Raw genomic sequence first — 57,671 nt, forward strand, 5'->3', positions numbered from 1 at the left:
AGCGGCGGGACTCGTCGTTTCTGCCCATGGAGGCCAGTGTAAATCCGTCACACAGACGGTTGCGGCCTAGGAAGTGGGAAGCCTCGCCCGACAGGGCGGGGAGCAGTCACAATAGCAACAAAATTAGCAGCACTTGCAAAGGCTGATTTATACAGACGATTAATCGTCGTTTTCGAAGAAAACCTAAATTTACCCCCCGTGTTATTTCCTGAATTAAAAGCAAATTCCCCGGAAGAAACTGAACGAGCGGCAGAAAAATGTCGGATTGATTGGGGATTGGGATTTGGGCCAATTGAAAACGTGACACGTCTGGCTGAAAAGCTAGGCGCATTTGTTACCTCGTTTGATTCAGTATCTGATGATGTTGACGCGTTATCCGTTCCATTAGATCGACCTTTCATTGTCAGAAATACAGCAAAGAAATCACCATGCCGACAACGGTTTGATATTGCACATGAGATTGGACATCTTGTGCTACACAGCGGAATATCTACTGGTGATAGGATAACCGAATCTCAAGCCAACCAATTTGCCTCTGCCCTACTTTTACCACGAAGTGCAATGGCTAAATATTTCCCGGCCCCGATAGGCGGAAGAATCAACTGGCGAGGTCTAAGTGAGTTCAAATTAACCTGGAAGGTGAGTAAAGCCGCGATTATTTATCGGGCACATCAGCTTTCTCTTTTAACGGATACTCAATACAAAACAGCTTTTTTGGGGCTTAAACGCAAGGGCGAAGCTATCGAGGAAAAAGAGGATTATCTTATTCCCCATGAGAAACCTGAATTATTTCATCGAGCAATAAAAGTGCTTATTAATGATGTTTGTATCAATATTGAAGCACTAGCCAAGCGTTTGAAAATTACAGTGCCAATGCTGCTTGAACTGGCTAACGATAGTTCACTTTATGAGCTTAAAGATCAGACCGATTCTGTGAACGTCATTTCAATGTTTTCATATCGATCCAAAATAGCGTGATTATTCCCTACCCTGATCAAATTAGGCTCTCATTACGCGAACCAATTATCCTTTAATCTCAACCGCGCTTTCCAGCGCGGTTATTTATTGGAAGAATCAGTGACCCGATGAAACCGCTTCCATTCCCACCAATCCCACTTTCAAATAGCCCGATTTACGCAGAGCATCCATCACACTCATCAGTGTTTCATAATCCACGGTTTTATCAGCCTGAAAGAAAATTGTTGTCTCTTTATTGGATTGAGTTGTCTGATCCAATACCGCCGCCAGAGTATCATGATCTACCTGTTGATCTCCGACGTAAAGCTGACGATCAGCCTTAACTGTCAGGAATACCGGTTTTTCAGGACGGGGTTGCGGTTTCGCCGACGACGCGGGTAAATCCACTTTAATATCAACGGTTGCCAGTGGTGCCGCTACCATGAAGATAATCAGCAGCACCAACATCACGTCAATAAATGGTGTGACGTTGATTTCGTGCAATTCGCCGCTATCGTCCAAATCCTCATTAAGACGCATTGCCATAAATCACCTTGTCTTGCTATTTGCCAAATCCAGATCACGACCAAGCAGTAACAATGCCTGTGCCGCCATATCACCAACCTGACCACGGTAAGACGCGATCATACGGGCGAAGATGTTATAAATCACAACAGCCGGAATCGCCGCTACCAGGCCAAGCGCTGTCGCTAACAACGCTTCCGCGATACCCGGCGCCACTACCGCGAGGTTAGTTGTCTGTGAGTGTGCGATACCAATAAAGCTGTTCATGATCCCCCACACCGTACCAAACAGACCCACGAAAGGAGAAATCGCGCCAATAGTCGCCAAATAGCCGTTACCACGCCCCATATGACGGCTGAGAGCCGCAACTGAGCGTTCCAGACGAAAAGAGACACGTTCTTTTGTGCTGTTCAGATCAGTACTCTCAGAAGATAACTGGCGTTCTGCCTGTGCTTCACTCAGCAGTAAACGGCTGATACTGAGTTTACTGAAACCTTCTGCAATTTCCGCTGCCTGATCAAGACTCTTAACTTCCGCCAGAGCCAATTGCTCTTTACGTAAACGACGACCGGCAGCCAGCAGTTCAGCTCCTTTTGAGAAGAACAGAGCCCAAGTAATAACAGAGGCAATCACCAGACCAACCATTACGGTCTTAACAACAATGTCAGCGTTCTTATACATGCCCCAGATAGACAAATCAGTAGCAAAACCACTGGAAAGATTGGTTTCATCGGCTGAAACGTTAGGCACAGCGATATCAGTGGCAACCGGAGTCACTTGAGTAGAATCTGTAGCGGGTGCAGTTTGCGGCGCAACCTGATTTGCCGACGGTGTGGTTGTACCCGAAGTTGTTGAGGTAGCCGCCGGAGCAGATGCTGCAATCTGTGCGGTTTTTGTTGTGGTATTGTTGTCTGTTGCAGATGCTGGTGTTGTATCAGCCAACGCTGAACCTGTCAGCCCGAACGCTAAGATAATTGAAGCAGTCAAATTACGCATCAGTTGGCCTTTACTCCCTTTCTTATAAACCTTGTTATTTAGCAGTGAATTACCTTTCGTCATCTCACTAACCTTATTTACGCTGAGTCTTAACTCATCTTCAACAAATTGAATGAAAATGAAGGCTGATGATATCAAACATTAAGCGATTTGATAGTAATTATCATTATTGTTTAATAAAAAAGTGTTACCCCTTCACAAAATAAAGTCAAAGAAACCTCACACTCCGGTAATCAGATGAATTTTCGTCAAGTTGGCCTAATCCTTTTGTACAAAAAGGCCTAAATATTTTAACGTGTTCACTCTATTTTTTTACACCATTTCAAATTTTGAAATTAAGGTGGCAATGGATCATGACAGAAAAAAAACTGGAAACTTCACTGGTCAATGCGGGCAGAAGCCGTAAATTTACTCAAGGCGCAGTCAATCCGATCATTCAACGAACATCATCTGTAATTTTCGATTCGGTCGCATCCAAAAGGCAGGCAACACACAACTGCGCCAATGGCGAACTGTTTTATGGCCGACGTGGCACACAAACCCATTTCTCTTTTCAGGAAGCCATGGCTGAACTGGAAGGGGGCGCAGGCTGTACGCTTTATCCTTCTGGCGCCGCCGCGATCAGCAACGCCATCCTCTCTTTTGCCGCCGCCGGCGATCATATTCTGTTAACTGGTTCAGCTTACGACCCGACACAAGGCTTTTGTGACAAGATATTGTCACGGATGAATATAACTACCGATTATTTCGATCCGATGATTGGCGAGAAGATTGCTGAACTGATTAAGCCCAATACCAAAGTGGTGTTTCTTGAATCCCCAGGCTCAATCACCATGGAAGTACAGGATATTCCGGCGATTGTCCGTACGGTACGGCAAGTCAATCCAGATATTGTCATCATGATCGATAATACCTGGGCCGCAGGTGTGCTGTTTAAGGCACTGGCGTTCGGCATCGATATTTCTATTCAATCCGGCACCAAATACATTGTTGGTCACTCAGATGCAATGTTAGGTATTGCCGTCGCAAACGAACGCTGTTGGGTGCAACTGCGGGAAAGCTCCTACTTGATGGGGCAAATGGCGGATGCCGATACGGTATATATGGCAAGTCGCGGCTTGCGGACTTTGGCAATTCGCCTGAAACAGCATGAAAAAAGCAGTATCGAGATAGCGCAGTGGCTGCAACAGAGATCCGAGGTTGCAGCAGTCTATCATCCAGCCCTACCCTCCTGCCCCGGCCACGACAATTTCATCCGCGATTTTAGCGGCAGTAATGGCCTGTTCTCTTTTCAATTGAAAGAAAGGTTAACACACCAGCAATTCTCAAATTATCTGGATAATTTTCACCATTTTAAAATGGCATTTTCATGGGGTGGTTTCGAATCGCTGATCCTGGGTTATCAACCAGAAGAGATAAAAACAATGCGCCAGTACGATGCCCCACAAAAAACAGGCACCCTGTTCCGCTTGCATGTCGGGCTGGAAAATGTTCAGGATTTGATTGATGACTTAGCTGAGGGATTTAGTCGAATTTTTGCTGATTAATCTTATTGTTTTCATGTTGCATTTAAGTTTAGTATTTTTGAGCAAGCGCATCAAGTGGACATTAACACCACGAATACATAGAGCTACTGTCTACTAATGGATAGATCCACTGCACTCAATCGATTAACTGACTGGGACAAAAAAGGACGATATATCTTCACCCTTGCCGATCTCAGAAAAATCTTTCCTGAAGATGGCACTAAAACACTTCAGGCAGGCTTAAATCGCCTGGTTAAAGAATCGGTGCTCTTGCGGCCTGTACGCGGAGTTTATCTATTTAACTTTGCTCACAGCCGCGATAGTTACACCATTGAACATATCGCCAAAGCACTACGACGCGGTGAGTACAACTACGTTAGCCTTGAATCCGCATTAAGTGAATATGGGATCATTTCACAGATCCCTATCGACAGACTCACCGTGATGACAACAGGCAGGAAAGGTGTTTATTACACTCCACTTGGCACTATTGAATTCATCCATACTAAACGCCAACAGGAAGATATTTTAGCCAGTATCACGCAAACAGGCCGCCCTTTAAGACTCGCCAAACCTGAATGTGCACTACGTGACTTAAAGCGAGTTGGTCGCAATATCCATTTAGTCAATAAACAGGAACTCATATTTACCTGAAATCATTAAAGGTGATGCCTTTCGTAATGAAATGATGCGTTTTATCCCTCATGATGTGCAAGAACGTACGCTGCACAAAGAAAAGTTTTTTATATTTTTAACGACTGAAATTACTGACCTGCTACAACAAGTACAAGATGTATTAAACCGTAGCTTAACATCCGAGAACGAATTCAATATGTAGATAAGTTAATTATATTTATGTGCAGATAAATTTTCATGTTGTTCTGGTTTCTTGTCAAAGCTGTCGTGGTAAACCAATAAAGCCATTAATCAAGGATCAAGCAAGCCATGGTTAAGATTTTACGGTAAACTGACTTTATATATGCAAATGAAATAAATTTACTTATAACAGTCACAGGATCAGCAATGGAAGTACTAAACGAGATCATGCAGGCATTATGGCAGCATGATTTTTCCAAACTTGCCAACCCCGATGTTCTCTGGATTATTTATGGCATTCTGTTTGCAACACTGGTTCTGGAAAATGGTTTATTACCCGCCGCTTTTCTGCCCGGTGATACGCTCTTAATCCTCGCCGGTGCGTTGATTGCCAAAGGGGTAATGAGTTTTATCCCAACCGTTTTCATATTAACAACCGCGGCAAGTATCGGTTGCTGGCTCGGCTACCTTCAAGGAAGATGGCTTGGTGATACTCAACGGGTTAAAGGTTGGCTGGCGCAACTTCCCATTCAGTACCGCCAACGGGCCAATATGCTGTTTTTCAAACACGGTCTGGCCGCTTTGCTGATTGGCCGTTTTCTGGCTTTTGTCCGTACTCTGTTACCAACACTGGCAGGTATATCCGGGCTCAACAATAAGCGTTTTCAAATTTTTAACTGGCTGAGTGGCTTACTGTGGGTAAGCGCCATGGTCGGGTTTGGCTATCTCCTCAATCAGATCCCGTTCATTAAAAACCACCAAGATCTGGTGATAAACATTTTGATCATTTTACCCATCGTGCTGTTGTTAAGTGGTTTAATCGCCTCTCTGCTGATGTACTGGCGCCACAGAAAAATCACTGCGGTAAAACGTAAATAAAAGTCATTATGGTTTACAAGCCGCAACAGGATTTTTATTCTTAACTTAATGCGTCAATATTATGTGAACCGCGGCCCAGTCAATGGGTGATATTCCTGGTGCCGCTGCTCCATAAAACCGGTCAATTCATGTATTGAGCCATATCTTAGTTAAAATGCATGGCTTAGATCACGCCTGTCGTATTACTTTCTTCAATTACCTTTAACATCAACTTAATATCAACCACCCTGTTATGAGGCTACGTTATTAATTTTAGCTAATTATTTTAAATCTATCTTTAGGAGGCAGTCATGGACAATCAACCAATCATCAGACTCGCTGATGGAAACCATATGCCACAATTGGGGCTTGGGTCATGGGCCGCAGATAATCAACAGGTAGTTACCACAATCCATGCTGCTCTGGATATCGGTTATCGGGCAATTGACACCGCAGCTATTTACAATAATGAGAAAGGAGTAGGTAAAGCGTTGCAAGAAACAGATATCCCTCGTGAAGATATCTTTGTTACAACTAAGTTGTGGAATAACAAGCATCAAGATGTTCGCGCCGCTTTGACAGAAAGTCTGGAAAAGTTGCAACTGGATTATATTGATCTTTATCTGATGCACTGGCCTGCACCACCGCAGGATCAATATGTAGAAGCCTGGCAGCAATTTATTGAATTACAGAAAGAGGGGCTTATCCGCAGTATCGGGGTTTCTAACTTCCATACCGAGCACCTCCAACGGCTGATCAATGAAACCGGCGTCCACCCTGTGATTAATCAGGTCGAATTACACCCACTACTGCAACAACGCCAGCTCCATGCCTGGAACGCCACTCACAATATTGTTACCGAATCTTGGAGTCCGCTGGCACAAGGTGGTGAAGGCGTATTTGATAATCCATTGGTTCAACATCTTGCACAAAAGTACAGTAAGACACCGGCTCAGATAGTTATCCGCTGGCACATTGATAACGGTATGATTGTGATCCCAAAATCAACCACGTTATCAAGACTCAGAGAGAATTTTGAGGTGTTCGACTTCAAATTGGACAAAGAAGATCTGACCGCTATGATGACACTGGATATCGGCAAACGTCTGGGGCCATCCCCTGAGACATTCGTTGATTTCAGTGAGTTCAGTCATCTTCTTGATTACATTGACTCCAATGATTAATGCCGAATTCACATAACGATAATAGACCAGAAGAACCAAAACGTGCGCGGTATTAATACCGCGCACCAAATTTTGATTCACTAATTGGCAGGTATGGTCACTAACTGCCCCACAGAGCCGCGATCGGCCATTTCCAAGATCTGGCTGTAATACAGGAATGGGAAGTGTTTATAAGATGGTTGGTTCATATAAACCAGTAATTCCACGCGCCCATCAACCCAGACAGTATCTTTCCAACCATAATCCTGTGGCTGAGGCGTCTCACCATTGCGATTAATCACTTTAAACTGTACACCGCCAATATGAAACGGCTGTGGAGAGGAGGCATTCACGATCCAACGCTCCCATGTTCCCTGCTGGCTGGTAATATCTACCCGGTTCATATCCCACAACACACCGTTAATTCCCGGCGTATTACCATCAAGATAAATTTCCCGGTTACGGATTGCGTTAGAAACCGGCATAACATCATCGACCAAACGGGATGGCAAGGCATCTGTCACCAAAGATAACAAACCTGTCGGTTTAATGGTCAAAACAGTGCTGGAAATCAGCATAGTAGATGGTTCAAACAACCCACGCAGCCTGTCAAGTATGCCAGCTGATTCACCTGCGGTAACAGAAACTTCATTCCCTTCAGACATATCAATCAATACTTCACGCCGTTCACCTGGCGCAAGGAACAGTTGCGGAACCGCTACCGGCGCAGGCAACAGCCCCAAATCGGTGCCTATCATATAGAAAGGACGACCATCACTGATCTGTAACTGATATCGGCGGGCATTGGATGCATTCAGTAAACGCAGACGGATCCAACCACGAGATACCTCAATAAAAGGATTCTGTACGCCATTAACCAACAATGTATTACCGATAAACCCACCACCCACGACGGGTTGATACTCAGGAACACCAAAATTATCCAGCCGTTTGTCCTGCAAAATAACCGGGAGGTCATTAACACCATAATGTTTTGGCAACGGTAAATTACGGCTGGTTTCATCTTCCACCAGCCACATGCCAGCCAAACCGTTATAAATATGGGGCGCCATCCGGTTAGGTGTATTGGCATGATACCAACAAGTCGCCGCCTGCTGACGAATAGGCAACACCGGCGACCAGTCAGCTCCTGGAGAAATTTGACGGGCGATCCCACCGGTCAGCGTTCCCGGTAATTGCAATCCGCTGACGGTCATCGAAACCGACTCCGCCAACCGATTACTGTATATCAGTTTGACATCATCGTTTTTATGAACCCGAACCGTCGGACCAAGATATTGACCATTAATCCCCCATACACTGGTTTTATATTGCCCATCAAAAGTCCAGTGCGCTTTTTGTAAAGTCAGAAATAGCGGCTGCCCACCACGGGATTCCAATAAAGGCGGAATCGGCAAAGCAGTTTGCTGATTTTTGCTGGCCCTAACCACAAAAGGAGCGGCTCCGATACACATTGCCAAGCCTGATGCCTGCATAAATTGGCGCCGACTAAATGACATATTTTCTCCGCGACAAACCTAATGAAATTCCGGGTATCATGCGCCTCAGAAATACCTGAAATATTGCAATCATTCACCTGGAAGCTAATAACTCATTATTGAAGTTATTAAAGTTTATTATCCTTTTGATTGCATTTAATAAAAATATTATTTATCAAGCGCTCATCATAACGCGAATAGACCGAGAATTAAACTATTCGAATGCGTTACACGAATCTATCCCTGTAAGCAATCAGTACATATCATTTCTATCAATACATTGTGGACACGGACAACAGGCAAAATAACCTATTATGAGTACTTACCTAGTTCCTTCATTGCAGCTAATTCCTCATCCAGAGCGTCTATTTTGTCTTTCATCATCTGATGGCAATACTCTGCCAATTCACGCACCTGCTCTTTGGTATAGCCAGAAGTATCAATGGGCGGCAACATTTCCACAATGACTGTGCCATTATTCCAGCGATTCAACTTAATATTGCCATTAGTGATGGAAGAGACACAAACCGGGACAATCGACACTCCCGCAGAGATAGCGGCATGGAAAGCGCCGGTTTTAAACGGCAGTAAGCCACGGCCACGGCTGCGCGTCCCTTCCGGGAACATCCAGACAGAAATATGGCGTTCTTGAATCTGCTCGACAACCTGGGCAATAGTGCCATGTGCTTTAGCACGGTTATTTCGATCAATCAGAATATTACCTGCCAGCCAATAAAGCTGACCAAAAAATGGGATCAGCACCAGACTTTTTTTACCTACTGTCACTGTACCCGGCTGAACCGCGTTGGACATGGTTATCATGTCATAGTTGTTCTGATGGTTGCCTATATAGATACTCGGACCATAATTTTTAGCGTCAGCAGGAATACGCTCAATTATTTTGATGCCAAATATTTTCGACAACCGACCAAACATATTACCAAATACCATGACATGGTCCGGATTACGTGGTCTGAATAAACAGTAAATACCACCGAATAGACACACCACAATTGAAAACAGAATAACAATAATGCCACGAATAATAGCTAACATAGCTGCCTCTTGTTTAACGGGCCTCGCTCAAGCCCGTTAGTTTCATTTAATTTCACTATTTAGTTACACCGATAGCCGAGGGGGGTGTATCAACCTGAACCCGCTCAACACGTTGCAACCCACGAGGTAGAGATGTCCCTTTACGCCCACGCTCTGCACGGAATTTCTGTAAATCCTCAGGACGCAGAGTTAGTTTACGTTTACCAAAGTAAAGTGTAATTGACGATTGTGGCGGTAGTATCAATAACCAACTCAATAGATCATTTTCTGACGCTGACTGAACAGAGATGATCTTATTCCCTTTCCCTTTAGAAAGCTGAGGTAAATCCGCAACCGGGAACATTAACATCCGGCCTGCGCTGGTGATTGCCAGCAGCATATCATCCTGCGCGTTATTTAATTCCAGCGGTGTCATGACGCCAGCATTTTCCGGCAATGTAATCAGTGCCTTACCCGCCCGGTTTTTGGCTACCAAATCACTAAAAGTACAGATAAAACCGTAACCGGCATCAGATGCCATCAAAAATTTCTGTTCATCAGGCGCCATCAGCACATGTTCTACTGTCGCACCCGCAGGCAGAGTCAATTTACCCGTCAGTGGCTCCCCTTGACCTCTGGCAGAAGGCATATCCCGCGGATCAAGAGAGTAACTGCGGCCCGTTGTATCAATAAAAACCACCGGCTGATTGCTCTTACCACGAGCAGCGCCACGGAAGCTGTCGCCCGCTTTGTAATTCAGCCCAGCCGGATCGATCTCATGACCTTTCGCACTACGCACCCAACCCATCTCTGACAGTACGATGGTCACCGGCTCACAAGGTGTAATGTCGTGCTCGCTCATGGCCTTGGCTTCATCGCGTTCTCTCATTGGAGAACGGCGTTTATCGCCATAAGTCGCCGCATCAGCAATAATCTCTTTCTTCAATAACGTGTTCAGTTTGCGCTCAGAACCTAAAATTGCCTGTAACTTATCACGCTCTTTCGCCAATTCATTCTGCTCACCACGGATTTTCACCTCTTCCAATTTAGCTAAGTGACGTAATTTCAGCTCCAGAATGGCTTCCGTCTGAGTCTCACTTAAACCAAAACGTTCCATTAACACCGGTTTTGGCTCATCCTCACTACGAATAATGTGGATGACTTCATCAATATTGAGAAACGCGATCAATAAGCCTTCCAGCACATGCAAGCGTTTAAGGACTTTTTCCAGACGATGGTTCAAACGTTTACGTACAGTTTCACGGCGGAATACCAGCCATTCGGCAAGGATCTCAACCAAACCTTTTACGGTCGGGCGGTTATCCAATCCGATCATATTCAGGTTGACGCGATAACTCTTTTCCAGATCGGTTGTCGCAAACAGGTGGTTCATTACCTGCTCCACATCTACCCGGTTTGTCCGGGGAACAATCACCAGCCGAGTTGGATTTTCATGATCAGATTCATCACGTAAATCATCAACCATAGGCAATTTTTTAGCCCGCATCTGGTTGGCGATCTGTTCCAGCACTTTGGCGCCAGAAACCTGATGTGGCAGCGCAGTGATCACCACATTGCCATCTTCTTTTGACCAAACGGAACGCATTCGTACCGAACCGCGGCCACTTTTATAAATTTTACGGATATCTTCATGCGACGTGATGATCTCCGCTTCGGTCGGATAATCAGGACCTTTAACATGTTCCATCAGCTCATCAAGGGAGCTTTGCGGCTTATCCAGCAACGTTATCAATGCATTAGCCACTTCACAGGCGTTATGAGGCGGGATATCTGTCGCCATACCTACCGCAATACCGGTGGTGCCATTCAGCAAAATATTTGGCAAACGCGCCGGCAGCATTTTCGGTTCCTGCAACGTGCCGTCAAAGTTCGGCACCCAGTCAACCGTGCCGTGACCTAATTCCGTCAGCAACAACTCTGCATATTTGGACAAGCGGGATTCTGTATAACGCATCGCGGCGAAAGATTTAGGATCATCCGGCGCCCCCCAGTTCCCTTGTCCATCCACCAACGGATAACGGTAAGAGAATGGCTGCGCCATCAGTACCATCGCTTCATAACAGGCACCATCACTATGTGGATGGTATTTACCCAATACATCACCTACGGTACGGGCGGATTTCTTAAATTTAGCAGTATTGTTCAGTCCAAGTTCCGACATGGCATAAACAATACGGCGCTGAACCGGTTTCAAACCGTCACCAATAAAAGGCAGCGCCCTGTCCATGATGACGTACATGGAGTAGTTCAGATAGGCATTTTCAGTAAACGAGTGGAGCGGCAAACGCTCCACACCATCGTGAGTTATCTCACTCATTCGTTAATTTCCTCAGAATCTTCTTTGACTATCCCTGTGGGCGTTACACTTCAATTTCCACAGTATCACCCTTATCTTGCAGCCAATTACGGCGATCTTCTGAACGCTTCTTCGCCAGAAGCATATCCATCACAGAAAAGGTTTTCTGGTAGTTTTCATCATTGATAGTCAATTGCACCAGACGGCGGGTATTCGGGTCTAACGTCGTTTCACGCAGTTGCAGCGGGTTCATCTCACCCAACCCTTTAAAGCGCTGTACGTTAGGCTTACCCCGTTTTCGGCTCAGGCGATCAAGCACCGCGCTCTTTTCCTCTTCATCCAGTGCGTAATACACTTCTTTACCCAAATCAATACGATATAAAGGCGGCATAGCCATATAAACATGGCCATTCTTAACCAATGTTGGGAAGTGGCGGACAAACAATGCACACAACAGCGTCGCAATATGTAAGCCATCCGAGTCGGCATCCGCCAGAATACAAACTTTACCATAGCGTAACTGGCTGAGATCGTTGCTATCCGGATCGATGCCAATAGCAACTGAGATATCATGAACTTCCTGTGACGCTAATACTTCATCCGAAGAGACTTCCCAGGTATTCAGAATTTTTCCTTTCAACGGCATGATCGCCTGATACTCACGATCACGGGCCTGTTTCGCCGAGCCGCCCGCAGAATCCCCTTCCACCAAAAATAATTCGGTAAGATTCAGATCCTGTGATGTGCAGTCAGCTAATTTTCCCGGTAACGCAGGGCCACTAGTCAGTTTTTTACGCACAACCTTTTTCGCGGCGCGCATTCTGCGCTGTGCGCTGGCGATCGCCAATTCAGCCAATTGCTCTGCTTCCTGAACATTCTGGTTCAGCCACAAGCTGAAAGCATCTTTGACGACACCAGAAACAAAGGCAGCAGATTTACGGGAAGAAAGACGTTCTTTCGTCTGACCGGCAAATTGCGGGTCCTGCATTTTTACAGACAGAACGTAAGCACAGCGATCCCAGATATCATCAGCAGAAAGCTTCACACCACGTGGCAGGATATTGCGGAATTCACAAAATTCACGCATGGCATCCAGTAACCCCTGACGCAACCCGTTTACATGGGTTCCCCCCTGCATCGTCGGGATCAGGTTCACATAACTTTCAGCCAGCAGCTCTCCCCCTTCCGGCAACCAGAGCAGCGCCCAGTCAACCGCTTCGGTTTCACCGCTGAAAGTACCGACAAAAGGGGTTTCCGGCAATGTTATCAGACCATTAACCGCCGCCATTAGATAGTCGGTCAGACCATCGGCATAACACCATTTTTGCTCGGTATCGTTGATTTTATCTTTAAAAACAATTTCCACCCCCGGACACAAAACCGCCTTCGCTTTCAGCAAATGCGTCAGACGGGAAACTGAGAAACGTGGGCTGTCAAAGAAACTTTCATCAGGCCAGAAGTGAACGCTGGTACCGGTATTGCGTTTACCACAACTGCCGATCACCGCCAGCTCCTGCACTTTATCGCCATTCTCAAAAGCGATTTGGTAAACCTGGCTGTCACGACGGACGGTGACTTCAATCCGCTTGGACAAAGCGTTAACCACAGAGATCCCCACACCGTGAAGACCACCGGAAAACTGATAGTTTTTATTAGAAAATTTACCGCCGGCATGTAAGCGGCTCAGGATCAGTTCAACCGCTGAAACCCCTTCTTCCTGATGAATATCAACCGGCATACCACGGCCATCATCAATGACCGCCAGTGACTGATCGCTATGAAGGATCACTTCAATATGCTTAGCGTGGCCCGCCAAAGCTTCATCCACGCTGTTATCGATCACTTCTTGCGCCAAATGGTTCGGACGAGTTGTATCAGTGTACATCCCCGGACGACGGCGAACCGGCTCCAGACCACTGAGAACCTCAATGGCATCTGCGTTGTAACTAGATTGAGTCATGTTGTAATTCTGTCGGTTGCTTCTTGATTAAAGGGCTAATCAGTTTTGTATACTGTTGATAATACCAGTCGTTCAAACATTTTTGGCAAGTTTTTTCTCGCCATCACTGGAAAACCCAAGAAAGTTGATGATTTGCGGGAAATAGTGCTCAAACCCGATAAAAGTGTGATTACCACCAGATTCAATAGTTTGCTTACATAATACAAGATAGGCAACGGCCTGACGATAATCCAGCACCTCATCCCCGGTTTGCTGCAACAACCAGATAAGATCCGGTGACTCTAGCGGTTCAATATGCATGATGTTGAGATCATGGATATGGCGCTGTTCTAAAGTATACCGTTGATTGGTATAGGGGTTAATATTTTCCCCAAGATAATCCCGCAGTAACTCAAACGGGCGAACAGCCGGATTGACAACAACTGCGGGTAAACTGAAACATTGTGAAAGCCATATCGCCAGATAACCGCCGAGAGAGGAGCCAACAATACCCAAATTATCCCCGGCGCATTCCATCACCAGATTTTCCAGCAGTTCAGCCGCTTCTTCAGGATAAGGCGGTAACTGAGGCACCAACATGTCAATGTCAGGATGATGCTGATGCAGCCACTTTTTCAGGGCATTCGCTTTTACGGATTGCGGGGAACTGTTAAAACCATGCAGATAGAGTAATGTTGACATCAGGCTGTGTCCCTCAATTGTGCGCAAATACCACTGGCCGCTATGCTCCTGTGCGACAAGCCACAAATTATGAGGCTTGGCAGACCCAATAAATAAAGAGTAACACAGCGACTCAAAGAGACAAACACAGCCTAGTATCCATCCGAATCTAAATCAGGGCAGAATTCATTGCTCTCCAGTCTGTGAACCTGAGTTGTCAAACTAAATTCGCCACAGTCAGAAATAGACAATTCGAGATAACGCCATCCTGGCGCGACTGTATCAAGCGTAAAATTAGTGCAGTGTGGCTTGAATTGCACGCTTGTTGATGGTGTCGCCATCATATGGATGCCATTCCAATCCTGATCCATCTCCTGATGGATATGCCCGCAAAGCATCGCTTTAACCCGGGTATAACCTTGCAGATACTGAGCCAAGATATGTGAGTTACGCAAACTATGCTGATCCAGCCAGGTGCAACCCGATAGTAATGGGTGATGATGCAGCAGGATCACCGTGTAGCGTTCAGGATACATATCCAGACACTTTTTCATCCATTCAAGCTGATATTCCGACAGCTCTCCGTGCGGCACGCCCGGTACCTGACTATCAAGCATCAGGAGTTGCCAGCGCTCACCAACCAAAATCTGTTTCGACGGAGAAACGCCTGCGGCCGCCAGGGCATCCACCATAGCAGGCTGGTAATCATGATTACCGGGCAACCAGACACAAGGCGCCGGCAAACGGGCAATACCCACGGCAAAATGCCGGTAGGCTTCCAGCGACTGATCTTGTGCCAAGTCACCTGTCGCAACGATTAAATCAATATCAGCATTTTGTTTGAGGATGGCATCCAGCACCGCGTGGTAACTGCGATAAGTATTGATACCCAACAAAGTCTCTTCTTTGCCGGCAAAAAGATGCGTATCTGTTATTTGCAATATTTTGGCTGTGGTTCCTTCTACCACAGGCAGTTTAAACTGGCTTTCCAAATGGTTTCCTTGTCCTATAAATCATTGGCGGGCATCATAACCCGTTTTAACGCAAGAGATCTGCTGACTGGCACACACTTCCCTTTTCTCGGTTAAAAATCAGGAATTATCTTAATTCCACGATTTTTTTAACTTTTCATGGTGCAATGCTAACCATTGTATCGCAATCACTGAAGCGGCATTATCAATAATTCCCTCTTCCATCCATTGATAAGCCTGTTCACGGCTGACCACGTGTACCCGAATATCTTCATGTTCACCCGACAATCCATGAATACCGGCAGCTTTAGTAGCATCCACTTCACCCACCATTACAGAGATGCGTTCAGTTGTTCCTCCAGGGCTGGAGAGGTAACTCAACACCGGTTTACAACGTTTAACTTCAATTCCCGCCTCTTCCATCGCTTCGCGGCGCACCACACGCTCTACATCCTCGCCCTCTTCAATCATACCGGCAATAATTTCCAGCAACCACGGCGTTGCTTTAGTTTCTATCGCCGGAATTCGTATCTGTTCTATCAGCACGACTTCATCACGGCGTGGATCATAAGGTAACAGAGCCCCTGCATGTCCCCGTTCGAAAACTTCTCGACTGACCTCTTCACTCCAGCCGCCAGCAAACAGACGATGACGGAAGCGGTAATTTGTCAGTTTGAAAAATCCTTTGTACAAACTCTTTTTCGCTATAATTTCCACATCCTGTTTATTCAGCATAACTGGCATAGATGGTTTTTTATTCATGAGATTCTCCTGATATACTTCCTTATTTGCTAGCCACTACATGATATTAATCAAACAGAGTTAAAAAATTCATCTTTTGATGGTGTAAAGTTAAGCTAAATTAAGGCAATATGGCACAAACGGCTACCTTCGACTGATAGCATACTCTGCTAGAATCAGTGATATTTCGTTTTTCATCAAGGCAACAAGCAAAATAGCTGCACAACAAGGAATGCAAATGAAGAAACTGCTCTCCCTTTTTATCGCTATGAGCCTAGCGGGATTTAGCTCTGTCAGTCAGGCTGAAAATCTTTTGCAGGTTTATAAGCAAGCAAAAGAAAGTAATCCTGAACTACGTAAATCAATGGCTGAGCGTAATGCGGCTTTTGAAAAAATTAATGAATCCCGTAGTCCATTATTACCTCAATTGGGATTAAATTCGGGATATACCTATACCAGTGGTTACCGCGATACACGTGATACAGAAAACAATACCTTGAGCGCGAAACTTCAGCTGACTCAAACCATTTTTGATATGTCGAAATGGCGTCAGTTGAACTTACAAGAAAAAACGGCAGGTATTGCTGACGTTACCTACCAGAGCAGTGAACAAAAACTGATTTTGGATAGTGCAACAGCTTATTTCAAAGTACTGCGCGCTATTGATTCACTCTCTTACATTGAAGCGCAGAAAGCAGCTGTTTACCGCCAGTTGGATCAAATCACTCAGCGTTTTAATGTCGGTCTGGTCGCCATTACCGATGTTCAGAACGCCCGGGCTAACTACGATAGCGTACTCGCTCAGGAAGTGGTCGGCCGCAACGATCTGGATAATGCATTGGAAGCTCTGCGTCAGGTAACCGGTACTTATTACCCTCAGTTATCCTCGCTGAATATTGATCGTTTCAAAACGCATAAACCAGAAGCAGTAGATCTTCTGCTGAAAGAAGCGGAGAAACGTAATCTAAGCCTGTTATCCGCCCGTTTAGGTCAGGATCTAGCTCGTGAGCAAATCAAAGCAGCACAAACCGGCCATATGCCAACGATTGGTCTAAACGCCTCTACCGGCGTTTCAAACGTCCAGTCTCACGGCTCCAGCTATGATCTAGGCAGAAAATCCGGCAATGCTTACAATGGCGAAAATAGTGTTGGTCTGACACTCAGCCTGCCAATTTACAGCGGCGGTGCAACCAGTTCCCGCGTTGAACAGGCACAATATGGTTTTGTCAGCGCCAGCGAACAGTTGGAAAGCACCTATCGCAATGTTGTACAGGTTGTCCGTTCCTCTTTTAACAACATATCTGCCTCCATCAGCAGTATCAACGCCTACAAGCAGGTTGTTGTTTCCGCGCAAAGCTCACTGGATGCAATGGAAGCCGGTTATCAGGTCGGTACACGTACCATTGTTGATGTGCTGAATGCGACGACAACGTTGTACGATGCCAAACAGAAACTGTCCAACGCTCGCTATGATTATCTGATTAATCAACTGAACATTCAGCACGCACTTGGCACGCTTAATGAGAACGATTTAGCAGCGCTGAATAATACGCTGGATAAACAGATCTCAACATCAGCCAGCAGTATTGTTCGGGAAACAAGCGCACCCGTAACGTCTGGCCGTAACTAATTCAGTTCTGCTACCTTCACTAATAACAGCCCGCCAGAAAGCGGGCTGTTTTATTTCCTGCCAACGACAATTTGTTCTGAAAGAAAATACGATATTTGTCTTAATGCAGAAAATATATAAATCAGAAAAATCCTTCAAATGGATTCCAACTCTGGCTATTCACCGTTTCTTTCAGATAATAGGCATAGTTAGCGGTCATTCCCCATATTGCCGCAAAAGCACAACGAACCCCCGTGTCAACGGCAAGAGGAATCTCAATACCCAGAACATCTTCAATGCCCCCTAATAACATCATTATGACAACAGCGATGCCGAATAAAGTCAGATTTTTTCGCCATAAACCTAAAACAAAGAAGTAAATAAAACCAAAAAAGAAGGCGATAAAGTTCATGTTCAACAAGATACGACGCCCAAATGGTTCTACTTTCATGGCAGCTTTATGCTCAGATGCCTGAGGAGCACCGTGCTGTTCAAAGAATGTAAAACGCGCTTGCCATCTTTTTGAATATTGACTTTTATCCATACTACTTAATTCCTTAATTAAAATAGAAAATACAAAACCAATAATATAATAACAATCAGTTACTAATTTAAGATTATATTGCCGAGATTATTTTCTGGCGCTATAACAGCAGATAATATAATTAGTAGATTTATTTACATCATAACGTTACCCATTTAATTATCCTTAATTTACCGGAAGTTATACAAATTACACGGGTAGGATTAATACCACAAAATATCAATTTCAGCACTGATTTTTAAAATTCACATATATATTTCACAACATTGAAACCAGATTTAACGGAATACCAGATAATCAATATCCGGCAGCCGTGTTGTCAGACAAAAAATTAGGTTATCAATTCGAAGGTTTATGCTTTAATTTTGCTCATCTTTCCCCTATCCTTAGAGCTATTTCATTAAAGAATCACAGACACCTAAAATCTGGGTATACGACTATGACAATAAAGCGGACCAAAAATATTAATCACGACACATTCCGTAAGGCTTGGCGCAGTTATCGCCTTGCGCCTGTGGCAATCGCTGTCAGTGCGGTTTTCATGTTATCTGCCTGTGAACAGAGTGATGAAACCGTCTCTCTTTACATGAATGCAGATGACTGTTCTCAGACAAACCCATCACAAAGTGAACAATGTAAGCTGACTTACAACAACGCTTTGAAAGAAGCGGAAAAAACAGCGCCTAAATATGCAACCAAAGAAGACTGTATCGCTGAGTTTGGTGAAGCGCAATGTACTCAAGCTCCGGCACAAGCGGGCCTTGGCAGCAGTGCACCGGATGGCTCCAGCACAGCCGCAAATAGCAATGCACAAGCCCAACAGCAGCAAAGTGGCAGCTTCTGGATGCCTCTGATGGCAGGTTTTATGATGGGGCGTCTGATGGGCGGCGGCGCAGCGCCATCACAACCGCTATTTAGCTCCAAATCTGCCACCAGCCCGGCAAACGGTAAATTTGTTGATGCGACAGGTAAAAGCTATGGCCCTGCTACTGCCGGCGGCCGTTCCATGACGGTTCCTAAAACCGCTATGGCGCCAAAACCCGCCACGACGACAACCATCACCCGCGGCGGCTTCGGTAACTCTGTTGCAAAACAGTCAACCATGCAACGTAGTTCCTCTTCTGGTTCTACTTCACGTTCAATGGGAGGCTAATCACGGATGGAACGCATTGCGATTACTGAGCGCCCGGACTGGCGCGAGAAAGCGACAGAATATGGCTTTAATTTTCACACCATGCATGGTGAACCATACTGGTGTGAAGATGCTTATTACCAATTTTCTCTTGCTCAAATTGAAGAAATCGAGAATACCACTGCCGAGCTGCATCAGATGTGTTTGCAGGTGGTAGAGAAAGTCGTCGATAGTGAAGAGTTGTTGACTAAATTCCAGATCCCAAAACATTGCTGGGATTTTGTCCGCAGTTCCTGGATTACCAGCCAACCGTCACTCTATTCCCGGTTGGATTTGGCTTACGATGGTAAAAGCCCGGCAAAATTGTTGGAAAATAATGCCGATACGCCAACTTCACTGTATGAATCTGCTTTTTTCCAATGGATCTGGTTGGAAGATCAGATGAATGCTGGATTACTACCAGCGCATGCCGATCAATTCAACAGCATGCAAGAACAGCTGATTGAACGTTTTGCTCAGTTGCGTGATGAACATGGTTTTGGTTTATTACACATGACCTGCTGTCAGGATACGCAAGAAGATCGCGGTACTATTCAGTACTTACAGGATTGTGCACTGGAAGCGGGTGTTCCGACTGAATTCTTGTTTATCGAAGAGATCGGTCTGGGTGAGAAAGGCCAGTTTACTGATCTGCAAGACCAGGTGATCAGCAATCTGTTCAAGCTCTACCCTTGGGAGATGATGTTCCGTGAGATTTTCGCCACTAAACTGGAAGATGCCGGTGTTCGCTGGTTAGAACCTGCCTGGAAGAGCATTATCTCTAACAAAGCATTACTGCCAATGTTGTGGAAGATGTTTCCGAATCATCCAAACCTGCTACCCGCTTATTTTGCTGATGATAACCATCCAGCAATGGACAGCTATGTTATTAAGCCGCTGTTCTCTCGGGAAGGAGCGAATATTCGCATCATTGAGAATGGTAAGGAAATTGCCAGTGCTGATGGTCCTTACGGTAAAGAAGGCATGATCGTTCAGCAATTCCATACACTGCCAAAATTCGGTGACAGTTATACGCTGATTGGTAGCTGGCTGGTCAATGATCAACCTTGTGGTATTGGTTTGCGTGAAGACCGTGAACTGATAACCCAGGATTTATCCCGCTTCTATCCGCACATTATTTTGGATTAATATCCAAACAAGGGGGGAATGAGGAAGATAGTAAAAACGCCAAAAATTCCTCCCTTAAATATCCGATGAAAAAACGGTGTACCCTTACAGACTTATAAAAAAAGGATAAATAATATGGCGAACACAATATATTTAACCATCACAGGTAAAAAGCAAGGGCTTATATCCAGCGGTTGTTCTGCCTATGATTCTATCGGTAATAAATATCAAACGGGTCATGAAAATGAAATTTATGTTTATTCATTTGACCATGATATCAGCCGAGAACAGAATGTTAATCACTCACCTATTTCAATCACTAAGCCAATAGACAAATCATCGCCTCTATTAGGCATAGCAATATCAGAAAACGAATCAATAAATTGCAGATTAGATTTCTATAGAACATCAAATAATGGTTCCCAAGAGAAATATTATTCAATTGAAATCATGCATGCATCGATAACCAATATATCCACCCATTATCCCAATTCACTTACCCATAATGATGCACAACCCTATGAGATTATATCCATTGCCTATGGAAATATAACTTGGAAACACCATACCGCAGGTACATCAGGATATAGCATATGGGATGAAAGGGTTAGTTAAAATTAATATTTTGGGGAGAAATCCCCAAATGATTCAGATCATTTTATTTCTTTTGAAAAGATCAATTCTAAACATTCCTTTTTATTAAAAATCACTTTATCCAAGATAAAATATACATCATCTTTTGAGCTATCTTTATATAACAACGAATTGTTTCTTGAGATAAAAAAACCACTTTCATTTATATAATGAACCAGTTCATTATAACTGGAGCTTATATCTTTTAAATCACAGAAATAAATGGTGCTTCTTTGTGGTGATGTTTCATCATTCGGCGAGTATTCGAAAACATAATTTTCTGATACACGGGGAGAATTCCTTATCTCATTATAAGTTAATAAATTATATTTAAAAAAATCTTTCTCACTATAAAATACATTAGGCATTGATAAAAACCACCACCCCCAAAAGATAAGAACGAATAAAAAGAATACGAAAAAAAATAATATCCTCACAACTTAACCTCATAAGAAGCTATTGGCTTTACATGACTTATAACAATATCTTTCTCATAAGAAGAAAAAGGTTTAATCGTATTTAAATAATATGGTAAATTCTTCTTATACGGAAAAGCATTGTTAGGGTATTTCTCCGGATCAGGAAAAATCCAAGGTCTTAATTCTTTATTCTTATACTTACCTACAGGACCGTAATAATCCCATATTTTATATGCATACTCTTTAGATTTGGGTTTTATTAAAGACATATAATCCCTTGGTTGCACTGATTTATAAAAACCTAATAAGTTTGAAATTAAATCTTCACAACTAAACCCACTGTCAGTAATATTTGAAAAAACAAAATTTGACTGTAACTCTTCGAACTCTAACGATACACAATACATCATTGAAAATGCAATGGATTTTTTCACTTCAATAGGCAATCCTTTTTTTACCATCCATTGAGCATGAATTGATGATTTAAAAATATATTTACTCATACCTTGAGAATAATTAACCAGAAAGTACCCTTTCATAAAAGGAGAACTACTTTTCTCAGTAATCAACTGTTCCCATAACATTTTGGAATCATGACCACTAGCATGACCAAGATCTATCCATCCCAAATCCTCCGTATAAATTAATTTGTCATCTTTTATATCTTTTCTAACAGTCATTAACTGATCCACCTATATAATGTTTAGCAATATTAAAATTATAACTACAATTGCTCATCTTTTTTGAAGCTAAAAATCAATATTACAGCTTTCATAGAGCGTATTCTATTAATCTGCTCACGAAACCGATTCTTTTATATAACACAGAAATCCTTGAGATAATGAAATTTTTGGTGGCATCAATACATTTTCACGCAATAGGTAAGCCAAACCCTGCCATATCTGTCACCTAATCATGCTTTAAAAAGCAAAGAATCCAGTTGTTATTAATACCATTCTGAATGGTGAAGGAGAAAATAAAGATGAAGTTTTGGGTTGAGTCAAGATTGCAGCCCTTTCCGCGGACAAGGTGGCGATGATCTCGCCACCGGAAATCCTAACAAAAAGGTAAAAAACTTCAACCAATACAACACAAAAATTGACTGTTTAACCAACCTGCACAGACAACATACCTAATGACCCGGACACAATGCCATCTACAGGAATAGAAACCACCTCTTTTCTATCCCACGTTCCCATGACATACAGCAATGGCAAAAAGTGTTCAGCAGATGGATTGGATAATTGGCCATCTTCTCTGTCCAATGCATGAACCAAAGGGTAAGGCTGCTCATTGCTGGTAAGGTTATCACGCACATAATGGTTAAATGTCTCTGCCCAAGGGTACGGTTCAGCATTAGGTTCCTGCCGTTTCATGGCTCGAAGATTGTGTACCACATTACCACTCCCCAGAATCAACACACCTTCATCTCGCAAAGCAGCCAACTTTTTCCCCAATTCATAGTGATACGTCGCGGGTTTAGCGTCATCTATACTCAACTGCACCACAGGAATATTGGCCTGAGGATACATCTTAATCAGAATACCCCAAGCCCCATGATCTAATCCCCATTGGTGGTGATCGGCATAAACCTCCACAGGTTCCAGTATTTCCTGCACTAAAGCAGCCAGTTCAGGTAATCCCTTAGCCGGATACTGAGTTTCATGCAATTCCCGTGGAAAACCTCGAAAATCATGGATAGTCTTCGGTTGAGTCATGGCGGTTACAGCGGTGCCATTGGTGTACCAATGAGCAGAAATCACCAGAATAGCTCTGGGGACAGGCAGTCTTTCGCCAAGCTCACGCCAGGCGTTGGTATAACGATTTTCTTCCAGTACGTTCATTGGGCTGCCATGACCAACAAACAGAGCTGGCATTCTGGAAATATTCATACAACCTCCCATACCAAATATAGGTAATTTTAATACTTGCAGAGAGATTACGCCTGTCAGACAGGCAAAACAGTGTGCCAAAGGTGATGGAGTTATTCAAAAAAACTGAAAACCACAGCTTGTGCGAACTGTGGTTTTAGTAAATGTATGTGCGTTATAACCGATATTTCAGCCGATTATCAGATAATTACGTTTTAACTGACTTTCAGATCTACTGCCTGACGATAAGCCACCAGATCTTCAATAGTTACCACCGGCATATTATGTAATTTCGCAAATTTTACCACTTCAGGGGTACGAGCCATTGAACCGTCATCATTGGTCAATTCACACAATACACCTGCTGGCTTAAAACCTGCCAAACTAACCAAATCAATTGTCGCTTCAGTATGCCCCTGACGGGCCAGGACACCTCCTGGTTGTGCGCGCAGTGGGAAAACATGGCCCGGACGGTTCAAATCACTCGGCTTCGCATGATCCGCAATCGCTGCACGAATGGTTGTGATACGGTCAGCCGCAGAAACGCCGGTCGTCACACCCTGAGCAGCCTCAATAGTTACAGTAAAAGCCGTCTGGAACGGGCTGGAATTATTGTTCACCATCATGGGCAATTGCAATTGCTGACGGCGGTCCTCTGTCAGACACAAGCAAACAATACCGCTGCCATGACGAATTGTCAGCGCCATTTGCTCTACGGTCATCGTTTCGGCCGCAAAGATAATATCACCTTCATTTTCACGATCTTCATTATCCAGCACCATCACACCGCCGCCATCACGTAAAGCGTCAATAGCGCGTTCAACACGTTCTGATGATGTGCCGTATTCAAAAAGTAGCGTCTGATTCATGGTAAAAAAACCTCGTTAAAATTTATGGATTACCAGAATCAGGGCAGTCTTGAGGAGTTCTCACTATGACACCACATCATAACATTAATATTATTAATATAATGTTCGCATGCCATAGCCGGAACAACAGGCGGGCAAAAAGCCCGACAGATGCCGTTATTCTCTCCCATCCGGACTATAACCGTCGGCTCCAGAGTTACACTGGATCTGCTGACCTCCGATTTATCATAAAGATAACCACAAACGGAGCGCTCGCGGGCTTCACCCAGCCACCCATAAGATGACCCGATGTTTACCGCCGGTGGGGACTTTCACCCCGCCCTGAGATAAGCCAGCAAACTATAACGCTAATATTTACCGGGGGCAATCAACAAAATCAGATGTGAAACCTGGCTCACAGTGGTTTGTGGTTTTACCATCTGGTATTACACTATCGGAGATTATTTATGTCATAAAAAGGATGCATCATGCTTGATCCCAAAAAAATTGAACAAATTGCCCGCCAAATCCAGGATTCCTTACCAAAAGGAGTTAAAGAGTTTGGTGACGATATAGAGAAAAAATTACGGATGATTTTGCAATCCCAGCTTGGCAAACTTGATTTAGTTAACCGCGAAGAATTTGATATTCAAACTCAGGTTCTGCTGCGTACCCGTGAAAAATTAACGGCGATGGAGCAGCGTTTAAATGAATTGGAGGCTAAGCTTGAAGATAAGAATACGCCATCTGCTGATAACACGGTAAAGGAAGAGTAATTGGTAAGTTAATTGCCAATTAACCCCGACACCATTTTATATCATTGCCATTCAATTAAAGGTGATCGTTAAAACGGTCACCGAATTCAGTAATAGAAATATTTAAAGCATATATCTTGACGCTTTTATGATTTTATGATTTTATATTTCTTCCGCATCAGGCGAAAATGTACGGCGATTTTTATTCACTCCATATGATGGGTAGTGATTAATTAACTATTTTTTGTGATTCACATCATATTTTCACATATTCATATGATAAATATCATGATCTTGTAGTCATAAAGTTGCCGTTGTTATCCTCGTCACCCTTGCCATCGCTGCGGCACTGACCGCCATCCTGGCAATCTTGGCGAGTGTGACATTCGCTACCGCCTCATAATGAACGGAGAAAATTATGGAGACTAATGATTACTTTGCCCAATTGAAATCCCAACTGACCTCTTTTCTTTTTATCAATGGCGATGGACTGACTGTGTCCCGTCTGGGTCTCTCGATAACCCTGTTTTTTAAACAGGGCTACACCCGGGAGAAAAAACAACGCATCTTTTACCCTCCCTTTTAAATGATTATGGCAAGTTAGGTAAATGTAAAATAAACGAGGGATAGAATTCCTGATAAATGAATCAAACATAACAGGGAAAACAAAATGGGATCCTGCCCCGCTTTTTATTAAGTTTAATCATTATCGGATATCGTGTTTTACATTTAACGAATGCTTAATCATACCCATTCTTTTATCTTTACTGACGAGGTTAAATAACCAGCGAGAAAGCGTTTAAATACCCCTCTATTCAGATAATATCCTTTCACATGAGGATTCCTTTTCAAATCACTATTTAACGGTTAATGACTTTCGATTAAATCCCATTAACTATCCCGCTGAAAAGTTACATTTACTCAGTTAAATCCGCCATTGATATAAAGGCCTTAACACTTAGGCGTTCACGCTTTTAAATAGTTGTGGTAAGTTAAATCAATATAAAACAAGTGGAGTATCAAATCGCTGACAAATGAATTAAACACAACAGAAAAAGTGGGATCCTGCCCTGAATTTTATAATGGACAGGGTTTAAACTGTTATTAAAAGTCATTTTTTAATTGATGGTTTTAATCGGTATAAAGTTTTAACCATTTTCTTACCCCTTTTAATCCCCGCTTTTTATTAAGTTTAATCATTATCGGATATCGTGTTTTACATTTAACGAATGCTTAATCATACCCATTTTTTATCTTTACTGACGCGGTTGAATAACCGGTGAGAAAGCGTTTAAATACCCCTCTATTCGGATAATGTTCTTTTATGTGAGGATTTTTTAAACTTTCCATTTAATGGTTAATGATTTTTCGATTAAATGCAATTAACTCTCCTTCTGAAAAATTTTACTGAGTTAAATCCACATTTAATATAAAAGCTTTAATACTTCTGCATTCACTCTTTTAAATAATTATGGCAGGTTAGGTAAATGTAAAATAAATGGAGTATCAAATCGCTGATAAATGAATTAAACACAACAGTGTAAAAAAAGTGATGAAATCCCACCCTGCTCTGTTCAAAAAACCATGCCGCTGGAGTGTCGATAGTTCTTCACTCCAATCGGCATGCTTCTGCCAGCGCCTTATTTCCCAGCAAGCTCTGTTTTATAAAGCATTATTCACTGTTTTTTAATCGCTTTAATGATATTGGTTGTTGAAATACCATCTTCAAAGTTCAGCACTTTGACTTCACCACCCGCCGCCCAAACTTCTTCACTACCGGCAATCTCTTCAGGCTTATAGTCTCCACCTTTCACCAATACATCCGGCAGAACATCTGCAATCAAACGGCGGGGCGTATCTTCTTCAAACGGAACAACCCAATCCACAGCCCCCAGCGCCGATAGCACTATCATTCGTTGTTCCAGTGGATTGACAGGACGAGTTTCACCTTTCAACCGCTTAGTTGATGCATCACTGTTAACGGCGACAATCAACCGATCACCCAATTTTCGGGCATTCTCCAGATAAGAGACATGACCGGCATGCAAAATGTCGAAACAACCATTGGTCATCACAATCTTTTCGCCACGCTGGCGAGCATGAGCCACTGCCTGTTTAAGCTGAAATTCGTTCATAACACCGAACCCCGTTTCAGCACGGCCACGAACAGCATTCTCCAATTCAACCGGCGAAATCGTTGAAGTCCCCAATTTGCCAACCACAACACCCGCGGCGGCATTCGCCAGGAAACAGGCTTCATTCAGTGGCTTTCCAGCCGCAATCGCCGTTGCCAACACACCAATCACCGTATCGCCGGCGCCAGTAACATCAAATACTTCCTGCGCCAGTGTTGGTAAATGCAGTGGCGGATGATCAACACTCAGCAAACTCATTCCCTGTTCAGAACGGGTGACCAGTAATGCCTGAAGGTCCAAGCCCTTAACCAGTTTAACGCCCTTCTCAACCAGTTCGTCGTTATCTTTGCAGTGGCCGACTACCGCTTCAAATTCAGACAAATTCGGCGTTAGCAAAGTTGCGCCACGATAGCGCTCAAAGTCACTCCCTTTCGGATCGACTAACACCGGCACGTTAGCATCATTTGCCAGTTTGATCATCTGCTGAACCTGGCTCAACGCGCCTTTGGCGTAGTCAGATAAAATCAATGCGCCGATATGAGGTAACGCCTGTTCAATGCGCTCAAGTATCGGTTGCACATCGACGTTATCGAAACCTTCTTCAAAATCCAAGCGGATTAACTGCTGGTTACGGGAAAGTACCCGCAGTTTGGTAATTGTCGGATGAGTCGGCACAGCAACAAAATCACAACGCACGTTAACACTACTCAGTTTTTCATCCAGCGCACGCGCCGCGTCATCAATCCCTGTCAAACCAACCAAATGTGAATTCGCCCCAAGAGCAGCAATATTCATAGCAACGTTGGCCGCCCCTCCCGGACGTTCCTCAATGGTATTTACTTTTACTACAGGCACCGGGGCTTCCGGTGAAATCCGGCTGGTTGGTCCATACCAATAGCGGTCTAACATCACATCACCGACGACTAAAACTTCTGCACGGTGAAAATCCGGGAGTGTCACTTTCATTCCTTACTCCAAATATCAGATATCAACTGGTGCCAAATATTACCATAAGCCAGTAAAATCCATGCACCAAACCGCTATAACCCGTTATTGTTCACCCAACCACTGTTGCCAGCTATGACCTACCCGCTCCTGCCGATTTTTGAAACAATTGGCCGATACCCGGCTGGAAAGCTCCTGTAACGCCAAATGATGTAATTCATCACGCATGGAAATATAAGCCTGAGTCAATTCAGCGGCTTCATCTTCGTCCATAATTCCATAAGCCGCCATTAACTCAAAAATCCGTACATTATCCGACCAGCGCGTCAGGCGTTCATTTTCAGGGGCGTAGCGCAGTACTAGATACTGTGCAATAAATTCGATATCCGTTACCCCGCCTGGATCAGCTTTAATATCAAATTGCTCTGAATAGCCGCTGCCTAAATGTTTATGCATCTTCTCCCGCATTTCCCTGACTTGCTGACGTAACAAAGCCGGTTCTCGTCGCGTGCATAACGTCTGATGGCGTATCCGCTCAAAATCCTGATGCAAATTTTCATCGCCAAATACCATACGGGCGCGTACCAATGCCTGATGCTCCCAAGTCCACGCTTCATTCTGCTGATAATCAGCAAACGCTCCGATGGTACTGACTAGCATTCCTGATTCTCCCGAAGGTCGCAGGCGGATATCTACGTCATACAACACACCAGAGGAAGTTCGGGCACTGAACAGGTGCATAATGCGTTGAGCAAGACGCAAATAAAATTGCCGGGCATCAATCGACCGATCACCCTCGGTCATGACATCCATCGGGCAATCCAACAGGAAAACCAAGTCAAGATCAGAACTGTAGCCCAGTTCCCATCCCCCCAATTTGCCATAACCAATCACAGCAAATCCCAACCCTTGCCGCTGATTCAGATGTGATGGAATACCATAACGTTTTGCCATTTGCCCCCACGCCTGTTGAACCACCGCCTCAATAATTGCCTCTGCCAAGTAAGTCAGATGATCACTCACTTTCATTACCGGCAACACCCCAGTGATATCCTCCGCCGCAATCCGCAGTAATTGCGCCTGTTTAAACTGGCGAAGAGCCTCCAATTGCTGCTCTTCATCATCTTCAGGTATTCGCAACAAATATTGCCGCAGTTCATCTTTATAAGCATTCAGCGGCAGGGGTCTATACAGAAATTGGGGATCAAGCAGTTCATCCAGCAACAAGGGGTGACGAGCAAGTTGAGTGGCAATCATCGGTGAAGCGGCACACAGCCGGATAACGTGTGTCAGTACCGCTTCCGATTCCAACATCAGTTCCAGATAAGTTGTGCGGCTGACAATGCTCAACAACAGCGGAATAACCCGTTCCAGCACCGTATTGGTATCTTGTCGCAAGCAGACTTTTGCCAACAAACGTGGCATCAGATGATCAAGTACATCACGTCCACGAGGGCCAATGGTTCTTTTTCCCACATCCTGACGGAATATAGCAATGACATGTAATATCTGTTGTGCAATCGATTCATCCAGATGCGGAGCCAGTATGATTAACTCTTCTTTTTCGAGATTTTCCAGCCATAAGCTCTTAAATGGCACATGACCCGCTTCTTCTTCATTGTTATCACTGTTATCACCAATTAATTGCGTGAAAATAACCCGAACAGCGCCCATCTTGCTGTTCAATGCAATCATCAACTTATCCCAGCTTTCAAATCCCATTCCCCACGTTAACCGTGAACGGTTCAGTTCATCTTCCGGCAACGTCTGAGTTTGCTGATCGTTAATTGACTGTAAAAGATTTTCCAGCCGCCGCAAAAAGAGGTAACTGCCAGCAAGTTGTTGCACCTGTGATGACGGCAAAAGTGCCAGTTTTTCTATTACTTGAAGTGTGGGTAACAGAGCCTGAGATTGCAGACACAATTCACGCCCACCACGAATAAGCTGGAATACTTGAGTGATAAATTCAATTTCACGGATACCTCCGGCACCCAGTTTGATATTGTCTTGCAAACCACGGCGACGAACTTCACGTTCAATCATCCCTTTCATGTTTCTCAGGGACTGAATCACGCTAAAATCAATATAACGGCGGAAGATAAACGGCCTTAACATCCGGCGTAATTCTTCGCAATATGATTCGCTGCCAGCGCCCATAATTCGCGCTTTAACCATCGCATAGCGCTCCCAATCACGCCCCTGTTCCTGATAATAATCCTCCAATGCGGCAAAACTGAATACCAGTGGACCGCTGTCGCCAAATGGGCGCAAACGCATATCAACCCGATAAACAAAACCATCCACCGTTTGCTGATCGAGCACTTTGATAAGACGCTGCCCCAGACGGGTAAAAAACTGAGCGTTGTCCATTTCACGGCGGCTACCGCGAGTAATCCCATTTTCAGGATAAGCAAAAATCAGATCAATATCGGAGGAGAAATTCAACTCGCCACCACCCAGTTTCCCCATGCCCAGAATTAACAAGGGTTGTGGTTCGCCTTGGTTATTGCAAGGGGTGCCCCAATCCTGACAACAACGCGGATACAACCAGTCACGAGCGGCAATAATCAGCGTTTCAGCCAACATACTGAGCTGTTGCAACGTCTCCTGAGTCGTACTGATACGCAGCGCTTGTGACCAGGCAATTCTGACCAGAATTTTGTTACGAAACTGACGTAAAACCCGCATCAGGGTATTTTCATTTTCTGCTGATGAAAGTACCTGTTGCAGCCATTCAGCGTATTGATGCCACTCCCGCGCTTGCGGTGGATTCTGGCGGATTTCAGCTAACCATTCAGGGTGAATTTTAAGGTTTTCAGCAACAAAATCACTCAGTGATAACACCGCCTGCTCATGAGGAGCAAAAGCTTCAACATACAAAGCCAGCTCCTGAAAATACTTATTCACACTCGATAACTGAGCCAAAAGCGGGGTTGAAAGTGGCAACATAGAGCATTCCTGTTATTCAAGCAGAGAGATTGACCAACCACAGAGTCAACGCCAACTTACATTGCAAATAGCCAGAGCTGTAACACAACGTTTCAGCCGTTGTTTCCGCTGCTGATAATTTCTGGTCAATCGCCGCTAATTGATCATCCAGCTGCTCCGGCCGGCCTGCCGGTTCATTGCAATATTCAAGCGCCTGCTGAACTAAAGTCAAGACTTGCTTCAAACCATCCCGACTTCCTGACAAGCCAGTCAACCAGCGCTCTTCCTGCTCTTGCCAATGGGCTAATATTGACGAAAGTACAGAAGGCAATGACTGCTGCATATCAATTTCTACCGAAACTTGAGGCAAAATCGTGTTTGGCTTTCCCTGGACTAACTGATAACCACGGGCAGCTTTACTTTTATTTCCCTGTCGCAAGCCATCTGACTTTGCCAACTCAGCAGCCAACGCTAATACATCCGCGACAGTTCCTTGTTTCAGTTCCAATTCAAATTCACAAATGGGTTCTTTACGGCCTGCCGCGATGATTTCTCCCTGATCGAGCACAACTTCAATCTCACTTTGCCCGTAAGTAACCACCCACTTCTCCCGCATAAAGTCAGTGTTGAATAACACATTTAAACGGGATTGCAGCGCTTCCACATCACAGTTTTCAGGCCAGATATGAGATGGAAACAGCGTCAACGCCAGTTCCGGCTTTAACAATGGCACATTATATTCCGGTCGCTGATGCAACCCGCCGATCACTTCCCCGGCTGTTTTGATTGTCATCTCATACTGGTCGTCAAAACCACGGATACGCAATCCCATATCAAGACCGCGCAGTTGGTTATCCGCCGTTTCAAAATAGATATTGGTCAACTTTTGCGGCAAAAAGTAGTGATGAGGAAATAACAATAATTGCTGACGGATTCCAGGAATAGCTTGCGGCCTGGCAATAAGTTTTAATTCAATTTCTACACTCATTATCTGCACCATTGGTGGCAATTTTTGGTTATTATCTTACCCTGATTTCACTTTTTTCTACGACCGCATGAAAAAATTAAACAAACAACCGGTAAACTCCGTATTCGATCCGTTAAGATAGTTCCTATTTCGGTTTACTGTTTGCTCTGGCAAACTTAACTCTTTACTATCAAATTCTAAACTCACCATAGATAAAGAATAGTTGAAATCACAATGCGAAAATTACCTTTATTTCTTACGGCGCTATTAAGCCTAAGCTTTTCGCTTACTACCCACGCGGAAGAAAAGCGCTATGTATCTGATGAGTTATCTACCTACACGCACGCTGGACCGGGTAACAAGTATCGTATCGCCGGCACATTGAATGCCGGTGATGAAGTCACATTGATAAGTATCAACCAGGATAGTAATTACGCTCAGGTTAAGGATGATAAAGGCCGTGTCGTCTGGCTACCCGTTAACCAGCTCAGTGATAAACCGAGCTTGCGCACCCGCCTCCCTGAGATGGAGCAGGAAATCAAAATACTGACGGATAAGTTAGCCAATATAGACAATAGCTGGAATCAGCGCACTGCTGACATGCAACAAAACGTTTCAAACAGCGGTGACATTATTGCAGGGCTGAAAAAAGAAAATGAGCATTTGAAAAATAAACTGATTGTGGCAGAGAAAAAACTTGATGCTGCGAATCTGCAACTTGATGACAAACAACGCAATATCATTCTGCAATGGTTTATGTACGGCGGTGGTGTTGCAGGTGCAGGTTTAATTTTAGGGCTGTTACTGCCACACATGGTTCCGCGTCGCAAGCGTAATGACCGTTGGATGAGTTGATTAAGGAATATTCAGGTGAGAATCTATCTGGTTGGCGGTGCAGTGCGTGACCGCCTGCTAAACTTTCCTGTAAAAGAACGGGATTGGGTTGTTGTCGGTGGGACGCCGGATGAACTATTGTCTCAGGGATATCAGCAAGTTGGCAGAGACTTCCCGGTATTCCTGCATCCCAAAAACCATGAAGAGTACGCGCTGGCGCGCACTGAGAGAAAATCCGGCTTGGGGTATACGGGTTTTACCTGTTACGCCGCACCGGATGTCACACTGGAAGATGATTTGCTGCGCCGTGATCTGACCATTAACGCAATTGCTCAAACATCCGAAGGCGAACTTGTCGATCCTTACCGTGGGGTTGATGACTTAAGTAATCGTATTTTACGCCATATTTCCGACGCTTTTTCTGAAGATCCACTGAGGGTATTACGGGTAGCCCGTTTTGCTGCCCGTTTCGCCCATTTGGGATTTACCATCGCCCCAGAAACATTAACGTTAATGTCAAAAATGGCAGCTAACGGAGAGTTATCAGCACTCACACCGGAGCGTGTCTGGAAAGAGACAGAAAAAGCCCTTTCCACGTATTCACCGCAGGTTTTTTTTCAGGTTTTACGTGATTGTGGCGCACTGGCGGTACTGTTTCCTGAAATTGATAATCTGTTTGGCGTTCCCGCACCGGAGAAGTGGCATCCTGAGGTTGATACCGGTATTCATACGTTGATGGTGCTGAAAATTGTCGCGGAACTGACAGATGAAGTAGATAGCCGCTTTGCGGCTCTGTGTCATGATCTTGGCAAAGGACTAACACCGCCAGAACAGTGGCCTCATCATTATGGACATGGTCCGGCAGGCGTGAAGTTAGTCGATCAATTGTGCCGACGTCTGCGTGTGCCTAACTCTGCTCGTGATCTGGCAAAACTAGTCGCTCAATATCATGACTTAGTGCATACCGTCGATCAATTGCGGCCAAAAACATTGCTCAAATTGTTTGATTCTGTTGATGCATGGCGTAAACCTCAGCGAATAGATCAGTTGATTATCACCAGTGAAGCAGATGCGCGGGGTCGTACCGGTTTTGAAGATACCCCCTATCCACAAGGTCATTATCTGCGACAGGCATTTGAGGTTGCCAGCCAGGTCCAGGTGAAAAGTATTGTAGACAGCGGCTTGCGTGGCGCGGATATTGGTGAAGAGCTACGACGCCAGCGTCAGCAGGCATTGGCTGAATGGAAGCAACAACAGGATTAATACTGTTGTCTGAAAGATCAAATACGCTGTACATCCCCTGAGATCTAATCTAAATCGATATCAGGGGAATCATTCACTACATAAATACCCAGTAAACAGCGGCGGCGATAATAAAGCGGTAGATAGCAAATGGGATGAAAGACATACGCTTAATCAATGCCAGGAAGGTTTTAATTGCGATCAATGCGACAATAAATGCAGTAATAAAACCGACAGCAAACATTGGGATATCAGAAGCAGTCAAAAAATGCAGACTTTTATATAAATCCAGCCCGCTCGCCCCTATCATCATCGGTACAGCCAGAATAAACGAGAACTCTGATGCGGTATAACGGTTAACCCCCATCAGCATTCCACCAGAAATTGTCGCCCCTGAACGGGAGAATCCCGGCCACAATGCCAGACACTGGAAGCAACCAATCATAAAAGCCTGGCGATAAGTAATATCATCCAACCCTTCTGCTCTCGGTGTCTTAGGTTTCAGAATTTCTGCGATAATCAGTAACACGCCGCCAATAATCAAAGCGTACATAACACTCTGTGGGTTAAACAGCGATTTAATCGTATCGTGGAACAGCAATCCAAGCGTCACCGCAGGTAACATCGCCAAAAGAATGTGGCTCAGTTTCAGCTTGCCGTTGGTTTTACCTTCGTGAGGAACTTCACCAAAGTGAAGACCAATTAACCCAAACAAACGACGCCAAAATACCACTACCACGGCAAGAATTGATCCAAGCTGGATAATAACTTCGAATGTTTCAGCCTTATCGCCGGTAAACCCCAGCAAATGACCCACGATGATCATATGACCAGTTGAGGAAACAGGAAGAAACTCAGTCAGCCCTTCAACAACACCAAGAATAAATGCATGAAACAAGGTAGAAAGGTCAGTCATATAGAGAGATCGCACCCCATTAAACAAATCTCCAAAACAGGTAGCACAGATGAATCCGACTACCATTTTCCCATTGCCATTAATCAATTGACATAATTATCACGCCTGGCAATGATACATGCCAGCCTATGCAAGAATAATGACAATAATATGACAACTGAATTCACTGCTGATCGGATTATTTTTTTCTCTCAATAATAACACCGACCTGACAAGACTGCGCCACCGCCCTCGGCTTACTGACTTTTATCCGTACCCACGGCGAATTAAAGCGGTTTAATAGCAGATCGGCCACCTCTTCAGCCACTCTTTCAACCAGAGCAAAATTCTGATTTTCTACATGGTTGATAATCGCTTCGCTAACTTTAGCGTAATCCAGGCAATGCTCGACATTATCGCTGGAAGATGCGCGTTTATTATCCCATCCCATTTCGATATCGAACACTAACTTCTGTTTAATGGTCTGTTCCCAGCCGTAAACACCAATGGTGGTGATGACAGCTAATTCTTCAATAAATACGATATCCATCATGTCACTTTCCTATTTTTCAACTTGTCTGATACCACTTCCGACTAAATATGCGTATTATCCATGACTAGGCTAAGAAAACGACCATTATTATTGGAGAGATATTATGAGTGCTATCGCGCTTGGTATGATTATCTTCGCGTATCTTTGCGGTTCAATCTCCAGCGCAATACTTATCTGTCGTCTGGCTGGACTGCCGGATCCCCGCCTGCATGGCTCAGGTAACCCAGGAGCGACAAATGTATTACGGATTGGTGGCCGCAGTACTGCGGCAGTGGTACTGATTTGTGATGTTCTGAAAGGTATGGTCCCAGTCTGGCTGGCTTATCAGCTTAATGTTCCCCCTCTCTATCTGGGAATTACGGCAATAGCTGCTTGTCTCGGCCATATTTATCCAATCTTTTTCCATTTTAAAGGCGGTAAGGGAGTAGCAACTGCTTTTGGTGCTATCGCTGCAATTGGCTGGGATCTGATGGGGTTGATGACAGGTACCTGGTTGTTGACAGTATTACTGAGTGGTTATTCCTCTCTAGGCGCAATTGTCAGCGCCTTGATAGCACCTTTCTATGTCTGGTGGTTTAAACCTGAATTTACTTTTCCGGTTGCCATGCTCTGCTGTCTGGTACTGCTCCGTCACCATGATAATATCCAGCGCCTGTGGCGCGGCCAGGAAAGTCGTATCTGGAGCAAGCTCAAAAAGAAAAAAGAGATGACTGAAGAAGAAAAAATTCAGGCAGAGAAAGAACAAGGAGAAGAAGATTAACAACATTGCCAAATAAAAAGCCAGCTACTGATTGAGTGACTGGTTTTTTTATTTTCACTATATATGAAGATTTATAGTGCAGGTAATTCAGACAGTGGCCAGCGGGCTTTGACCGTCACGCCAAGAGCGTCACTCACTCCGCCTTTCAGGCGGATCATACCGGCAAACGCAATCATAGCGCCGTTATCTGTACAGAATTCAGGACGCGCGTAAAATACTTCGCCGCCCAATTTTGCCATGACTTCTTTCATTCTGGTACGCAACGTGAGGTTGGCGCTGACGCCACCGGCCATTACCAGCCGCTTGAACCCGGTCTGCTCAAGCGCCCTTTTACATTTAATCGCCAATGTATCAACAACCGCATCTTCAAAAGCGCGGGCAATATCCGCTCTGGTCTGCTCATCATCACTGTTGCTGCGAATCGTATTAGACGCAAAAGTTTTCAGTCCCGAGAAACTGAAATCCAGCCCAGGGCGATCGGTCATTGGACGAGGAAACACAAAACGCCCGGTTTCTCCTTTCTGAGCCATATTGGAGAGCAACGGACCTCCCGGATAATCCAGGCCCAATAATTTAGCTGTTTTATCAAATGCTTCACCAGCGGCATCATCTATCGATTCACCAAGCAGCTCATATTCACCGATCCCGGTTACGCTAATAAGTTGTGTGTGACCACCGGACACAAGCAAAGCCACAAACGGAAATTCAGGGCTATTATCTTCCAGCATCGGAGCCAATAAATGCCCTTCCATATGATGAACAGGAATCGCAGGAACATCCCAGGCAAATGCCAGAGAACGGCCAATAGTCGCCCCCACCAATAATGCGCCAACCAGACCAGGACCCGCAGTATAAGCCACTGCATCAATATCTTTACGGGTTAATCCTGCGTCTTTCAAAGCAGCCTGAATCAAGGGAACGGTTTTGCGGATATGGTCGCGTGAAGCCAGTTCAGGCACAACACCGCCGTAATCAGCATGCAATTTAATCTGACTGTATAATTGATTTGCTAATAAACCGGCTTGATCATCATAAATTGCGATTCCGGTTTCATCGCAAGACGTTTCTATACCTAAAACTCGCATTACACTACCTATATTCCACAGAAGAAAACCAGTTTATCATTAATAAGATAATTTGCGCGGTTTACATGCTGACTATTTTTACTGTTTAGTCTATAATCAGCGCCCTACGTAAAATCCCTGTGTGGTTATCTTCAATATTACAGAACTGACTTGCATATTTCACTGTAAGTCACCATTGTAATGTTGTTGTTTCAATTTGCTGCGGCGCTTTACAAAGCCGTGTTCATTGAAGTAAAATTCCGCACCATTTTAAGATGGCTGGCATCCCACGCCAGCAAGACCGATTTCTATTGAGGTGAGAGGCACATGCCGGTAATTAAAGTACGTGAAAACGAGCCATTCGACGTAGCACTGCGTCGCTTTAAGCGTTCCTGCGAAAAAGCAGGTGTGTTAGCAGAAGTTCGCCGTCGTGAATTCTATGAAAAACCAACGACTGAACGTAAACGCGCTAAAGCTTCTGCTGTAAAACGTCACGCTAAAAAGCTGGCTCGTGAAAACGCACGCCGCACTCGTCTGTACTAATCCTTGCGGTTGACCCGCATAGTGATTGAATTTGCAGACAACAGTAGTTGCAGATAAAGGCCGTGCTTTCCGAAAGGAAGCGCGGCTTATTGTCGTTCATCAACAGGCGTAAAAAGGGCTTATGGCTGGACGAATTCCGCGCGTATTTATCAATGATTTATTAGCTCGTACCGATATTATCGACCTGATCGATGTTCGTGTGCCACTGAAAAAACAGGGTAAAAATCACCACGCGTGCTGTCCGTTTCATAATGAAAAGACACCTTCGTTTACTGTTAATGGCGATAAGCAGTTTTATCATTGCTTTGGTTGTGGCGCTCACGGCAACGCTATCGATTTTCTGATGAATTACGATAGACTTGAGTTTGTCGAATCTATTGAAGAATTGGCCGCGATGCATGGGCTGGAAGTCCCTTATGAAGCAGGTTCCGGCAGCAGTCAGATAGAACGCCACCAAAGACAAAATCTTTATCAGCTGATGGATAAGCTCAACAGCTTCTATCAGAATTCACTAAATAGCTCCGCTGCACAACAAGCCCGGCAATATCTGGCTCAACGTGGACTTAGTGAAGAGATTATCCACCGTTTCTCGATTGGCTTCGCTCCCGCTGGCTGGGATAACGCTTTGAAACGGTTTGCCCGCAGCACGGAAGATCGTCAACAATTACATGACGCCGGTATGCTGGTGTCAAATGATAATGGCCGTACTTACGACCGTTTCCGTGAACGAGTCATGTTTCCAATCCGTGACCGCAGGGGGCGCGTGATTGCATTTGGTGGACGAGTTCTGGGAGATGCGCTCCCAAAATATCTCAACTCACCAGAAACTGAAATTTTCCACAAAGGTCGCCAACTATACGGCCTCTATGAAGCGCAACAAAATCACAGTGACCTTTCACGGTTATTAGTGGTTGAAGGTTATATGGATGTGGTGGCTCTGGCACAGTTTGGTATTGATTATGCCATTGCCTCGTTAGGCACTTCGACGACATCGGAACATATTCAGTTACTTTTTCGTGCTACTGACAACATTATCTGTTGTTACGATGGCGACAGAGCGGGGCGTGACGCAGCATGGCGAGCCTTGGAAACAGCGCTGCCTTATCTTAATGATGGTAGGCAGTTACGTTTTATGTTTTTGCCTGATGGCGAAGATCCTGATTCACTAATTCGCAAAGAAGGCCGTGAAGCATTTGAACAAAGAATGGAACAATCTCACACGTTGTCTGAATTCCTGTTCGAATCGTTACTGCCGCAAGTTGACTTGAGTAATCCTGAAGGGAAAACAAAACTCAGTTCACTTTCTGTACCATTGATTAACCAGATCCCGGGAGAAACTCTGCGTCTCTATATGAGGCAAGAACTTGGCAATATGTTAGGTATCCCCGATGCAGTACAGTTGGAACGTTTATTACCACAGCGTCTGGAAAGTGGGAATAATTATCAGATGCCGCAGCTAAAACCGACAACTATGCGTATACTTATAGGACTGTTGGTACAAAACCCACACTTAGCCGCTTTAGTTCCCCCGCTACAGGGAATTATGCAGGCTAAAATTGCAGGCTTACCATTGTTTATAGAGCTTGTAGAGGTTTGTCTTACTCAGCCCGGGCTGACAACTGGACAGTTGCTAGAACAATATCGTAACAATAAATTTAGTAAACAACTTGAAAAATTAGCTGCATGGAACGATATACAAGTAGAAGAAATAGCAGAAAATACATTTTGTGACGCGTTGGATCATCTCGTTGATTCAGCGTTGGAAGAACGTTTAGATATTCTTATCGCCAGAGCAAGAACCGAAGGCCTGACACCGGAAGAACGCGAAGAAGTTCGCTTGATTAATGAATCCCGTGCCAGAAAGTAAATACTGAATTCACGGCTTAAGTGCCGCATTAGGTAGGGAAGCAACCCTACATTTTGCCGCTATAAGTGGGCAGCGGCAATACAACGAAAACGCCCCTAAAAGTTATTGTTGGCAGATTAGTTTCGCCGACCGACACCAACCCAAATACTCTGAAGTGTGGATACCGTCTTATGGAGCAAAACCCGCAGTCACAGCTAAAGCTACTTGTCACCCGTGGTAAGGAGCAAGGCTATCTGACCTATGCTGAGGTCAATGACCATCTGCCGGAAGATATCGTCGATTCCGATCAGATCGAAGATATCATCCAGATGATCAATGACATGGGCATTCAGGTAATGGAAGAAGCACCTGATGCCGATGATCTGATGCTAGCAGAAACCACTAACGACACAGATGAAGACGCTGTGGAAGCTGCCGCGCAAGTCCTGTCTAGCGTTGAATCTGAAATCGGTCGTACCACCGACCCGGTACGTATGTACATGCGTGAAATGGGTACCGTTGAATTATTGACCCGGGAAGGTGAAATTGACATTGCTAAACGCATTGAAGATGGCATCAATCAGGTACAGTGCTCTGTTGCTGAATACCCTGAGGCAATCACCTATTTACTGGAACAGTATGCTCGCGTCGAAGCAGGTGAAGCCCGCCTGTCAGATCTTATTACCGGTTTTGTTGACCCGAACGCAGAAGAAGACCTCGCGCCTACCGCCACTCACGTTGGTTCTGAGCTCCCACAGGAAGAACTTGATGATGATGAAGACGACGAAGATGAAGACAGTGACGAAGATAGCGATAGTGATGATGACAACAGCATCGATCCGGAATTAGCTCGCCAGAAATTCCAGGAACTGCAAGAACAGTATGAAATCACTCGTCAGGAAATTAAGAAAAATGGCCGTAACCATCCTAATACGGCTGCCGAAATCTTAATGCTCTCAGAAGTTTTCAAGCAGTTCCGTCTAGTGCCAAAACAGTTTGATTATCTGGTCAACAACATGCGTTCTATGATGGATCGCGTTCGTCTTCAAGAACGTCAAATCATGAAAATGTGTGTTGAGCAGTGTAAAATGCCGAAGAAGAACTTCATCACTCTGTTCTCCGGTAATGAAACCAGTGACATTTGGTTCACTGCGGCAAAAGCCATGAACAAACCGTGGTCTGAAAAATTACTTGAAGTTGAAGAAGAAATACAACGTAGTCTGAACAGACTTCGTCAGATTGAAGAAGAAACCGGTTTAACCATTGAACAGGTGAAAGATATCAACCGTCGGATGTCCATCGGTGAAGCAAAAGCTCGCCGTGCGAAAAAAGAGATGGTTGAAGCCAACTTACGTTTAGTTATTTCAATTGCCAAAAAATATACCAACCGTGGTCTGCAATTCTTAGATCTGATTCAGGAAGGTAATATCGGTCTGATGAAAGCGGTTGATAAATTTGAATATCGTCGTGGTTACAAGTTCTCAACTTACGCTACATGGTGGATACGTCAGGCAATTACACGTTCGATCGCCGACCAGGCCCGTACCATTCGTATTCCCGTTCATATGATTGAGACAATCAACAAACTCAATCGTATTTCCCGCCAGATGTTGCAGGAAATGGGGCGTGAACCAACACCGGAAGAACTGGCGGAACGGATGTTAATGCCGGAAGATAAAATCCGTAAGGTACTGAAAATCGCCAAAGAGCCTATCTCAATGGAAACCCCGATTGGTGATGATGAAGATTCACATTTAGGTGATTTTATTGAAGATACAACGCTGGAGCTGCCGCTGGATTCTGCAACCTCAGAAAGCCTGCGTTCAGCAACCCACGATGTTCTGGCTGGCCTGACCGCTCGTGAGGCAAAAGTACTGCGTATGCGTTTCGGTATCGATATGAATACTGACCACACACTGGAAGAAGTTGGTAAACAGTTCGATGTTACCCGTGAACGTATCCGCCAGATCGAAGCAAAAGCACTGCGTAAACTGCGTCACCCAAGCCGTTCTGAAGTACTGCGTAGCTTCCTTGATGAATAATCAACAATTTTAAGTCATGCTAACTGAAAAGCGTCTGCTTCGGCGGACGCTTTTATTTTTTTATCAAGGGAGATGATTAGTATTAATATAATCATATATAAAAATATATTGATCATCGGGATAATAATATGACCCGATAACACCAAAGAGCTTATTAAAAATTAATCCAATGATTTATAAAAACGATAAATAAGCCATAAAAACAACCAATATATACCGCTATCCCCTTCTACTACTTAATAAAAACTCAATTTTGTATACAAAGTGATCATACGAGTTTACAAAGCTAGACCGCGAGCAAAACTGTACGTATAATCCTTCCCATCCAACGGCCCCTTAGCTCAGTTGGTTAGAGCAGGCGACTCATAATCGCTTGGTCACTGGTTCAAGTCCAGTAGGGGCCACCAGATTTTAGCTGTTAAATCAGTACATTAGGCCACTCAAACAAGAGTGGCTTTTTTGTTTCTGGTAGTCAGTGGCGACAAAATGGCGACAGAGATTTTTTCATAAAGCCATTGCCTAGATGAAAACACACTAGCCAGCTTCAATTTCTGGGCGCAAATTACAGTAATCAACACCGTGTAGATATGTGATAATGTTCATACAACAGAGAGACTATGGACAAAAAACTTTTTAACGATCTGGTTGAAAGCATGAATCAGATGGTAGCAATTGAAAAAGGCGAACTTTCTGTTTCTGATGAAAATATCCATTACCATCGCCTGCCTGATGTAAAAAACTTACGTGAAACCTTTGGCTTAAAACAAAGTGAATTTGCCGAAGCTGTTGGCGTTTCTGCATCTCTAATTCAAAGCTGGGAACAGCACCGCCGCATTCCTTCTGGTTCATCACTGAAACTACTTAAGATGCTTGAACGTAATCCTGCGCTTATTAATGAATTAAGCACACTTTAATGCTTTCACTTTCTCCTTGTCGTAATGCATAATTTCAGTTCTGTATATCCTGTAAAGCCGCGCTCTATCTGATTTCTATGATAAAGCACGGCTTTTCTTCGTGATCTTACTTTTTCACGTAAAATATTATTTTTCCTTTAATATCATTACATTGGGATTTTCTCCGTGATCCTCTTTTGATCCAAAGCGTGCAGGCGGGTGCGGTATAGTGCCGTTTTCATCATAAGTTCATTTATTTCGTCATAAGTGCAGCGAAACAAACCGTCACTAAGGTGTTTATTTGATTCTTGAGTCAGATAATACAATCGGTTAAAGTAGCATCGCCATCGGCAAAATCCGATGGTCAAGGGGTCGCAGCCTTGAATGAGTAACCCACTGGTAAAAGATTATTTCCTTACCAGTGTCCCTGCTATCGCTTCTATGGTGGTTCAGGCAGGGGAGGGCTATGCCTCGCTGGAATGGTTACTCTCCGGTACTGCGAACCTTGATCAAAGGCGGTAAATGTTAAAGGCCACCGGGAGGTTACCCCGATGGCCTTAGCTACGTTTCCGTTATCTGGGGTTATCGGGTCGCGCAAGGGAACTTCCCCCCTGCGCTCCCACGGAACCGGACGTGACAGTCTCCCGTCATCCGGCTCTTGCCGTTGACCGTTCGCGCCGCGTACAAATTTCCCAGTGTGCAAACAGACCAGGCTTAACACTCCTTATCCTGCCTAACCATTCATATGCCTGAGCCAGGCTACCGTGCACCCGCTTATATTTGCGGGTAACCCATTTAGCAAGGTGCAGATCGACATGACTGGCTATACGATCCATTGCTGACCGATAAAAGCGCCCATAGTACTTGACCCAGCCTCGTAACATGGGATTGAGCCATCGTGCCATTGCTTCCAGCGACAGCGGTGTTTTGTGACTCAAATCCCAGCCCCGTACTGTCTGCCGGATTGCCTTCGCAGCTCTGGCACTCATTGCTGGCAGGAAATTCACCGATAGCTCTCCTTCTTTCGAGACCGACTTTCTTGACCTGAACGTGTAGCCCAAAAAGTCAAAGCTGATTTCAGGATATGTCTCCGTTCTTTCCCTGTCCTTGCAGTAGACGACTTTCGTCTTACCCGGGCTCATCTCCAGCTTACACTCAGCCAGACGCTTTCTGAGCTTGCCACGCAACATCATTGCCTGCGCATGACTCTTGCAGTGGATGACGATATCATCAGCGTACCGCTCGAACCGGACGACGGAAAATTCCCGTTTCATCCACATATCGAATGCGTAATGCAGGAACAGATTGGCCAGCAACGGACTAATGACCCCTCCCTGAGGAGTCCCCTTATCCCTTATCTGCACCGTTCCATCCGGCATGTACACCGACGCGGTTAGCCATCGCTCAATGTAGAGCAACACCCATCTGCAATCCGTATGCCTGCGCACCGCCCTCATCAGGAGTTCATGATCGATGTTATCGAAGAACCCCTTGATGTCCACGTCCAGCACCCAGTCAGTGCGCCAGCATCGTTGCCGGGCTACTCTCAGGGCATCGTGCGCAGATTTGTGCGGGCGGTAGCCATAGGAGTCAACGTGGAATTGTGGCTCCAGAATCGGCTCCAGCCTGTCTTTGACCACCATCTGCGCGATACGATCCGCTACCGTGGGTATCCCCAGTGGTCTCGTTCCCCCCGTCGCCTTTGGTATCTCAACACGCCGAACCGCTGGCGGCATATAACTGCCCGAGGCCATTCTGTTCCAGAGTTTGTACAAGTTCCCCGCGAGGTTCTTCTCAAATTCCTCAATCGGTTGACCATCGATTCCAGCGCTACCTTTGTTGGCTTTTACCTTCTTGTACGCTTTCCAGACAGACTGTCTGGATAACGCAAACGGTTTGGACTGGCTCACAGGTTCCTCCCACTTGTGCGGTTGACCCGTAATACAACCCCAACGACTGGCCCCCTTCGCTCCACGTCCATTACAGACGCTTCATCACTACTACGGAGCCATCTGCCCCTGTGCCCCGCCTCGGTACTCAGGCGCTTGCAGGTTTTCTGCTTGACGCCGCTCCCTTCACATCGGGACGACAGGTTCCCACGTTCCATGCCAGAGCCTGTGTTGTGCTCATGCTGTCTATATGCCTATATGCCGGATGCCGCCCAGCCAGTAACCAGATAACCGCTGGACTTATCACACGCCGCTTAGAAAGCGCGTTTTTGACATCATCTTGTTCCTTTCGACACTGCATCTACAGTTCACTCTCGTTCATCTTCACAACACATACATGACGCATCTGACTGCGCCTTTTCCCTGACGCTCACCACCACCGCTCTTAACAGCAGCAGCTCAGGGTAGTTTGAAGGCTGCGTCTGGACACCGCCTCCGAGGGGCCGACCCTCATCTCTCGCACAGCATTGCACCCTTATTTGCCACAGGGTGCATTCGTGGGAGACCATAAAAATCTGTGGGGCATTTTTTAACTCACGATAAATTAAGCAATTAAGTGTGATTATCAGGATGGTTAGAACCCCTCAATCGCCAAAATTCTCTGTAACCTGATTTGCTAAATTATTTTATCCAACTCTCATCAAATCCATGCCCCACACATTTTTACGCTTTCCTTATTGTGGATGGGGCGGGTTACAACAAAGCTCATCTTGTGAAGGAGTGGGCTTATGTTAGCAATATTGAGTTACATTACCTTCCTCCCTATAGCCCAAATTTAAACCCGATAGAGCGATTATGGAAGGTCATGAATGAACATGTTCGAAATAACCGTTATTTCGCTGATAAACATGAATTTCGAGACAAAGTCTTCAAATTTTTCACCACAACGCTACCGGATATAGCGGACTCTCTGATGTCTAGAATTAACGACCATTTTCAGGTGCTAAAAACTGCATCTTGAAGTTTCTTGGGTATATTTAGGTTCTTGCCATGATTTAGATCTATTTTTCTGTAATAAGTTTATACAGAAATTTTATTTATTGATTATGATTCCTCTTCTTGACAGTTATTGAGTGAAGGAATATCATGATTTCATATTAACGATTAGTTATAACTATTAGGCACTTATATATTGTACATTATATTAACCCATTGAAATTATTTCAATAGAAATAAAAGGGTTGTTATTTTTATAAATCATTAAACATTCTGGAAAATTTACCGATAATGATCGTGAACTTAATACACTTTAACCACTCATTGTCGGATTATATACCGGATCATAAAAATTTATTTAAAAATTAAATTTATTGGTAAACAGGAATCGGTTATTATTCAGTCAGTAACAGTGGTATTTCATGGAGAAGAAGTAATGACTAACATAAGCAATATTAGCATATTAAATTCGTCGATTGAAAACCTAAATCTTAATATTTCAAAACGTGCACCATATAATCCATCTGGTATTGAATATACTAATACTAGTAAAGTAATTTTATCTGAACATTCTTTGCATCAATCCTTTTTAGATCAAATAAAATCTAATACAGTATCTAGTGTGAATAATACAAATAGGATAGATATAGAAAAACTGTATGATATTTATTTTTTTACTCGTGATAGCACCGAACCTGATTTTCTTAAAGATGTACCTGAAAAAGCTGATAAGGCAAGATTGGCATTATCCGAACAAGCTGCTGATTATATACGATCCGCTCTTGAAGGAAAAAAAGGAACTAGTCCATTTGACTCATTAAGTCGCCAAGCTTTATCCTCCATAGCTTATGATGAAACAGGTCATTATACCTCAGCAGAACGTATCGCTGCCTATAAGCAACTATCTGTTAATGATACTAAATTTAACAATGATGTCTTTGATAAAAAATCCATTGCTTCAGATAAAGAAATAAAAATAATAGATGCACAGTCAAAACTTACGATTATTTCAGGAATGAGTGAATCTGAAAAAAAATCGAAAGGGATTACTCTTGATGAAGAAAATAAATATAAATTTGAAGTTATAAAATATCAAGAAGAATCTATTATAAAAATTAAAGAAACAAATTATAATAATCTCTATAATTATATGGAAACTGATATTATCATAGCAATAGATGATGGCAATGATAATTATTTTTGGAAAACGGGTTCTTCAAAAGAATTATATAAAGAGAACAAAATACCAAAAGGTAATATTGTTTATCTTGAGAATTAACAAAAAATAACCTTAGATTCAGGATAGTACCTTCTACTCTATTATCCCATCTATTATTATCAATAAAAACAAAAAGGAAACTTTCATGAAAAAATTTTTAAAACTTACTTTAGTTAGTACTCTAGTAGCCACTTCTTTTTCCTCTTTTTCCTCTTTTGCCGGATGGACAGATGGAAAGGTACAATTTGGTGTATATGGTGGACAAGAATTAAGAAAAGTAGACGGTGATTCAGATTATCCCTCACGAACTGCCCCTAGTGAAACAACATCTGGAGTAATTTCAATTGGTGGACAAAGCTCGAGTTATTCTACATCCGTTACTTATGAGACTAAAGATGGTCAACACCGTTGCCGTTTCACTGCGGGTTATTACTCGAATAATTATGGTCCAGTATATACCTCTAAAGGGGAGCCATTAACTCCTGGTACTGATTGCAGTATTTCATTAAGTGGCGAAAAGTATGGTAAGCCATACGGTTTCGCTATGAATATAGCTATCTATAGATAAAAAATAAAATTGCACTATCTTATGATGGTGCAATCCCTCAATAATTACATCCGTCATTCCGCACCTATTTTTTGATTTAAAATTAGTGATGGTAATCACAAAATTTGATAAAAAATAATTAATTTTGAGCTTTTTATAACTAATTATTAGATGATTTTCGGTTCTATTTTTTTATAATTCATCAGAGAATCAACGGATCTATACCCAAAAGATAGAAAGTGTTGCTTTAGCGCAAAAAGTCACTCTTTATCAAAATCGTTAAAAAATGCTCTGAAAAGTATAAAAGCACGAAAATGATACTAATTGTCGTGATCATGCAGCCATTTCCTGTGAAACAAATTCCTATATTTGGCGCGGAATGACGGCTACATATCTTATCATTTTAATGAGTAAAGAGATTATAAAAATAAAAATGATGGGTCTTATAAACTCTACTCAGTCGATAATATCAGAGTCACCTGTTATCAATATGCAACGGTTAACTCGTGTTTACCAACATGGAAAAGAAAGTCAAATACCCGTTCTGAAAAATATCACAGCCCAAATTTTTTCCGGGCAAAGTTGTGCCATTGTCGGTGCATCAGGTTCAGGCAAAAGTACTTTACTGAATATTCTTGGTTTGCTAGATAAACCTACCTCCGGTGAATATTTTCTTTGTGGTGTTGATATGTCAACAGCCAATTCTGACTCACGAGCCAGAATGCGCAATAAAGAAATTGGTTTTGTTTTTCAAGGCTTCCATTTATTGGCTGGAATGACTGCGACAGAAAATGTTGCATTGCCGCTACTTTATCGGGGTATTACTGCTTCACAAGCCTATAAAATCGCCAAAGAAAAACTACATTTAGTTGGGCTTTCACATCGAGCGACTCATTACCCGGCTGATTTATCTGGTGGACAACGGCAACGAGTAGCTCTGGCCAGAGCTTTGGTAGGAGAACCCTCATTATTGTTGGCCGATGAACCAACTGGAAATCTCGATCAGAAAACAGCAGAAGAAATTCTATTATTGCTTTCTTCTCTTCACACAAACAATGCGATGACGCTGGTTGTTATCACCCATGATCCTATAGTTGCAAATCACATGCAGCGGGAATTTCGAATGATTGATGGTCAATTACATGTTACTAGAGGAATAACTATTCATGCCGGATAATTGTCAATCGGGCAACTATGGTATACAGGGAGTTATGATATGGCGAGAAGCTTGTCGCAATTTAATCTCAATGGTAAGACGTACCCTTCTTGCATTATCAGGTATAATTATTGGTTGTGCATCAGTTGTGGCATTTGTGAATATCGGGCATAACACGACTTTGGCTGCATTAAAAGTGTTCAGTGGGTTGGATATTAATGTTTTTACAGCCAACCTGAATTCTTACCATCATGGTATTGATCATTCATCAATTAAAATGGTTGGTCTGACAACGGCTATTCCCAGCTTATCTTCTACAGCACCTTGGATTCATTTTGCTTCTCCCGGTCGTTATAACGGAAAAACAACAACATTCACTATCATAGGCTCTTCTCCAGAATTAGAAAAAGTTATGCAATTGCAGCTCCATTACGGCCGCTTTATTTCTGATTATGATAAGCACTCACCTTATCTGGTCATTGGAAATGAAGTAGCTAACAATCTGGGTAAAGGAGAGGCTTCCAGTGTACTTGGCAAGCAGATTCAACTTGGCAATTATTTATACACCGTAATTGGTATTATAAATACGAAAGGGAGAAATCCCATCTTTCCTGTTTCTTTAGATTCCGCAGTAATTGTTCCTATAGATGCAATCCGAAAAATATCATCCAATACTGATATAAATGGCATCATCGTTCGTACAATAACAACCACAACTATAGAAACAGATGCCAAGGAGGTGTTGGAGTTCCTCAAACTCAAATTTCCGGCAGTGGACATTGATGTTCAGATACCACAGCAATTATTAGAAGGGCTAGCAGAACAAAGTAGTACCTTTTCTTTTATGTTAATAGGGCTGGCCAGCATTTCATTACTCTCTGGTGGTATCGCTATTTCAAATATCATGATGATGAATGTTTCGTCTCGACGAAAAGAGATTGGGTTGCGTATGGCGTTAGGGGCAAGAGAACAAGATATTAAACGTCTTTTTTTGTATGAAGCAGCATTACTGACTTTTTCTGGAGCAATAATAGGAACATTAACAGGTATTATAGTTTCCATCCTGTTTGTTCTTTACTCTGGCTGGGCATTCTCTCTGGCCGCTTCATCTATTCCTTTAGGGATAGGAGGTTCTATTACAGTAGGACTTATCTCCGGTTTTTATCCTGCACTTAAAGCTTCAAAAATGGAACCCGTACAGGCATTACGTGATGATTAAAAAATATTTTCGTTATGGTTGTTTTATTTTGTGTGTTTTTTTCCCCCGAACAGATCTTCTAGCACTTGAACAGGGGCAATTGGTTTTATCAGGGCTTGATTACAACCTTCACGAAGAGACATCAAAAGAAGTCATTAATCTGTCGCTGAGCGATGTAATATCGCTTGGTTTAAGGAATAATTATGCAATTCGGAGTAATTACCTGGATCGAATTGCACAAAAATTTGATTTACGAGTGGAGGAAGACAGATTTACACCTAAGCTGCAACTCAGTGGCCGCTATACTACAGGCAAAAATCAGGATGTTGATTTTAGGAATACTAAATTGTTTCCTAATGCTACGCTGCTTACTCCGCTAGGAACTCGTTTTACCCTTTCTTGGACACGTGAGAATAATAAGTCAGGAGTAAATAATCTTCACAACGATGGGGCAAGTATTGTAATGATACAGCCACTTTTACGTGGTGCAGGAAGCGATGTTAATAATGCTCCCATTTTATTGGCAAAACTACGAGAACAAACTAATCGGCTGAATTTAAAAGCAACGGTTTCTGATTCAATTACACAAATTATTTTGGCGTATCATGCAGTACTCCGTGCACAGGAACGACAAGCGTTATCGATTGCTGCTTTGAAGCGTATGCAAAAATTAATCGATACTAACAAAGAATTGATTAGTGCTGGCAGAATGGCCGAAGCTGATATTATACAAACACAGGCTGATCTAGCCATGCAGGAGCTTTCAGCAAAAGAATCTGAAAATAATGTACATACAGCAAAATTAGAATTACTTAAATTACTCGCACTGAGTCTCAAAACTCCCATTCATGCCAGTGATACACCAACAGGCACTCATATTAGTTTAAATATCGAACAATCAATTAAAAAAGCACAATCACAACAGCCGAATTATCTTATTCAATTACTTTCTGCAAAAGCAGCAGATATCCAGTTATTGCAAGCCAAGGATAATCAATTATGGGATTTATCTCTGGTGGGGGGGGCTTCCCAGTATCGCTCATCGTCTTCTGAAAAACGAAACTGGGAAAATTATGTCGGTATACAGCTGGATATTCCTATCGGTGATATGTCACATAAACAAGAGGAAGTTCAAGCCAAAGTTAATGTTCAGAGACAAGCATTACATATCGAGGAAGTAAAAATAAATTTGGAACAAAGGGTCATTAATGCGATTCGTGACACCGAATCGCGGTGGCAGGAATACCAGCTTGCAATAAAAGCTCATTCACTTTCACAAAAGAAACTAGAAATTGAACAGGAAAAATTACAAGTTGGGCGCTCTAGTAATTTTCAAGTGCTGAGTTTCGAAACTGATCTGAGAAATGCCGAAAATGCTCGTTTGAATACACTGATTCAGTACCTTGATTCGCAAGCAGAACTCGACCAAATTCTTGGTACTACGCTAGAAAGCTGGGAGGTAACTCTCAATGATTAAACGTTATCGATGGGTTATCTCAGGGATATTTGTAGCTGTAGCCTTTTGTTTTACTTTCCTGTTCTTACTCTCCAGACAATCGCCAGATCAAGAACCTACGCAATGGTTCGAAGTGAAATATATCCCGATAGAAAAGCGACTTGATTTAGTTGGTAAACTGCAATCTGGGCGTCTTGAAACTATACCTACACCATTCGATGCCATTATTGCACAAGTATTGGTTAAAGAAGGGCAAAAAGTAACTGCTGGTCAGATATTAGTTACATTAGATACCAGAAAGTTGGATATGGATCTTAGACAAGCTAAAGTCGAAATGATTAAAGCTTCGTCGGTCGTTGATCAATTACATAATTGGGAGAGCGGTCAAGAAGTTATTCGAGCCAGAAGAAATGTTGAAAATGCGAACCATATGGCGATGGAGTCGAAGAATATGCTCGCAAAAGCACAGACGCTTTTTTCTCGAGGGATCATTCCTAAAATGGAAGTAGAAACCCTTGAACAACAAGTTCGTAGGCAACTGATGGAGCTTGCTTCAGCACAGGAGGATCTTACATCAATCCGACAAAAAGGAAATGCTAGTAACGTACAGGTGGCAGAGATGGAATTGCAGAATGTAACTAGTCGTTATCAAGCTTTACAGGAACAATACGCTCATAAAGAAATTAGAGCACCATTTTCAGGTGTTGTGCTTAGAACGACACAAGGAGAGAATGGAAGAATTGTAATACTCCAACCCGGTGTTAAGATTACAGAAGGAATGGCCCTACTAGAAATTATGGATACAGCACAATATCAAGTACTGGCACAGGTTGAGGAATCAGATCTTTCTAAACTGAAAGAAGGACAGACTGTTAAAATTAGCGGTGAGGGATTCGCTAATCACGTACTCGATGGAGAAATTGAAACTATTGCTATGCAAAGTGTAAGCACAGGTGCACCAGGATCGGGAATTTATTACGATATTGTGATTAAAGTGATTTCATCTATGAATAAGGAATATTTTATTAGGCCCGGTATGAGCGCCAAAGTTAATATTGTCACTTATCGTAATGGACAAGGGATGGTTATACCTGAAAAAGCATTAACTCACCATAGTGGTGGGCAATTAACGGTGAGTTGGCGTCCAAATTTAAAGTATCCAGCAGTAGATCGTCTAGTAACTGTAGGAGAGACAATGCCAGAAGGTATAGAGACCCATGGATTAGAAGCGGGATTTATTGCAATACATCGTTAATATGAACTGTATGAATGTGATTACCGAGGGAGACTGACGGACTAATCGCAATCTGATCTGACAGGCACTGAATCAAAGTAGGCGAACTGTCAAGCTTGTACATCAATTTGTGGTGCGACACGAGGCTGTTCCTGTGATTGTTTTAGCCAATAAGTAGTTATTAGGAGAATGTAATGGTCATGCACCCAATAGTTAGATTACCTTTGGAAGATAGTATTCACGTTCAATGAACTGTATTAGGAGAGCGTAAAAATGTGTGGGGCATGGATTTGATGAGAGTTGGATAAAATAATTTAGCAAATCAGGTTACAGAGAATTTTGGCGATTGAGGGGTTCTAACCATCCTGATAATCACACTTAATTGCTTAATTTATCGTGAGTTAAAAAATGCCCCACAGATTTTTATGGTCTCCTATTTCAGAAATGCACGGATCAGCTCTAAAAGCGCGGTTAACGCTTTGAGAACGATGATAGCAGTGTCAATAAATGCTTTCACCCGTTTGCTCCAGTTAGGAGCACGACTTAACCAGCCATTGCCTTTACGCTGCCTGTCCGGCTGGCCCTCATCTGTGTTGTTAGCAGGAGAATATCGCGCTCTGACCGAGGCACTGAATCAGCACCACCTGTACTCAGCCAGGACTTACGAAAACTTGCGTCAGAGATACACAGGTCAGAACACTACCCCAAACTAACAGCCGTTGATTATAGGTTTATTTTCAAATGATTCAATCAATTAAGATGATGAGTAGATAAAAATAAAAAACCAACTAGTGAGGTTGGTTTTTTATTTTAACCCTTAGATAGGGCAATTTGTCTTTGTGCTATACGAGATTTGTAGCCTCGGTTCTAGCGCGACATTCTCCTGCTAACATAATCAGTCTACACCTTAAAAAAGGTGTTATCAACCTATGTCATAGCGTAAAAAAGCTCATACAAATGGAATGATATTCACCCAATCACAGGAGAATACTTCTATTTCAATCCATCGGATTTATAGGCCGTGTTCCTTATCGCGCTGGCGTTCTCCGGCGTACCTGTGTTGTGGTGCGTATGGGCAGCAGTCTGTTCCGCCAGTGCTTTAACCACTATTTCGTCATAAGCGCAGCAAGACAAACCGTCACTCGGACCATCAAAACACGAACCCGTAGCGCTGATTGATACCACTCTATTAACCTGGTACGTATTGGTTTGATTGATAACAGTGCTGTGTGCGTCTAGTTGCGGTTTATCAGGATATAAAAAAGGCCACGTCTTAACGCAGCCTGTTAATTAATGGTGATTTTCATTCAATGGACAAAGTTAACTGATGTCCGATAGCCGATGCGACCTTACCCACCGTATCAATTTTAGTTGAGTGCCGTAAATCAAAGATACGAGTCACTTCCTGCTTTTTCACCCCCATACGGTTGGCTAATTCAATTTGCGTTAACTTGGAATCAAGAAACGCATTGAGCATAAGCACCTTAGAGGCCACGCTTAAGGGCACATCAACATAATCCTGCCCTACGGGGCCAGGAAGCGGGATTTTTTCATTATCTTCGAAGTAAAATTCAAAAGCGGTTATTAGCGCATCGAGTGCCATCTCCAGCGCCTCTTCCCGTGTATCCCCCTGGGTTAAAGCTTCGGGGATATCCGGGAATGAGACGAAATAACCGCCCTCTTCTACTGGCTCTAGTGTGACTGGATATCGCATATTTTTAATGGTGAACCTGTGCGAGAACCCGCCCCTTGCGAGGCGGTTTTTTATCACAATCCTAATTGCTTAATGATTGCTTTCCTCAGCGGCTCTTTGATCTCTTGGCCAGGGTGTCTCGGCATAATGCTTCGTTTCCCCTGATATCTCAGTTTCAGATGGTTTGTCCCATTTGAAACTTCGACGCCTTGAGCTTCCAGCCACCGTCTAAACTCGCTTTGCTTCACCACTCCTCCATTCTGTTGAACATACAAACACAGCAAACATTTATGCTTACCTCGTCAACAATTTTGTTTGCCATATAGAAAGGGTAAAAATAAATCTCATCGAAGAGAGGCCAATCAACCTAGCCAATCACAGGCGAATACTTCTGTTTCAATCCATCGGATTTATAGGCCGAGTTCCTTATCGCGCTGGCGTTCTCCGGCGTACCAGTGTTGTGGTGCGTATGGGCGGCACAACACTGCTCCTAAGTGTAAAACACATTATTAAAGCTACTCATGAGGTTTTCCTTATTAAATGGTTTTAAAAGGTGCGGCAACCTTATTTGTCAGGATTTGCAGCGTATTGGTAAATTTCAATGAGGCATTCATATCTAATAATTCAATTCTGTGATTACCGATAAATTACATTGCCATCAGAGCTGCCTTTGCCAATCCTTAATATCTTGATTCGAAAGGCTATCAATGATTTTTTTAAACCAAACTGTATATTCCCCAGGAGCCTTATTAATTAATTCCCTCAATTTCAGTGGATTAACCCATTTGTAATCGGATGCCTCGTCAGAATTAATTATCGGTTCTTTATCAAATTGCCCGATAAAAACATGATCATATTCGTATTCAATCAAAGTATTAGGGAGTGTGGCATGATAAATAAATGACAAAACTTTTTTCAATGGACAATCAAAACCCATCTCCTCACCAAGACGCCGGTGTGCTGCGGTATCCAGTACTTCGCCAACCCGAGGGTGGCCGCAACAGCTATTGGTCCAAAGCCCGGCCGAATGATATTTTGTTGCTGCCCGTTTTTGTAGTAGTAAATTTCCTTTTTTATCAAAAATAAATATAGAAAAGGCCCGGTGTAACATACCTTTCTGGTGAACATCCATTTTTCCCGCAGAACCAATGGGATTGTCATATTTATCAACAAGAATAAGCATCTCATCCATTATTAATGGCCTTTCTGTGAAGTGAGCTAACACATAAATATTAATCAATAATAAAATCGAAATACATACCCTGCAAGTGTCAAATTAATTTCATAATAAAATGATATAACGAATAAAACATGAAATCATCCAGCTATTTCATAGTGATGTTAATAGCAAAAATCAAACAATAAGCATTAATTTTACTAATAATTAAATCAAACTAATTCCAAAACGAACATATCCAATATGATTTATTTACAACCAATACTGGCTCGCTAAATTTGTCATACAGTGCATGTATCACATCAAGTCATAACCGCTCCTTCCATATTTTTTGGCATACTTTTACAACCAAAAAACGTTATAGAAAACCAAACAAATAATAAACAAACAAGAAAAATATTATTAATTGCTAAAAATTTATTAAAAAATCATTGTTTTTTTTATCTTAAAAAAACACAAAGAGACATCTGTTGAAGTATCGTTTAATACTAAAAGAGTATACTCAGTAGGTTTAAGTCATCTTCCCTCCTGTATTTTATATAACTAGATTAAAGAAATGGAATATATGTATCAACCCACCAGCTCAGGCATTCGACTGTTCACAGATTTAGTCGGAAAAAAAATCAGTCCCAGTCCTCACTGGTATTCTGCACAGAATCGCACTAAGTTTGCTTTGCGTAGCGCTCTGATGCCAATATCGACGCTAAAATTATTAAACCAGATAGTTAATACACCGTTTTATCTGGATATTTTGAAGAAACAACCTTGTTTGCCTTCTAAGCTACATCGCCCTTATCTGAGTATTAACTTCAACAAAGGGCAAACGTTGCGCGCAATAAATGAACACTATCAGTTGTTATTTACTGGGCTGAATAAGTCTATTATTAATAAAATATTTTGTTCCAATGCATATCCATTAGCGGTTATCAATGGTAAGAGTGGAACTTACACTATTTTTATAGATTCCATGGACTGTTTCAACAAAGAGGGTGAGCTTACCTTATTTATTGGAACAGAAGATAATAAAACTCTGGCAAGATGTGCCTTTACACTACTGACTGTTGCGGGTAAAAAAACACTATTTATTGGTGGACTACAAGGTTCTAAAGAAGATACAACCCTTGAAATTATCCGCAATGCCACGAAAGATTGTTATGGATTATTTCCAAAACGCTTACTTCTTGAATCTGTTTGCCGTTTTGCTGCCCACTTTGGTTGTCAGCAAATTCTGGCTGCCAGCAATGATACACACATCTATAAAAGCCTGCGTTATTGGCATAAAAAGAAAGACAAATTAGTGGCTGATTACGACTCTTTCTGGAAATCATTAGGTGGAGAAAGGGGAAAAAATAAAGATTTCCACCTACCATTAGCTATTGAAAGAAAATCTCTTGAAGATATCGCCAGTAAGAAGCGAGCTGAATATCGTCGCCGTTATCAATTACTGGATGAGCTGGATAATGGAATGCAGGATTCTCTGCCTTCAAATTAAATTAGAATCAGGCTGCCACCCAGTATGGCATAGCCTGGTTTTTGAAATAGCTTCTATCTTGGTTTAACCATCTGCCACTCAAGATGGTTTTTAACCGCAGACCATTCACCATTAATAATGCTGTAAACACAAGTATCCCTGACACTGCCATCTTTAGATAAAGCATGACTCCGCAAAATTCCATCAAGTTTCGCACCCAGCCGTTCTATCGCTTTCCGACTCTGGTGATTAAGAAAATGAGTACGAAATTCTACAGCAATGCAATCCAATTCCTCAAAAGCATATTTCAATAGCAAATACTTAGCTTCTGTATTGATATGTGTCCGCTGAACAGAACGCGCATACCAGGTAGAACCGATTTCCACCCGGCGGGCATGAGAATCAATATTCATATAAGTGGTCATTCCAACGGCTTTGCCTGTCCAGTGGTCAACAACAGCAAAAGGCAGCATGGCGCCTCCCTCATATAAAAATAAACGGCGATCAATCTCTTTGCTCAAATCATCCGGTGAAGGAATATTGGTGTACCACAATCTATGTAGCTCACCCTCTTCAATTGCCCGTACAAACTCATCATGCCGCTGGTGCGTCAAAGGTTCAAGAATAACCCCTTTCCCTTCCAGTGTTACCCATTCAGTCATCTGTTTCTTCATAATAATCGTTGGCGTTAATAAATAAGTTAAGAATAGAAGACATCACCCTATCCTCCAACCCCTCGGGTTATCAACTTTATGACTGAGCGAGATTTTATGATATACATCACATTCGTTTAACATTTTTTTCCCAATTAACCTCATTCCGTCTAGATTTAAACCTCCATCTCATCCGACCACCTGATGTTTTCTCCTCGTGGTTTCGGACACAATAACAATAACTTGGTTATGATTGACAAACACCCGACGGAGATTGCAATGAGCCACTATCCTCACCTGTTCACCCCTTTAGACTTGGGGTTCACCACACTG

Annotated in this window: 57 protein-coding genes, 1 tRNA gene, 1 pseudogene and 1 riboswitch (1 of these 60 running past the window's edge); of the genes and pseudogenes, 31 read left to right on the forward strand and 28 right to left on the reverse strand. The window is 43.3% G+C overall.

What is annotated here, in order from left to right:
* Both ABR397_RS08465 and ABR397_RS08470 read left to right on the forward strand, forming a co-directional pair.
* Positions 1–70: pseudogene (locus ABR397_RS08465) on the forward strand (RNA-guided endonuclease InsQ/TnpB family protein); the annotation flags it as partial.
* Between the two features lie 128 nt (positions 71–198).
* A complete protein-coding gene (locus tag ABR397_RS08470) occupies positions 199–978 on the forward strand; it encodes an ImmA/IrrE family metallo-endopeptidase (RefSeq protein WP_350305351.1) in 780 nt (259 codons plus the stop codon).
* A 96-nt stretch (positions 979–1,074) separates the two neighbouring features.
* Here ABR397_RS08470 and exbD read toward each other — a convergent pair whose 3' ends face one another.
* Together exbD and exbB are read right to left on the reverse strand one after the other, a co-directional pair.
* Positions 1,075–1,503, reverse strand: coding sequence for a TonB system transport protein ExbD (gene exbD, locus ABR397_RS08475; RefSeq protein ID WP_350305352.1), 429 nt, complete (start codon positions 1,501–1,503; stop codon positions 1,075–1,077).
* A gap of 3 nt (positions 1,504–1,506) precedes the next feature.
* The gene (gene exbB / locus ABR397_RS08480; RefSeq protein WP_350305425.1) at positions 1,507–2,478 is read right to left on the reverse strand and encodes a tonB-system energizer ExbB; all 972 of its coding nucleotides are present in this window, start codon (positions 2,476–2,478) and stop codon (positions 1,507–1,509) included.
* A 353-nt stretch (positions 2,479–2,831) separates the two neighbouring features.
* Here exbB and metC point away from each other — a divergent pair, with 353 nt between their 5' ends.
* The 4 genes from metC to dkgA all read left to right on the forward strand — a co-directional run bounded on the left by metC (position 2,832) and on the right by dkgA (position 6,862).
* Positions 2,832–4,025, forward strand: a complete 1,194-nt coding sequence (metC, locus tag ABR397_RS08485; RefSeq protein WP_350305353.1) for a cystathionine beta-lyase — start codon at positions 2,832–2,834, stop codon at positions 4,023–4,025.
* A 96-nt stretch (positions 4,026–4,121) separates the two neighbouring features.
* On the forward strand, positions 4,122–4,658 hold the full coding sequence (gene abiEi / locus ABR397_RS08490) for a type IV toxin-antitoxin system AbiEi family antitoxin (protein ID WP_350305354.1): 537 nt from the start codon (positions 4,122–4,124) through the stop codon (positions 4,656–4,658).
* 369 nt (positions 4,659–5,027) lie between these two features.
* Positions 5,028–5,699, forward strand: a complete 672-nt coding sequence (locus ABR397_RS08495) for a DedA family protein (RefSeq protein WP_350305355.1) — start codon at positions 5,028–5,030, stop codon at positions 5,697–5,699.
* Between the two features lie 290 nt (positions 5,700–5,989).
* A complete protein-coding gene (gene dkgA, locus ABR397_RS08500; protein WP_350305356.1) occupies positions 5,990–6,862 on the forward strand; it encodes a 2,5-didehydrogluconate reductase DkgA in 873 nt (290 codons plus the stop codon).
* An 80-nt stretch (positions 6,863–6,942) separates the two neighbouring features.
* Here dkgA and ftsP read toward each other — a convergent pair whose 3' ends face one another.
* The 7 genes from ftsP to nudF all read right to left on the reverse strand — a co-directional run bounded on the left by ftsP (position 6,943) and on the right by nudF (position 16,045).
* Positions 6,943–8,361 carry a cell division protein FtsP gene (gene ftsP, locus ABR397_RS08505; RefSeq protein WP_350305357.1) on the reverse strand — a complete coding sequence of 473 codons (1,419 nt, stop codon included), beginning with the start codon at positions 8,359–8,361 and terminating at the stop codon, positions 6,943–6,945.
* 291 nt (positions 8,362–8,652) lie between these two features.
* The gene (locus tag ABR397_RS08510; protein WP_350305358.1) at positions 8,653–9,396 is read right to left on the reverse strand and encodes a 1-acylglycerol-3-phosphate O-acyltransferase; all 744 of its coding nucleotides are present in this window, start codon (positions 9,394–9,396) and stop codon (positions 8,653–8,655) included.
* A gap of 55 nt (positions 9,397–9,451) precedes the next feature.
* Complete coding sequence (parC, locus tag ABR397_RS08515) at positions 9,452–11,713, reverse strand: DNA topoisomerase IV subunit A (RefSeq protein WP_350305359.1); 2,262 nt, start codon at positions 11,711–11,713, stop codon at positions 9,452–9,454.
* Positions 11,714–11,756: 43 nt separating this feature from the next.
* Positions 11,757–13,652 carry a DNA topoisomerase IV subunit B gene (gene parE, locus ABR397_RS08520; RefSeq protein ID WP_350305360.1) on the reverse strand — a complete coding sequence of 632 codons (1,896 nt, stop codon included), beginning with the start codon at positions 13,650–13,652 and terminating at the stop codon, positions 11,757–11,759.
* A gap of 72 nt (positions 13,653–13,724) precedes the next feature.
* Positions 13,725–14,333 (reverse strand): esterase YqiA, encoded by a 609-nt coding sequence (yqiA, locus tag ABR397_RS08525; protein WP_350305361.1) that lies wholly within the window; start codon positions 14,331–14,333, stop codon positions 13,725–13,727.
* Positions 14,334–14,464: 131 nt separating this feature from the next.
* Positions 14,465–15,304 (reverse strand): 3',5'-cyclic-AMP phosphodiesterase, encoded by an 840-nt coding sequence (gene cpdA, locus ABR397_RS08530; protein WP_350305362.1) that lies wholly within the window; start codon positions 15,302–15,304, stop codon positions 14,465–14,467.
* A 111-nt stretch (positions 15,305–15,415) separates the two neighbouring features.
* The gene (gene nudF, locus ABR397_RS08535; RefSeq protein WP_350305363.1) at positions 15,416–16,045 is read right to left on the reverse strand and encodes an ADP-ribose diphosphatase; all 630 of its coding nucleotides are present in this window, start codon (positions 16,043–16,045) and stop codon (positions 15,416–15,418) included.
* 217 nt (positions 16,046–16,262) lie between these two features.
* Here nudF and tolC point away from each other — a divergent pair, with 217 nt between their 5' ends.
* Entirely contained in the window at positions 16,263–17,654 is a 1,392-nt protein-coding gene (tolC, locus tag ABR397_RS08540) for an outer membrane channel protein TolC (RefSeq protein ID WP_350305364.1), read from the forward strand.
* Positions 17,655–17,775: 121 nt separating this feature from the next.
* Here the strand turns inward: tolC and ABR397_RS08545 are convergent, their stop codons facing one another.
* Entirely contained in the window at positions 17,776–18,177 is a 402-nt protein-coding gene (locus ABR397_RS08545) for a DUF2628 domain-containing protein (RefSeq protein WP_350305365.1), read from the reverse strand.
* Between the two features lie 439 nt (positions 18,178–18,616).
* Here ABR397_RS08545 and ABR397_RS08550 point away from each other — a divergent pair, with 439 nt between their 5' ends.
* The 3 genes from ABR397_RS08550 to ABR397_RS08560 all read left to right on the forward strand — a co-directional run bounded on the left by ABR397_RS08550 (position 18,617) and on the right by ABR397_RS08560 (position 21,091).
* A complete protein-coding gene (locus tag ABR397_RS08550; RefSeq protein WP_350305366.1) occupies positions 18,617–19,330 on the forward strand; it encodes a DUF1190 family protein in 714 nt (237 codons plus the stop codon).
* A gap of 6 nt (positions 19,331–19,336) precedes the next feature.
* Positions 19,337–20,497 (forward strand): glutathionylspermidine synthase family protein, encoded by a 1,161-nt coding sequence (locus tag ABR397_RS08555; protein WP_350305367.1) that lies wholly within the window; start codon positions 19,337–19,339, stop codon positions 20,495–20,497.
* Between the two features lie 114 nt (positions 20,498–20,611).
* Entirely contained in the window at positions 20,612–21,091 is a 480-nt protein-coding gene (locus ABR397_RS08560) for an Hcp family type VI secretion system effector (protein ID WP_350305368.1), read from the forward strand.
* Positions 21,092–21,129: 38 nt separating this feature from the next.
* Here the strand turns inward: ABR397_RS08560 and ABR397_RS08565 are convergent, their stop codons facing one another.
* From ABR397_RS08565 to ribB, 4 genes are all read right to left on the reverse strand, one after another.
* A complete protein-coding gene (locus ABR397_RS08565; RefSeq protein ID WP_350305369.1) occupies positions 21,130–21,477 on the reverse strand; it encodes a hypothetical protein in 348 nt (115 codons plus the stop codon).
* A gap of 65 nt (positions 21,478–21,542) precedes the next feature.
* A complete protein-coding gene (locus tag ABR397_RS08570) occupies positions 21,543–22,208 on the reverse strand; it encodes a hypothetical protein (RefSeq protein WP_350305370.1) in 666 nt (221 codons plus the stop codon).
* A gap of 426 nt (positions 22,209–22,634) precedes the next feature.
* On the reverse strand, positions 22,635–23,420 hold the full coding sequence (gene ygiD, locus ABR397_RS08575; RefSeq protein WP_350305371.1) for a 4,5-DOPA-extradiol-dioxygenase: 786 nt from the start codon (positions 23,418–23,420) through the stop codon (positions 22,635–22,637).
* Positions 23,421–23,614: 194 nt separating this feature from the next.
* Positions 23,615–24,268 (reverse strand): 3,4-dihydroxy-2-butanone-4-phosphate synthase, encoded by a 654-nt coding sequence (gene ribB / locus ABR397_RS08580; RefSeq protein WP_350305372.1) that lies wholly within the window; start codon positions 24,266–24,268, stop codon positions 23,615–23,617.
* 154 nt (positions 24,269–24,422) lie between these two features.
* Positions 24,423–24,600, reverse strand: a riboswitch (FMN riboswitch).
* Between the two features lie 135 nt (positions 24,601–24,735).
* Between ribB and ubiK the strand changes: the two genes are divergently transcribed.
* Positions 24,736–25,023 (forward strand): ubiquinone biosynthesis accessory factor UbiK, encoded by a 288-nt coding sequence (gene ubiK, locus ABR397_RS08585; protein ID WP_350305373.1) that lies wholly within the window; start codon positions 24,736–24,738, stop codon positions 25,021–25,023.
* A gap of 397 nt (positions 25,024–25,420) precedes the next feature.
* Positions 25,421–25,588, forward strand: coding sequence for a hypothetical protein (locus ABR397_RS08590; RefSeq protein WP_350305431.1), 168 nt, complete (start codon positions 25,421–25,423; stop codon positions 25,586–25,588).
* A 1,090-nt stretch (positions 25,589–26,678) separates the two neighbouring features.
* On the opposite strand, the gene hldE is transcribed toward ABR397_RS08590, so the two are convergent.
* The 3 genes from hldE to ABR397_RS08605 all read right to left on the reverse strand — a co-directional run bounded on the left by hldE (position 26,679) and on the right by ABR397_RS08605 (position 31,998).
* Positions 26,679–28,103, reverse strand: a complete 1,425-nt coding sequence (gene hldE, locus ABR397_RS08595) for a bifunctional D-glycero-beta-D-manno-heptose-7-phosphate kinase/D-glycero-beta-D-manno-heptose 1-phosphate adenylyltransferase HldE (RefSeq protein WP_350305374.1) — start codon at positions 28,101–28,103, stop codon at positions 26,679–26,681.
* 84 nt (positions 28,104–28,187) lie between these two features.
* Complete coding sequence (glnE, locus tag ABR397_RS08600; protein WP_350305375.1) at positions 28,188–31,031, reverse strand: bifunctional [glutamate--ammonia ligase]-adenylyl-L-tyrosine phosphorylase/[glutamate--ammonia-ligase] adenylyltransferase; 2,844 nt, start codon at positions 31,029–31,031, stop codon at positions 28,188–28,190.
* 16 nt (positions 31,032–31,047) lie between these two features.
* Positions 31,048–31,998: a CYTH domain-containing protein gene (locus tag ABR397_RS08605; RefSeq protein ID WP_350305376.1), complete on the reverse strand. Its 951-nt coding sequence runs from the start codon at positions 31,996–31,998 to the stop codon at positions 31,048–31,050.
* 213 nt (positions 31,999–32,211) lie between these two features.
* Here ABR397_RS08605 and ABR397_RS08610 point away from each other — a divergent pair, with 213 nt between their 5' ends.
* Together ABR397_RS08610 and ABR397_RS08615 are read left to right on the forward strand one after the other, a co-directional pair.
* Positions 32,212–32,832 carry a TIGR04211 family SH3 domain-containing protein gene (locus ABR397_RS08610; protein WP_350305377.1) on the forward strand — a complete coding sequence of 207 codons (621 nt, stop codon included), beginning with the start codon at positions 32,212–32,214 and terminating at the stop codon, positions 32,830–32,832.
* 15 nt (positions 32,833–32,847) lie between these two features.
* The gene (locus ABR397_RS08615; protein WP_350305378.1) at positions 32,848–34,074 is read left to right on the forward strand and encodes a multifunctional CCA addition/repair protein; all 1,227 of its coding nucleotides are present in this window, start codon (positions 32,848–32,850) and stop codon (positions 34,072–34,074) included.
* 76 nt (positions 34,075–34,150) lie between these two features.
* Here ABR397_RS08615 and bacA read toward each other — a convergent pair whose 3' ends face one another.
* Both bacA and folB read right to left on the reverse strand, forming a co-directional pair.
* On the reverse strand, positions 34,151–34,969 hold the full coding sequence (gene bacA / locus ABR397_RS08620) for an undecaprenyl-diphosphate phosphatase (RefSeq protein WP_350305379.1): 819 nt from the start codon (positions 34,967–34,969) through the stop codon (positions 34,151–34,153).
* A gap of 178 nt (positions 34,970–35,147) precedes the next feature.
* A complete protein-coding gene (gene folB, locus ABR397_RS08625; RefSeq protein ID WP_350305426.1) occupies positions 35,148–35,498 on the reverse strand; it encodes a bifunctional dihydroneopterin aldolase/7,8-dihydroneopterin epimerase in 351 nt (116 codons plus the stop codon).
* A 106-nt stretch (positions 35,499–35,604) separates the two neighbouring features.
* Here folB and plsY point away from each other — a divergent pair, with 106 nt between their 5' ends.
* Entirely contained in the window at positions 35,605–36,261 is a 657-nt protein-coding gene (plsY, locus tag ABR397_RS08630) for a glycerol-3-phosphate 1-O-acyltransferase PlsY (protein ID WP_350305380.1), read from the forward strand.
* 71 nt (positions 36,262–36,332) lie between these two features.
* Here the strand turns inward: plsY and tsaD are convergent, their stop codons facing one another.
* Positions 36,333–37,346 (reverse strand): tRNA (adenosine(37)-N6)-threonylcarbamoyltransferase complex transferase subunit TsaD, encoded by a 1,014-nt coding sequence (gene tsaD / locus ABR397_RS08635; protein ID WP_350305381.1) that lies wholly within the window; start codon positions 37,344–37,346, stop codon positions 36,333–36,335.
* Between the two features lie 306 nt (positions 37,347–37,652).
* Between tsaD and rpsU the strand changes: the two genes are divergently transcribed.
* From rpsU to ABR397_RS08665, 6 genes are all read left to right on the forward strand, one after another.
* Positions 37,653–37,868 (forward strand): 30S ribosomal protein S21, encoded by a 216-nt coding sequence (gene rpsU, locus ABR397_RS08640; RefSeq protein ID WP_001144069.1) that lies wholly within the window; start codon positions 37,653–37,655, stop codon positions 37,866–37,868.
* A gap of 121 nt (positions 37,869–37,989) precedes the next feature.
* A complete protein-coding gene (gene dnaG / locus ABR397_RS08645) occupies positions 37,990–39,735 on the forward strand; it encodes a DNA primase (protein WP_350305382.1) in 1,746 nt (581 codons plus the stop codon).
* A gap of 170 nt (positions 39,736–39,905) precedes the next feature.
* A complete protein-coding gene (gene rpoD, locus ABR397_RS08650) occupies positions 39,906–41,756 on the forward strand; it encodes an RNA polymerase sigma factor RpoD (RefSeq protein WP_350305383.1) in 1,851 nt (616 codons plus the stop codon).
* 330 nt (positions 41,757–42,086) lie between these two features.
* Positions 42,087–42,163: transfer RNA gene (locus tag ABR397_RS08655), tRNA-Ile, on the forward strand.
* A 210-nt stretch (positions 42,164–42,373) separates the two neighbouring features.
* The gene (gene nadS, locus ABR397_RS08660) at positions 42,374–42,670 is read left to right on the forward strand and encodes a NadS family protein (RefSeq protein WP_113044380.1); all 297 of its coding nucleotides are present in this window, start codon (positions 42,374–42,376) and stop codon (positions 42,668–42,670) included.
* Positions 42,671–43,033: 363 nt separating this feature from the next.
* Positions 43,034–43,171: a hypothetical protein gene (locus ABR397_RS08665; protein ID WP_350305384.1), complete on the forward strand. Its 138-nt coding sequence runs from the start codon at positions 43,034–43,036 to the stop codon at positions 43,169–43,171.
* Positions 43,172–43,296: 125 nt separating this feature from the next.
* Here ABR397_RS08665 and ltrA read toward each other — a convergent pair whose 3' ends face one another.
* Together ltrA and ABR397_RS08675 are read right to left on the reverse strand one after the other, a co-directional pair.
* Positions 43,297–44,559 carry a group II intron reverse transcriptase/maturase gene (gene ltrA, locus ABR397_RS08670; RefSeq protein WP_350305385.1) on the reverse strand — a complete coding sequence of 421 codons (1,263 nt, stop codon included), beginning with the start codon at positions 44,557–44,559 and terminating at the stop codon, positions 43,297–43,299.
* A 127-nt stretch (positions 44,560–44,686) separates the two neighbouring features.
* Positions 44,687–44,899: a hypothetical protein gene (locus ABR397_RS08675; RefSeq protein WP_350305386.1), complete on the reverse strand. Its 213-nt coding sequence runs from the start codon at positions 44,897–44,899 to the stop codon at positions 44,687–44,689.
* Positions 44,900–45,211: 312 nt separating this feature from the next.
* Between ABR397_RS08675 and ABR397_RS08680 the strand changes: the two genes are divergently transcribed.
* The 7 genes from ABR397_RS08680 to ABR397_RS08710 all read left to right on the forward strand — a co-directional run bounded on the left by ABR397_RS08680 (position 45,212) and on the right by ABR397_RS08710 (position 52,365).
* Positions 45,212–45,559 carry a transposase gene (locus tag ABR397_RS08680; RefSeq protein ID WP_350305387.1) on the forward strand — a complete coding sequence of 116 codons (348 nt, stop codon included), beginning with the start codon at positions 45,212–45,214 and terminating at the stop codon, positions 45,557–45,559.
* Positions 45,560–45,970: 411 nt separating this feature from the next.
* Positions 45,971–46,813, forward strand: coding sequence for a hypothetical protein (locus tag ABR397_RS08685; protein ID WP_350305388.1), 843 nt, complete (start codon positions 45,971–45,973; stop codon positions 46,811–46,813).
* An 85-nt stretch (positions 46,814–46,898) separates the two neighbouring features.
* Positions 46,899–47,321: a hypothetical protein gene (locus ABR397_RS08690; protein WP_350305389.1), complete on the forward strand. Its 423-nt coding sequence runs from the start codon at positions 46,899–46,901 to the stop codon at positions 47,319–47,321.
* A gap of 415 nt (positions 47,322–47,736) precedes the next feature.
* Positions 47,737–48,477: an ABC transporter ATP-binding protein gene (locus tag ABR397_RS08695; RefSeq protein WP_350305427.1), complete on the forward strand. Its 741-nt coding sequence runs from the start codon at positions 47,737–47,739 to the stop codon at positions 48,475–48,477.
* Positions 48,467–49,675, forward strand: a complete 1,209-nt coding sequence (locus ABR397_RS08700; protein ID WP_350305390.1) for an ABC transporter permease — start codon at positions 48,467–48,469, stop codon at positions 49,673–49,675. The genes ABR397_RS08695 and ABR397_RS08700 overlap by 11 nt, the downstream gene beginning before the upstream one ends.
* Positions 49,668–51,131, forward strand: a complete 1,464-nt coding sequence (locus tag ABR397_RS08705) for a TolC family protein (protein WP_350305391.1) — start codon at positions 49,668–49,670, stop codon at positions 51,129–51,131. Before ABR397_RS08700 ends, ABR397_RS08705 begins: the two co-directional genes overlap by 8 nt.
* Entirely contained in the window at positions 51,124–52,365 is a 1,242-nt protein-coding gene (locus ABR397_RS08710) for an HlyD family secretion protein (RefSeq protein WP_350305392.1), read from the forward strand. The genes ABR397_RS08705 and ABR397_RS08710 overlap by 8 nt, the downstream gene beginning before the upstream one ends.
* Positions 52,366–52,777: 412 nt before the next feature.
* Here ABR397_RS08710 and dinQ read toward each other — a convergent pair whose 3' ends face one another.
* Complete coding sequence (gene dinQ, locus ABR397_RS08715; RefSeq protein ID WP_407072871.1) at positions 52,778–52,849, reverse strand: damage-inducible type I toxin DinQ; 72 nt, start codon at positions 52,847–52,849, stop codon at positions 52,778–52,780.
* Here dinQ and ABR397_RS08720 point away from each other — a divergent pair.
* Positions 52,842–53,057, forward strand: coding sequence for a hypothetical protein (locus ABR397_RS08720; protein WP_350305393.1), 216 nt, complete (start codon positions 52,842–52,844; stop codon positions 53,055–53,057). The genes dinQ and ABR397_RS08720 overlap by 8 nt on opposite strands.
* 280 nt (positions 53,058–53,337) lie before the next feature.
* Here ABR397_RS08720 and ABR397_RS08725 read toward each other — a convergent pair whose 3' ends face one another.
* From ABR397_RS08725 to idi, 4 genes are all read right to left on the reverse strand, one after another.
* Positions 53,338–53,529, reverse strand: a complete 192-nt coding sequence (locus ABR397_RS08725) for a hypothetical protein (protein WP_350305394.1) — start codon at positions 53,527–53,529, stop codon at positions 53,338–53,340.
* A 118-nt stretch (positions 53,530–53,647) separates the two neighbouring features.
* On the reverse strand, positions 53,648–54,058 hold the full coding sequence (locus tag ABR397_RS08730) for a type II toxin-antitoxin system HicB family antitoxin (protein ID WP_036808644.1): 411 nt from the start codon (positions 54,056–54,058) through the stop codon (positions 53,648–53,650).
* A 53-nt stretch (positions 54,059–54,111) separates the two neighbouring features.
* The gene (locus tag ABR397_RS08735; RefSeq protein ID WP_350305395.1) at positions 54,112–54,285 is read right to left on the reverse strand and encodes a type II toxin-antitoxin system HicA family toxin; all 174 of its coding nucleotides are present in this window, start codon (positions 54,283–54,285) and stop codon (positions 54,112–54,114) included.
* Between the two features lie 410 nt (positions 54,286–54,695).
* Positions 54,696–55,229, reverse strand: a complete 534-nt coding sequence (gene idi, locus ABR397_RS08740) for an isopentenyl-diphosphate Delta-isomerase (RefSeq protein ID WP_350305429.1) — start codon at positions 55,227–55,229, stop codon at positions 54,696–54,698.
* 550 nt (positions 55,230–55,779) lie between these two features.
* Between idi and ABR397_RS08745 the strand changes: the two genes are divergently transcribed.
* Positions 55,780–56,706, forward strand: coding sequence for a VirK/YbjX family protein (locus ABR397_RS08745; RefSeq protein WP_350305396.1), 927 nt, complete (start codon positions 55,780–55,782; stop codon positions 56,704–56,706).
* A gap of 53 nt (positions 56,707–56,759) precedes the next feature.
* Here the strand turns inward: ABR397_RS08745 and ABR397_RS08750 are convergent, their stop codons facing one another.
* Positions 56,760–57,347 (reverse strand): GNAT family N-acetyltransferase, encoded by a 588-nt coding sequence (locus ABR397_RS08750; protein WP_350305397.1) that lies wholly within the window; start codon positions 57,345–57,347, stop codon positions 56,760–56,762.
* A gap of 270 nt (positions 57,348–57,617) precedes the next feature.
* On the opposite strand from ABR397_RS08750, the gene ABR397_RS08755 reads away from it, so the two are divergent.
* Positions 57,618–57,671, forward strand: partial view of an NADPH-dependent 2,4-dienoyl-CoA reductase gene (locus ABR397_RS08755; protein ID WP_350305398.1) — the beginning only. Its footprint extends 1,968 nt past the window's final position; the window shows 54 of its 2,022 coding nt (coding positions 1–54); the start codon lies at positions 57,618–57,620; its stop codon lies beyond the right edge, outside the window.

It is taken from the genome of Photorhabdus viridis, from assembly GCF_040256935.1.
GTDB classification, from domain to species: Bacteria; Pseudomonadota; Gammaproteobacteria; order Enterobacterales; family Enterobacteriaceae; genus Photorhabdus; species Photorhabdus viridis.

What these genes read in the sequence shown, in the direction of transcription:
- exbD (WP_350305352.1), bottom strand. Translation starts at nt 1,503, where the DNA reads ATGGCAATGCGTCTTAATGAGGATTTGGACGATAGCGGCGAATTGCAC.
- exbB (WP_350305425.1), bottom strand. Translation starts at nt 2,478, where the DNA reads ATGCGTAATTTGACTGCTTCAATTATCTTAGCGTTCGGGCTGACAGGT.
- metC (WP_350305353.1), top strand. Translation starts at nt 2,832, where the DNA reads ATGACAGAAAAAAAACTGGAAACTTCACTGGTCAATGCGGGCAGAAGC.
- abiEi (WP_350305354.1), top strand. Translation starts at nt 4,122, where the DNA reads ATGGATAGATCCACTGCACTCAATCGATTAACTGACTGGGACAAAAAA.
- ABR397_RS08495 (WP_350305355.1), top strand. Translation starts at nt 5,028, where the DNA reads ATGGAAGTACTAAACGAGATCATGCAGGCATTATGGCAGCATGATTTT.
- dkgA (WP_350305356.1), top strand. Translation starts at nt 5,990, where the DNA reads ATGGACAATCAACCAATCATCAGACTCGCTGATGGAAACCATATGCCA.
- ftsP (WP_350305357.1), bottom strand. Translation starts at nt 8,361, where the DNA reads ATGTCATTTAGTCGGCGCCAATTTATGCAGGCATCAGGCTTGGCAATG.
- ABR397_RS08510 (WP_350305358.1), bottom strand. Translation starts at nt 9,396, where the DNA reads ATGTTAGCTATTATTCGTGGCATTATTGTTATTCTGTTTTCAATTGTG.
- parC (WP_350305359.1), bottom strand. Translation starts at nt 11,713, where the DNA reads ATGAGTGAGATAACTCACGATGGTGTGGAGCGTTTGCCGCTCCACTCG.
- parE (WP_350305360.1), bottom strand. Translation starts at nt 13,652, where the DNA reads ATGACTCAATCTAGTTACAACGCAGATGCCATTGAGGTTCTCAGTGGT.
- yqiA (WP_350305361.1), bottom strand. Translation starts at nt 14,333, where the DNA reads ATGTCAACATTACTCTATCTGCATGGTTTTAACAGTTCCCCGCAATCC.
- nudF (WP_350305363.1), bottom strand. Translation starts at nt 16,045, where the DNA reads ATGAATAAAAAACCATCTATGCCAGTTATGCTGAATAAACAGGATGTG.
- tolC (WP_350305364.1), top strand. Translation starts at nt 16,263, where the DNA reads ATGAAGAAACTGCTCTCCCTTTTTATCGCTATGAGCCTAGCGGGATTT.
- ABR397_RS08545 (WP_350305365.1), bottom strand. Translation starts at nt 18,177, where the DNA reads ATGGATAAAAGTCAATATTCAAAAAGATGGCAAGCGCGTTTTACATTC.
- ABR397_RS08550 (WP_350305366.1), top strand. Translation starts at nt 18,617, where the DNA reads ATGACAATAAAGCGGACCAAAAATATTAATCACGACACATTCCGTAAG.
- ABR397_RS08555 (WP_350305367.1), top strand. Translation starts at nt 19,337, where the DNA reads ATGGAACGCATTGCGATTACTGAGCGCCCGGACTGGCGCGAGAAAGCG.
- ABR397_RS08560 (WP_350305368.1), top strand. Translation starts at nt 20,612, where the DNA reads ATGGCGAACACAATATATTTAACCATCACAGGTAAAAAGCAAGGGCTT.
- ABR397_RS08565 (WP_350305369.1), bottom strand. Translation starts at nt 21,477, where the DNA reads ATGCCTAATGTATTTTATAGTGAGAAAGATTTTTTTAAATATAATTTA.
- ABR397_RS08570 (WP_350305370.1), bottom strand. Translation starts at nt 22,208, where the DNA reads ATGACTGTTAGAAAAGATATAAAAGATGACAAATTAATTTATACGGAG.
- ygiD (WP_350305371.1), bottom strand. Translation starts at nt 23,420, where the DNA reads ATGAATATTTCCAGAATGCCAGCTCTGTTTGTTGGTCATGGCAGCCCA.
- ribB (WP_350305372.1), bottom strand. Translation starts at nt 24,268, where the DNA reads ATGAATCAGACGCTACTTTTTGAATACGGCACATCATCAGAACGTGTT.
- ubiK (WP_350305373.1), top strand. Translation starts at nt 24,736, where the DNA reads ATGCTTGATCCCAAAAAAATTGAACAAATTGCCCGCCAAATCCAGGAT.
- ABR397_RS08590 (WP_350305431.1), top strand. Translation starts at nt 25,421, where the DNA reads ATGGAGACTAATGATTACTTTGCCCAATTGAAATCCCAACTGACCTCT.
- hldE (WP_350305374.1), bottom strand. Translation starts at nt 28,103, where the DNA reads ATGAAAGTGACACTCCCGGATTTTCACCGTGCAGAAGTTTTAGTCGTC.
- glnE (WP_350305375.1), bottom strand. Translation starts at nt 31,031, where the DNA reads ATGTTGCCACTTTCAACCCCGCTTTTGGCTCAGTTATCGAGTGTGAAT.
- ABR397_RS08605 (WP_350305376.1), bottom strand. Translation starts at nt 31,998, where the DNA reads ATGAGTGTAGAAATTGAATTAAAACTTATTGCCAGGCCGCAAGCTATT.
- ABR397_RS08610 (WP_350305377.1), top strand. Translation starts at nt 32,212, where the DNA reads ATGCGAAAATTACCTTTATTTCTTACGGCGCTATTAAGCCTAAGCTTT.
- bacA (WP_350305379.1), bottom strand. Translation starts at nt 34,969, where the DNA reads ATGACTGACCTTTCTACCTTGTTTCATGCATTTATTCTTGGTGTTGTT.
- folB (WP_350305426.1), bottom strand. Translation starts at nt 35,498, where the DNA reads ATGGATATCGTATTTATTGAAGAATTAGCTGTCATCACCACCATTGGT.
- plsY (WP_350305380.1), top strand. Translation starts at nt 35,605, where the DNA reads ATGAGTGCTATCGCGCTTGGTATGATTATCTTCGCGTATCTTTGCGGT.
- tsaD (WP_350305381.1), bottom strand. Translation starts at nt 37,346, where the DNA reads ATGCGAGTTTTAGGTATAGAAACGTCTTGCGATGAAACCGGAATCGCA.
- rpsU (WP_001144069.1), top strand. Translation starts at nt 37,653, where the DNA reads ATGCCGGTAATTAAAGTACGTGAAAACGAGCCATTCGACGTAGCACTG.
- dnaG (WP_350305382.1), top strand. Translation starts at nt 37,990, where the DNA reads ATGGCTGGACGAATTCCGCGCGTATTTATCAATGATTTATTAGCTCGT.
- rpoD (WP_350305383.1), top strand. Translation starts at nt 39,906, where the DNA reads ATGGAGCAAAACCCGCAGTCACAGCTAAAGCTACTTGTCACCCGTGGT.
- nadS (WP_113044380.1), top strand. Translation starts at nt 42,374, where the DNA reads ATGGACAAAAAACTTTTTAACGATCTGGTTGAAAGCATGAATCAGATG.
- ABR397_RS08665 (WP_350305384.1), top strand. Translation starts at nt 43,034, where the DNA reads ATGAGTAACCCACTGGTAAAAGATTATTTCCTTACCAGTGTCCCTGCT.
- ABR397_RS08675 (WP_350305386.1), bottom strand. Translation starts at nt 44,899, where the DNA reads ATGCAGTGTCGAAAGGAACAAGATGATGTCAAAAACGCGCTTTCTAAG.
- ABR397_RS08685 (WP_350305388.1), top strand. Translation starts at nt 45,971, where the DNA reads ATGACTAACATAAGCAATATTAGCATATTAAATTCGTCGATTGAAAAC.
- ABR397_RS08690 (WP_350305389.1), top strand. Translation starts at nt 46,899, where the DNA reads ATGAAAAAATTTTTAAAACTTACTTTAGTTAGTACTCTAGTAGCCACT.
- ABR397_RS08695 (WP_350305427.1), top strand. Translation starts at nt 47,737, where the DNA reads ATGGGTCTTATAAACTCTACTCAGTCGATAATATCAGAGTCACCTGTT.
- ABR397_RS08700 (WP_350305390.1), top strand. Translation starts at nt 48,467, where the DNA reads ATGCCGGATAATTGTCAATCGGGCAACTATGGTATACAGGGAGTTATG.
- ABR397_RS08705 (WP_350305391.1), top strand. Translation starts at nt 49,668, where the DNA reads ATGATTAAAAAATATTTTCGTTATGGTTGTTTTATTTTGTGTGTTTTT.
- ABR397_RS08710 (WP_350305392.1), top strand. Translation starts at nt 51,124, where the DNA reads ATGATTAAACGTTATCGATGGGTTATCTCAGGGATATTTGTAGCTGTA.
- ABR397_RS08730 (WP_036808644.1), bottom strand. Translation starts at nt 54,058, where the DNA reads ATGCGATATCCAGTCACACTAGAGCCAGTAGAAGAGGGCGGTTATTTC.
- idi (WP_350305429.1), bottom strand. Translation starts at nt 55,229, where the DNA reads ATGGATGAGATGCTTATTCTTGTTGATAAATATGACAATCCCATTGGT.
- ABR397_RS08745 (WP_350305396.1), top strand. Translation starts at nt 55,780, where the DNA reads ATGTATCAACCCACCAGCTCAGGCATTCGACTGTTCACAGATTTAGTC.
- ABR397_RS08750 (WP_350305397.1), bottom strand. Translation starts at nt 57,347, where the DNA reads ATGACTGAATGGGTAACACTGGAAGGGAAAGGGGTTATTCTTGAACCT.